The sequence below is a fragment of the Treponema phagedenis genome, from assembly GCF_008153345.1.
GTDB classification, from domain to species: domain Bacteria; phylum Spirochaetota; class Spirochaetia; order Treponematales; family Treponemataceae; genus Treponema; species Treponema phagedenis.
In genome coordinates, this window is record NZ_CP042818.1 from 3254730 (window position 1) to 3310023 (window position 55294).

The following is a 55294-nucleotide window of genomic DNA, read 5'->3' on the forward strand; positions in this document are numbered from 1 at the left end:
GGAACGGTAAAAATAAACCTTGAACTTTCGGGGGATAAAAAACTGACCGGTAGAATATCGGTTGCTTCAAAAGAGGCGTATGAAGCGTTTAAAGAAAGCTTGCATGATTTAACGGTTGCCTTTGAGCAAGGCGGCTTTGAAACGGCGGGCTTTGATTTACAATGGTTTGGGGAAAGTAATGCAAAAGCATTTTCCGATGAAAATATGTTTCACTCTCTTTCCGCATATGAAAGCAATTCAGGCCTAAAATCAGGCAATGAATTTACCGAAAAGCAAATATACAGTTATGGACAAGCTGAAGCGGTTAATATTTTAGCATAAGGAGCGAATATGAATACAGGTGCAATACAAAATGCAATGGCGGCAACACAATTATTTGAAATGAGTCCCGAAGAAAAGACTCGGCTTGAGTTGGATGTTAATGCCTTTAACAAACAAATTGAAATTGACGGACGCAAGCCGAAACAGGAGCTTGGAAAAAATGATTTTTTGCAACTTCTTATTGCGCAATTAAGTCATCAGGATCCGACCGCTCCAATGGAAGACACACAGTTTGTTGCGCAAATGGCGCAGTTTACCTCGCTTGAACAAATGACAAACGTAAGCCAGAGTTTTGAAAAACTGAACAACTTACTTTCCGGATCGGAGGCGGTGAATGCGGTTGGAAAGCAGGTAAATATTGAAGACGGTTCAATAAAGGTTTCCGGTGTCATCACTGCTGCTACACGAGGGGAAATTCCTCAAGTACAGGTTGACGGAAAATGGTACGATTGGTCTACGGTAAAAACCGTATATATAGGCGAAGCTCAGGCAAATCGCTAAGCTTAAAACTTTTAGAAGAAATTTAGGAGACAAAACACTATGATGAGATCATTATTTTCCGGCGTTTCCGGAATGCAAAATCACCAGACAAGAATGGATGTTATCGGAAATAACGTCGCAAACGTGAATACCACAGGTTTTAAGCGCGGCAGAGTTAATTTCCAGGATTTAATTTCTCAACAATTGAGCGGTGCATCCCGTCCGAATGAAGAAGTCGGCGGTGTTAACCCGAAAGAAGTAGGGCTCGGTGTTATGGTCGCAAGCATTGATACGGTACACACACAAGGAGCCTTGCAAACTACCGGAATCAATACTGATATTGCGATACAAGGAAACGGATTCTTTATTTTAAAAGACGGAGAAAAGAGTTTCTACACAAGAGCAGGTGCATTCGGTGTTGACAGAGACGGCACATTGGTAAATCCTGCCAACGGAATGCGCGTGCAAGGTTGGATGGCGGAAGACATTGAGGGGCAGCAAATAATCAATACATCCGATCAAACCGAAGACTTAATTATTCCGATTGGTCAAAAAATTGATGCAAAGGCTACAACCGATGTTGCCTATGCGTGCAACCTTGATAAACGTTTACCCGAATTGCCCGAAGGTGCAAATCAAGCGGATATATTACGATCAACGTGGGCAACCGATTTTAACGTATACGATACTTTCGGGGAACAACATAAACTGCAGATGGTTTTCTCAAGGGTCCCCGGTACAAACAACCAGTGGCTCGCAACCGTAAATGTTGATCCGGAAAATCAGGCCGGAACGGAAACGCGTGTAGGTATTGGAACAACCGACGGAACGGAAAATACCTTTATTGTCAGCTTTGACAACTATGGGCATTTGGCCTCGGTTACCGACACGGCGGGAAATGTTACAGCGCCGGCGGGACAGGTTTTAGTGCAGGCTTCTTATAATGTTGTCGGCGCAAACCCTGATGAAGGCGGTGCTCCCACTCGTCATACTTTTAACATCAATCTTGGAGAAATAGGAACATCTCGCAATACGATTACACAGTTTGCCGAAAGAAGCACTACAAAAGCATATCAGCAGGACGGTTACGCAATGGGCTATCTTGAGAATTTCAAAATTGACCAAAGTGGTATTATCACCGGCGTATATTCAAACGGTGCAAGCCGTGAAATCGGGCAGCTTGCTTTGGCAGGTTTTGCCAACCAGGGCGGTTTGGAAAAAGCAGGGGAAAACACTTATATTCAATCGAACAACTCGGGTATTGCGAACATTACCGTATCAGGAGTTATGGGTAAAGGAAAGCTTATTGCAGGAACACTTGAAATGAGTAACGTGGATTTAACCGATCAATTTACCGACATGATTATTACACAAAGAGGGTTTCAGGCGGGAGCAAAAACCATTCAAACTTCCGATACAATGCTGGAAACTGTGTTGAATTTGAAACGGTAATATGATATAATTTCTGCACTTTTATAAGCAAATTGTCTACGTTGCTTATAAAAGTCCAATGTATCTTGTATTATATACTTGATAATTGAGGATAATAAAGTGATAAAGGTTACCAGATTAAACGGAAAAGAATATTGGATCAATCCTCACCAGATTGAAATTATCGAAAGCAACCCCGACGTAACTTTGCAAATGCTGTCGGGAAAATACTATGTGGTAAAAGAAAAGCCTGAAGAAATCCTCAATAAGATAATAGAATATCGAAAATGCATCGGGTGTTTTAAAAATGAGTTGTAAAGGAGCGAGGTTTATATGGATTTAGCATCGTTTATAGGATTTTTCGGAGCTTTTGCTATTATCTTGATGGGCGGTATTCTCGGAGGATCCGCAAGCGGGTTCTTTCACTTGCCATCAGTATTTATTACTGTCGGAGGCTCTTATCTCACGCTCTTTTTAGCTTACCCTCTTTCATACACACTCGGTATCTTTAAAGTATGCGCACGAGTTTTTAAATCTGCCGATTTCCATGAAAAAGAAATTGTGCAGCGTCTGTATGCGCTTGCGGAAAAAAGCCGAAGAACGGGTTTGCTCGCTTTGGAAGAAGAGATTCAAGACTTTGATGATGAGTTTATGCGGACGGGGCTTCGAAATGTTGTTGACGGCATTGACGGAGAAGCAATTCGAAACTTAATGGAAAATGAATTGAGCCATATGGAAGAGCGGCATAACCGATGGATATCTTTTATAAATGCATGGGCAACCTTAGCGCCTGGCTACGGAATGTTAGGTACCGTTATGGGGCTTATCGGTATGTTGATGGCATTGGAAGACAAAAGCAGCTTGGGTCAGAATATGGCGGTCGCGCTTGTTACTACCCTTTACGGTTCGCTGATGGCAAACTGGCTTCTTATCCCTATGGCAACAAAACTCGGACTTCAGCATGAAGCGGAAGTAAAGTCAAAAGAAATGATTATTGAAGGAGTCTTAGCCATTCAGGCAGGAGACCACCCAAGAATTTTAGCCCAGCGTTTGTTGGTATATCTCAATCCGAAAGATAAAAGAGAGCTGGAAGCGGAATTGATTAAGGATTAAGTGTATGGCAAGGAAAAAAAAGCAAGCTGCGGGAGCGTCGTCCGGTTGGCTGACAACATATTCCGATATGGTTACACTTATGCTTTGTTTTTTTGTTATGGTTTACAACCCATCGGATGTAGACATTACTATTTTGCAAAGTATGGCCGCAAGCATTAGTGGAGATCCTACCGGCGGGGGGCAGTCGGTTTCTATCGGAAGGCTGGCAGATTTGGGAAATACTATAAATGCAATGCCCTCGCTTGAAAAAGGAAAAAAACTCGGCACCGCATTAAAAAAAGCTGTTTCCTTATTTGCTCCCGAAATTAAAACAAATAAAATTGCGGTTACGAGTGATGAGCGCGGTTTAGTTATTTCTCTTGCGGCGGATGCTTTTTTCCATCGAGATTCATCCGATTTGGATATTGAAGAAACAAGAGAAAGTCTTCTTCATATTGCACGGTTTTTATCCGATAAAGAATTAGAAGGTAGACGGTTTAGAGTGGAAGGACATACATCCACTTCTGAAGTAGCTGCGAGCAAGGAAATAGATGATTGGCAGCTTTCTTCACAACGGGCTATCAATGTTTTGCATTATCTTACGGATTTCGGTGCTGAAGAAAGCAGGTTTTCAGTTGCCGGTTATGCGGATACTCGCCCTAAAGCATCAAATGATACAGCGGAAGGGAGAGCTTATAACAGGCGAGTAGATATAATTATTCTGGACGAAGGACATTTTTAATGATATACTGCGCTTATATAAGCGCGCTTGCAGAGGAGAAAATATGGCAGATAATGAAAAAATAGGCGGAATTACTGACGAGCTTGATGAACATCTGACAACGCCTCCCGTTAAAAAAGCAGGGTTTTTACCTATTCTGCTCAAATGGATTGTGGTGGTGCTGGCGGCGGTAATTTTTATCGTAACGGTTGTTGTTATTACCGTTAACTTTATGTCAAGACGCGGTGCTAACCATACTGCATATCCTGTTTCCGAAGAATACCAGCGGGATACGCGAGAGCTGCTGCAATTCTATGACATGGGCATAATCAGAACGAATTCGGCAGATACGATCCCTGCACCGATTGTGGTGAATGTTGCGATTGGTTATCCGATGAATGACAAGGCAACGCAACAAGAGCTTTCAGGTCGCGTTATAGAGTTAAAAGATTTCTTGCGTTCTTTCTTTCAGAAAAAAACAGCTGCAGAATTACGCCAAGAACAAAAAATTAAGATTGAAATACGGAATGAAATAAACGATAATATTTTATCAAAAACAAAAATAAAAGATATTCGTTTTACTCAGTATGACATATTAGAACCATAAAAATTAAAATAGGAAAACTATGACGGAAGTATTATCACAGGACGAAATTGACCAGCTTCTCACTGCAATAAGCTCAGGCGATACTGATACCGAAGATTTTCGACCGGTAAATGATACTCGTAAAATTAAAATATACGATTTCAAGCGACCGGATAAATTCTCTAAAGAGCAAATGCGAACTCTTTCGCTTATGCATGAAACCTTTGCACGTTTGACAACAACCTCTTTATCAGCTCAGCTGCGCAGTATGGTGCATGTGCATGTTGCTTCCGTAGATCAGCTCACGTATGAAGAGTTTATTCGTTCTATCCCGACGCCTACAACCATTGCGGTTATTAACATGGATCCGTTAAAGGGAAATGCCATTTTGGAAATAGATCCATCGGTAACGTTTTCCATTATTGATCGTCTTTTCGGAGGAACCGGTCAGGGAACAAAGGTTCAACGGGATTTAACCGATATCGAAAACTCTGTTATGGAAGGGGTTATTGTACGAATTCTTGCAAACGTCCGTGAAGCGTGGACACAGGTTATTGATCTTCGCCCGCGTTTGGGACAGATTGAAACCAACCCTCAGTTTACACAAATCGTACCGCCTTCTGAAATGGTTGTTTTGGTTACGCTTGAAACAAAGGTCGGTGATGAAGAAGGAATGATGAATTTCTGTATCCCCTATATTACGATAGAGCCGATTATTTCAAAGCTTTCAAGCCAGTTCTGGTTTTCATCGGTACGCAGAAGCTCCACAACTCAATATATGGGAGTTTTAAAAGACAAACTTTCAACGGTTGATATGGATGTGGTGGCAGAGGTTGGCTTTTTGAATTTATCCGTTCGAGATGTTTTAAGTTTGCGTATTGGAGATGTAATCCGACTAAAAGATACTCATGTAGGAGACCCTTTTACACTAAGCGTCGGCAATAGAAAAAAATTTTTGTGTCAGCCCGGTGTAGTGGGAAAAAAAGTTGCGGTACAAATATTGAACAAAATAGAAGATATTACTCAAGAAGAATTTGAAGAAATGTCTGCGGATGAGGAGGATTTATATGAGTGACGGTTCAATTTCTCAAGATGAAATAGATGCTTTACTGTCCGGTGTTGATATGGGCGGTTTTGGCGGTGCCTCTGAGGCGAAATCTTCAAAACTGTCTGATTTTCAAAAAAGCACATTAGAAAATTTTCTGTCTGAAAACGTTGCTTCTTTTGCTGCGAATTTAGAGTCCATGACGGGAAAGTCCGCCGCAGTTGAGAACCCTGTTATAGAAATATTAAATAGAGACGCTTTTCTTCGTAATGTTCCTGAAATGGCGGTTGCAACACTCATTGATTTTGATAAAGGTCTTTCAGGTGAACACGTATTCCTTATGGCACCGGAATTTGCTCAAAAGTTGGTAAGTTTGGTAACCCATGAAGAAAATACAAAAATAGATGATATGGCTCTTTCCATTGTCAGTGAGACAATTTCACAATATGTAGGGACGGAGTTAACATCGCTTGCGGCTAAGGGAGTAAAAGATGTTTCGACCATTCCGGCGGAGTCTGTTAATGTTCCGAAAGCAATGGTGCGTCTTCCCCAGCACGACATGGGCGTTTTTACCTATAAAATTAAAATTGATGACACCCAATATACACTTTGGGAGGTTATGCCGGAGAAACTTATACATGAGCTTGTCGAAAAAATAGGCGGTACAGACCCTTCAACTCAAGCGGGGGTGCAGCCGGACATGCAAATGGGAGGTTTCCAACCAGGAGGAATGAATATGCAAACAGGAAACCCTCAAATGCCCGGAATGAATATGCAAATGGGCATACCGCAGCAGATGAACGGTATGCAGCAGGGCGGAATGATCATGCCGGGGATCAATCCAAATGTACAATCGGTACAGTTTCAGCCGTTACAGAATGTTCCTGTAGGAACCGAGCAAGGAAATATCGGTCTTATCATGGATGTTTACATGGAAGTAACTGTAGAGCTTGGTCGTACTCGAATGATTATTAAAGATATTCTCGGTATGGGAGAAGGTCATATTATTGAGCTTGACAAGCTTGCAGGAGAGCCGGTTGATATTTTAGTGAACCATAAGCCGATTGCAAAGGGCGAAGTTGTTGTTATTGATGAAAACTTCGGTGTTCGCGTAACTGAAATTTTATCTCCTGTGGAGCGTATTGCCGATATATAAATTTAATAAGGGTGGGAAAACATGTATTTATGCTCATATAAATTGCGCATATCGGCAATTCTCTTGTTGCTCATATTTTTTGCGACAGTAGAACTGCCGAATATATGTGCAGAGTCTTCCGATTTGCAAAGCACTGCTCAAACAGAAAATACGGATGAAAAAGATATTGTCCTGACTCCTCCGCAAGAAGATTCCTTGCCGATCGCTCCGAGTGCTTCACGGCAAAATTCGGCATCTCCTTCTTTTCTTTTATTAAAACTTATCGGAATTTTATTATTAGTTTGCGCGCTTGTATACTTTGCCGTGAAATTTATTAAAAAATATTCCGGAATAACCGCAGAGGAAGATCCTTTTTTAAAAAAAGTTGCGTTTTTACCGCTTGCGCAAGGCAAATCAATACAGGTGATTACGTTACTGGACAACGCATATATTATCGGTGTTTCCGAAAACAATGTTTCTCTTATTGAAAAAGTTGAAAACAAAGAGTTGGTAGATGCAATGAATCTTGCCGCCGATGAAAACAATCCTTCTCAGAATGCGGATTTTTCCGCAATGTTGGGAAGACTTCTGCCATCATTGAAGAAACAAAAAAAAGAGAACCCGTCTACAAGCGATTTTTTAACAGAGCAAAGAGATAAACTGCGTCAATCTAAATTCGGAAAATACGGGGCAGGTGAAGAGGACGATCGGGTATGAAAAAGATGATTTCTATTTTTACTTTCATGGTACTGATTTTATTAGCTCTCCCCGTATCTATTTTCGGGCAGGAAAGGAATTTCCCTGAGGGTTCTTCGCGGGGAAGAACAAATATTGAAGCGGATAACAGCGCAGGGCGAATTCCTTTTATTAATTTTGATATTCGAGAACCGCGCACTAATCGTGAAGTAGCTTTTTCAATTCAACTTTTATTACTTCTTACGTTAATTGCAATAGCTCCAAGTCTTTTGCTTTTGATGACCTCTTTTTTGAGGATATCAATTGTTTTGGATTTTATTAAAAGAGCGCTTTCGCTTCAGCAGGTGCCGCCTACCCAGGTGTTAAACGGAATAGCGCTTTTTTTAACTCTGTTTATTATGTGGCCGGTATTTAATGAGGTGTATACAAACTCTTTTAAACCGATGGCGGACGGAGAAATCAACATCGAAACCGCATATACCGAAGCGGAAAAGCCAATTCGCCTTTTTATGTATAAACAAATGGCGCACGATTCTTCATATATTACCTTATGTATGTCGATGGCAAAACTGCCAAAACCTAATACACTTGCGGACGTGCCTACGCATATTCTGATTCCGGCTTTTATTTTGCATGAGTTGACAATAGCATTTCAGATCGGAATATTTTTATATCTGCCATTTATTATTATCGATATGGTTGTCGCGAGTATTTTAATGTCGATGGGTATGATCATGCTGCCGCCGGTACAAATATCCATGCCGTTTAAACTTATTTTATTTGTATTAGTTGACGGTTGGAATTTATTGATAGGGCAGTTGTTTTATTCATTTTTATAAATGATTGAGGAGGAAGGCAATGACACAAGGAACGGTTATTACATTGATGAGAGAAGGAATTTTTCAAGTAGTTATTTTAATAACTCCAATTTTATTAGCTGCATTGATAGTCGGTTTAATTGTTGCAATTTTTCAAGCTACAACGTCTATCCAAGAGCAAACTCTTACCTTTGTGCCAAAAATTTTAACCATTTTGGGAATGATTGCCTTGCTCGGCGGATGGATGTTGGCGATTTTGCAAAACTATACCATACGATTGTTTGAGATTATCCCTCAATTAGTGCGGTGAGGAAGCTTTTTGGTGATTTAGGGAAACGCAGTGGGAAATCCTTTTGATTTTATATTAAACAAAGCTCCGATATTTCTCCTTGTTGCGGTACGTATTTTCGGTATGATTATGACAACGCCGTTGCTGTCAACTCGTGCTTTTTCTCGGGTTGTAAAAGTTGCACTTGCCGGATTGCTTGCTTTTTTAATATTTCCGCTGGCAGTTTACCCCGAATCAATACAAACCGAGATTGGTTCGCATTACATTCTTCTTTTAATCGGTGAAGGCTTGCTTGGTGTTTTAACCGGATTTTTTATCAATATGATATTTGTGTCTTTCAGCACGGCAGGACAATTTTTTTCGTATCAAATGGGGTTTGGCGCTTCGGAAGTATACGATGCGCTTGCGCAAATTGAAAACCCGTTAATGGGACAATTTTTAAACTTTATTGCGGTGTTAACTTTTTTGCAAGTAAAAGGCTTTCAAACTCTGTTTTTAGGCGGTGTTTTACGCAATTTTCAAACAATAAACTGCTTTATTTTTTTGGAAAAACAAGCTATCCTAATACCGTTTTTTATGCAGATTTTGGGAAAGCTTTTTTTAACAGCGATGATTATTGCGGCTCCTATTATGGGGACGCTTTTTCTGATACATGTTTCTATGGGGCTTTTAACAAAGGCTACTCCGCAAATGAATTTGCTTTCGGAAGGTTTTCCGATTACCATTATGGTAACGTTCTTTTTACTTTCCGTAGCATTACCCTATATGATTAATTTGTTTATTGTGATATTGCAGCAAGGTTTTGAAACTTTTGAGCAGCTGCTTATTCAAATGGGGACAAAAATATGAATAACGAATATACTCTATATGAATTGCCCCTCATTATTGATTTGCAGTGGTTTGCCGCTGAAGATGAAGGCAGAACGGAAGACCCGACAGAAACAAAACTGCGAAAAGCCAGAGAAGAAGGAAGAGTTCCGAAAAGTCAGGATATGAATTCGGCGCTAGTGGTGTTTTTTCCTGCGCTTGCATTGATTCTTCTTGCGCCTCATATTTTGAATAGTTGCATGGAAATACTCAAATTTTTTTTTCTCCGGTGTACGCAGGCTGATATTCGCAGCGGCGAATGGTTCTTTGTTTTTATAAAATATTTTGCACAAATAGTATTCCCGATAACATTCATTGCGCTTACGGCGGGTGTTTTGTCAAACCTTATACAAAACCGAGGTTTTTTATTTTCGACAAAACCAATACAGCCGAAATTTGATAAAATCTCTCCGAATATTGTTCGATTTTTTAAGCGTGCGCTTTTTTCGATAGAAGGTTTGTTTAATCTTGCAAAATCATTAATGAAGGTTGCCGCCATTGTTTTTGTCTCATATTTAATCATAAAATCAAACATCACGGTGTTTATTTCTATGTTGCAAGTGAGTTTTGTACAAGCGGTGTTTTATATTGCGGGGCTTGCCGCTAAGATTCTTGCTGCAGTCAGCTTGCTTTTATTGCTTTTTGCAATTCCGGACTATTTTTTTCAAAGGAAACAGTTTATCGATTCATTAAAAATGTCTAAGTCTGAAATAAAGGAAGAAATAAAGGAACAGGAAGGAGACCCGTTGATCAAAAGCCAATTGAGACGGCAGATGCAGGCTATTGTGCGGGAATCCGCGCGGGGAGCGGCAACAGCTGACGTAGTAATTACAAACCCTACACACTATGCGGTTGCGGTAAAATATGATCTCGGAGAGATGCCGGCTCCCATAGTTATTGCAAAAGGCTCCGATCAGCTTGCGCAAAGAATTAAAGAAATTGCACGAGAAAACAATATCCCGATAGAAGAAAATAAACCGTTGGCTCGATCCCTATATGCGCAGGTGGCAATCGGGAAAGAAGTGCCGTATGAGTACTTTAATGCGCTGGTATTGATATTCACCAAGCTTGATAAATTTAAAATGCAAGCACAACAGAGAGGAGATGTAAATGGCTGAAACAAAAAAGGTAGATTTTTTTAATGCTAATATTTTTACTGCGATAGGAGTGCTTGTCGTCCTTTTTTCGTTAATTATACCAATGCCCTTATCTGTTCTTAATGTTTTAATGGCGTTTAACCTTGTGTTTAACTTGCTGATTTTGCTCATGGTGCTTTTTGTTAAAAAGCCGACGGATTTTTCGGTTTTTCCTTCTTTGTTACTTGTTTCAACTGTTTTTGGGCTTGGATTAAATGTATCCTCTACTCGACTTATTTTAACCTTAGGAAGAAAGCTGCAGGGAACGCTGATAAATGCATTCAGCTCCTTTGTTGTCGGCTCTTCAGGCAATCAAGGGTTGGTGGTCGGTTTTACCGTTTTCATTATTTTGATTGCCGTGCAAGCCTTTGTCATCACAAAAGGTGCTACCAGAATTGCAGAAGTTGCGGCTCGTTTTACGCTTGACTTTAATGCAACAAAGAGCATGTCCATTGATGCAGAATATAATGCAGGTGTTATTACAGAAGAAGAAGCACGCAGACGAAAAAAACAAATACAGCGAGAAGCTGATTTTTTCGGAGCTATGGACGGTGCGAGTAAATTTGTTTCAGGCAATGTGAAAATCGGAATTTTTATTACGATGGTAAATATTATCGCCGGCTTAATTACCGGAATGGTTTTTGGCGGTGAAACATTTTCTTCCGCGCTTGAAACCTATACAAAACTTACAATCGGAGACGGGCTCCTTTCACAGGTACCTTCTCTTTTGATCTCCATCGCAACAGGATTTATTGTAACACGCTCCGGCGATGAAAATTCTTTTGGAGAAGAAGTAAAAGCACAGTTCGCGCAAGATGCATGGGTTTATTTCATCGGTGCGGGAACCTTGCTTTTTATGGCTTTTTTACCCGGATTTCCTCATTTTATTCTTTTTTGTATGGCGATTCTGTTTGCTTTTCTGGGATGGCAACTTAATAAAAAAGAAAAAACAAGAGTCTCGGAAGAGGTAAAACAGGCTCAAGCAAAATCGGGAATTCAGCAAACCGGCGAGCCCGCATCCGATATCAGCCCGATTGTACCGCTTGACCCGCTTTCTTTGGAGCTTGGCTATGCGCTTATTCCTCTTGTTGATAAAGAAAAGGGGGCGGAACTTTTAAGCAGAATTAAAGTAATCAGAAAAGAAGCTGCGCTGGATCTCGGCTTGGTTGCACCTAAAATTCGTATTATTGATAATATGAGATTAGAGCCGGGTTCTTACTGTTTTAAAATTCAAGGGTTGGAAGTTGCGCGCGGAAAATTGCGGCTTGGGTGGTTTCTTGCGATAAAATCGGGTGTTGTTGCGGAGGAAATTCCCGGAGAGCGGACAACGGATCCGACGTTCGGGCTTCCGGCAATATGGATATCCGAAGAGAATAGAGACAGGGCGGAGCGAGCCGGTTACACTGTTGTTGCGCCGTCGGCAATTATTGCCACGCATCTTACGCAGATTATTAGAACTCACGCGGCGGATATTTTAGGCAGACAAAATGTACAGGCAATTATTGATGCCTTGCGCAAAGATTATCCTGCGGTTATTGATGATGTAACAAAAAAATGCCCGTTGGGTAAAATACAAAAAGTTTTGCAAGGTCTTTTGCGCGAGCAGGTTTCTATCCGGAACACGGTTGCTATTTTTGAAACTCTTGCGGACTATGCTTCTAATGATACGGTTCCCATACCTCTTCTTATTGAAAAGGTTCGACAACGACTTGGACGCCAAATTTGCTTGCAATACGTGAATGAAGATAATATATTACATGCAGTGCGCATTGACCCGGCATTGGAAGCTGATCTTGCGGAAAAAGCCGCGTTTACCGTTGATGCCGATGCAATTTTTACGCTTTCGCAAAAAGAGCAGCGAACGATTTTACAAGCGATTCGAACAACACTTGTTTCAGTGCAGCAAGACGGTTATGCCGCTGTTTTATTGGTGCCCGATGCGATCCGCGCCTCTTTATGGAATATGCTACAATCCAGCAATCTTGATGTCCCCGTATTATCATTTAAAGAGATTTCCGCTGATATGCAAATAGAAACCGTAGGGGTAATACGAACGGAGAGCGAAACCCATTCAGAGACAAAGCAAGAAACTGTAGGAAATTAGGGATAGATAATGGATGTACTAGTTGAACAGGCTCAAACGTATGAAAAGTGTCTTGAAAAAATTCATAAAAAATATGGAAAGACAATAAATATTTTGCGCACAAAAACAAGTAAGCAAAAAATTTTATTTGGATTAATTGAAAAGCCTATTATAGAAATTTTATTCTCGGTTTATACGGAAAACCCAACGCAGACGATTGCGAACCTTCCGGCAGCAAAAAACTTGGATACCGTATGGGAAAATTTTGAAAGAAAACCCGTTATAAGCGACGACACAACAGAAAAAATAAAAATACTTGAATCGGCTTATCGGTTCAATCCTAAATATAAAGAATTGCTTGAAAGCTATATCCAAAAAGCAAAAGAAGAACAAAGCGAGCAGCAAAATCAAGAAAAAGTAAATATAGAAGCGGTTGCGCAACTTGCCGAAAAATTAGAATCGATGATGGAAAAAATTAATAGCGAGCCTGCGCCCACAGCGATACAAGTAGTTGATCGGGAGCTTCCTACGTTAAAAAAAATACAATCTATCTTGGAAGATAATGATTTCAGCTTTTCTTATATCAATGACATATTGACTCGATTAAAAGAAGAGTTAACTTATAAAGATCTTGCAAATTACGCAAAAGTGGAATCAACCGTTCTCCAATGGATAAAAGAATCCATCGTTATATTGGAGCCTCCTAATCTTGAAAAAACAAGAAATATTGCATTAGTAGGCCCGACAGGCGTAGGAAAAACAACCACGCTTGCCAAGCTTGCCGCCTTTTATTTTAAATTTGAATCCAAACGAAAACAAAAACAACAACGCGTAAAAGTGATCACGACAGACTTTTTCAGGATAGGTGCTGTCTCTCATATGGAGCGCTATTGTGAAGTAATGGGAATTGATTTTTGCGGGGCTGATACAATCCCCACATTTGTAACATATCTTACGCTATATCAAAATGAAGCTGATGTTGTTTGTATTGATACGGCGGGGCGTGCAGCAAATGATACAAATAATATAAAAAAAACAGTGGAGTATTTTGAAGCGGCAAAAAATATTGATTTTGAGATGTACCTTACTGTTGCTGCCGGAACAAAGACAAGCGATTTGCGGGAAATATTTCAACAATATGGCGTTTTTAATTACACCTCTCTTATCATTACAAAATTTGATGAAACCCTTCGTATCGGCAATCTGCTCAGTGCATTAAAAGATATTAAAATTCCCATCAGCTATATAACATTCGGACAAACTGTACCCCGAGATTTTGGTCCCGCTTCCAAAAAATTATTGCTTTCAAAGCTAAAAGGTTTCAGTATTTCTGCCGATGAAGAAGAGTAGAATTGTTATACGACAAGTTACAAGGAAATGGAGTCATAGATGACGGATCAAGCGGAAGAGTTGCGCTTACTGATGCAAGAAGACCAAAAAGAGAGTGGAGCGCCTTATGCGAAACGAAAAACCCACATTATTGCGGTAACAAGCGGAAAGGGCGGAGTAGGTAAAACAAATATTGCTACGAACATGGCAATTGCATACGGGCAAATGGGAAAAAAAGTTATATTGATTGATGCCGATCTCGGCTTGGCAAATATCAATGTTATGATGAATATTATACCGCAATACAACCTTTATCATGTGATAAAAAAACAAAAAAGAATGTCGGATATTATTATCAATACCAATTTCGGTATAAAAATGATTGCCGGCGCATCCGGTTTTTCAAAAATCGCAAATATGACAGAGGTGGAGCGAAACGCCTTTATCAAAGAGTTGTACACTCTTTCATTGGCGGATATCATTATTATTGACACCAGTGCCGGCGTTTCAAAAAACGTGATAGGTTTTGTTGCATCCGCCGATGATGTAATTATCGTAACAACATCCGAACCGACTGCAATAACCGATGCTTACGGAATCATAAAAATTATTGCAACTGAAGTTGACAATAAAGATATAAACTTAAAAATGATTGTAAACAGAGTTAAAACAGCAGCGGAAGGCAGGAAAATTGCTGCGCGCATGATCCAAATCGCCGCACAGTTTTTAAATCTGAAAGTTGAATACCTTGGCTTTATTTATGACGATTCCGCTGTTGGAGAATGCGTTATCAAACAAACCCCGTTTTTAGTTGCCGAGCCGAAATCGAAGGCATCAATATGTCTCCGCCACATTGTAGCCAAACTTGAAAAAACTGAAATTCCCGAAACGGGAGGTCTTACTGGCTTTATCCGGAAAATTTTCGGGCGAGAGTGGGAATAAAACGTTTAGGACATCAAACACAATTTTTTATAAGCTGCTGCAACGCTTTTTTTAACATCTAATACAAATCATAAAAAATTTATAAAAAGAGTTAGACACAACGGTTTGGTTTTGACGTCCATGTCAAAAACTAAACCTGCGAGTTTTAAAAGCTTTGTAAATAGTCTTGCTTTAAAACATCGTTTGGAGTTTAGCAACGGTGGGCAATTTACCATACTGATGCTTACATCCACAAACCTCCTGCCGATGCTTCTCTGCATAACAGTACCTTAATTACAAAACGCTGCACCGGTAGTATTCCGCTGCACTTATCTCTATTATAGAAATTGTATATTTTTTTAGCAATTTCTTTGACTAATTGAAAAAAACGAATTATACTATTTTTATGCAAGTAATGAAAAAAAAGTCACTTAAAAAACATAAAGAAACGCTCCTCAGCATTATCGAAACCGAGACAATGCTGCATAGCATCAGCGATGTTGATATACTTCTTGAACAAATACTCACCGAGTCCAGAAAAGTTGTGCAAGCCGATGCCGGCTCCATCTATATTGCTGAAGATAATCAGCTTTTTATTCATTATGCTCAAAATGATACTCTGCAAAAAAATTTACCGAAAGGTGAAAAGCTTCCCTTTGTGTTTTTTAATTTTCCGATAAACGAAAGTACTATTGCAGGATACGTCGCCTCAACAAAAAAAGCGATTAACGAGCCGGATGTATATAATATTGATCCTGAAAAACCGTATAAATTCGGCAAAGGTTCCGATGAGACAACAAAATATAGAACGGTTTCTATTCTTACTATTCCGCTATTGGCGGTGTCCGGTCGAGTTTTGGGTGTTTTGCAAGTATTAAATGCAAAAGACAAAAAAGGCAATATCAGAGCTTTTAGCACAGAGGATGAAACCTATCTTAATCGATTTGCCACAAATGCTGGTGTTGCTTTGGAGCGGGCATATCTTACTCGATCCATGATCATGCGCATGAATAAGATGGCGGAATTACGCGACCCCCTGGAAACGGGAATGCATGTAAATCGCGTTGCCAATTATTCGGTGGAAATCTATGACCGTTGGGCTTTTTTGCATAATATTCCGGAAGATGAAAGAAATCAATATCGCGATAAGTTAAAAATCGCAGCTCTTTTACATGATGTAGGAAAAATTGCGGTAAGCGATGCAATTCTTAAAAAGAACGGAAAACTTTCGGAGGAAGAGTATGCTCAAATGCAAACGCATACATGGCTTGGTGCAAAGCTTTTTAATCCGATAGAAACAGAGATTGATAAACTCTCCCAAGACATTGCATTGCGCCACCACGAAAACTGGAATGGCTCCGGATATCCCGGTCATATATGTATAGAAACGGGAAAGGTTTTAAAAACAAACCCTACAACGGGAAAAGCGCAAGGTTTAATCGGAGAAGAAATCCCGCTTGGCGGCAGAATTGTTGCACTTGCAGATGTTTATGATGCGCTTTCTTCAAAGCGTTCATATAAAGAGCCATGGAAAGAAGAAGATATTTTAGCGTTAATAAAAAAAGAGCGAGGGCTAAAATTCGACCCCGCATTAGTTGATGCCTTCTTTGATGTACACTCTCATATTTTAGCAATTAAAGCTCGTTTTGTTGATGTCGAATAAGTTTAGTTGTTTCCCTGTCAAGCGCTTGAGCAAAATCGCTAATTTCTTTTTTACCAAAAGTTTTTGTTTTTTCCGGCGTTAATCCATATTCTTGAAGCTTATACATAAAATTGCGGATAGAAAGCCGCTCATTAATATTTTCTTTTGTGTATACAGTTCCTCTATCATTTATTACTAAAATATTTTTATCAATGAGTGCTTTTGCAAGCGGAATATCGCGCGTAATAACAATATCGCCCGATAATGCCGTATTCAGAATATGTATATCGGCTGCTTGGGATTCAGTTCCGGTTTGAATAAAACTGCAAAAAGGATTGTTCGCTACAGGGATAGGGCGATTTGCAACAAAAACAGCTTCAACCTTCAACCGTTTTGCTGTTTTACAAATAATCGATCGTATTTTTGCAGGACAAGAATCAGAATCAACTAAAAGTCTCACACTGGAACACCCGCTATATAAGCGGTCCCTTCTCCTTCGACAAAAAGCTCTTCCGCCCCGGCTCCGATAAAAAGGCTATCCCCTTGCGAAAGATCCGACGATTCATTTCCGCTTTTATCAGTTACTATTATTCTTCCTTCAGTTACAAGTATAATAACCGCAGCTGCAAGCTGTATGTGTGTTTTTTTATTTTTTATCGATAATCTGCTCAATTCAAATTCTTTTGCAGGTGTTTTGTATGAAAAAAGTGAATCCTTTTTATCATCGGTTAAAATAACAGGCGAAAATGATTTTACAGAAGTGATTGCCAAAAGCTCTTTTTTGTCAATATGTTTTCCGGTCAGTCCCGCTCGCAACACGTTATCGGAATTTGCCATAAGCTCAAGTCCCGTGCCTTCAACATAGGCGTGCAGTATTCCCGCCGAAAGATAAATCGCTTGGCCGGGATTAAGTTCGATAATATTTAAATAAAGAGGAGCAAGAATTGCGGAATCGGAAGGATATTGTGCCGCCAGTTTTAATGCCAAATTAAACGGATTTTCAGAAAGCGAGCGCCCATCACTCAGTTTTTGTATACGTGCTTTACAATTATCGAGTAAAGAGCGGACAGACCCTTCATTTTCTTGCAATAAATTCTCATAAAAACTTCCGGTAAATTCATCTTCACTGGGATTTTGCCTAAGAGTTTTTTGTATAAGCGCATCAAAAAAATCAATATGCAGGGTTTCAAAAAAATGCAAAGTTTCTTCTTTTTTTCTGAATCCACAGAGAGCGGTAAACGGTGTTAGCGCAAGCATTATTTCCGGTTTATGATTTTCATCTTTATAGTTCCGCGCATAATCGTCAAGTGGAATATTTGCATGATTTTCCCTTGCAAAACCTTTTTTGGCTTGCTCCGAGTTCGGGTGCACCTGTATAGAAAGAGGAGAACCGGCGGAAAGAATTTTGAATAAAAAAGGCAAAGAGCCGAATGCCGCTGCGGTTTTCTTTCCAAGCAAAAGTTCTTGGTTTGCTTCAATAAGAGATAGAAGGCTAACTTTCCCATCAGCTTTATCAATCATGCTTGGAGCTGCGGGGTGAGCGCCCATCCATAATTCAGCCCAAGGGTCGTTCGAAATATTTTTTTTCCCGAGTACGGAAGCAATCCCCTGCTTGGAACCCCAAGGATAAGTACGAATAGTATTATCAAGTTTATAAAAATAACGCATGTTCTTCCCTCATCGCATGTTAGTAGTATCGCTACGATCGTCAATAGCACTATTAATTGAGTTAAGCATTCGTTGCGTATACTGTCCCATTTCAAGTAAATCGGTTTGTGCTTGCGGAAGATTTCCTATTTTTTGCTTTTCTTTTTGTAATTCATCAGCCAACAAAATTCCGCTGATAATTGCTACTTTAAGCGGATCTTTAACACCTGAATTTTGCTCCACTTGCGAAACAACCGCTTTGTAATGCATATATAAAGAGTCTAAATATACGGAATCTTCGTCTGCTTGAATGGTAAAGGAGGCACCCAATAAATCAATCTTTAATTGGCCCTTATCCATACTGACTAAAAGATTTCCATCTGATTTTTATTCGGATCAGTTGGAGGAGTGTTAAGAATATCGGCAAGAGCCTGATTTTCGGAAGTTTGAGCCGGCTGATCGGGAGGAAGAGAAGCCTGCGCCTGCTCTGCTTCCTGATGAGTGCTATACATAGAATCCTCAAACGCACTTAAGTGATTAAGCGCGCTGATGATTCCTTCCTCGATCTTGGATTGGTCGTCCTTGAAAGAAAGCACAAGATTTTCAAGCTCGGTAATACGTTTTTCCCGCTCATGAATTTCAAGCTTAAGTTTATTATTTTCTTCTTTTAACGAATTAATAAGAAAAACAGCCTTTGTTACTTTTTCTTCCAGTTGTTTAATTTGATCGAGGTTTAACATATTTTATGCTCCTAGTGCTTTTTTTGAAGCATCAACTACTGCTTTAAATGCAGCAGGATCTTCTATAGCCATATTGGAAAGAGCTTTGCGGTTTAATTCAATACCTGCTTTTGATATTCCGTCAATAAAGCGTGAATAACTCATACCCTCAGCACGAACTGCCGCGTTGATACGACTAATCCAGAGCCGGCGCATATCACCTTTTCGATCTCGGCGCCCTACATAGCTATGAGTAAGAGCTTTTACAATCGCATCTTTTGCCGCCTTGTAGTTTGTACTTCGTCTTCCGCGGAAACCCTTTGCCTGTTTAAGGATCTTTTTTCTTCTGTGAATTCTGTTATTACTACTTAATGATCTTGGCATTATATACTCCTGATAATTATCAATTCATTATGAATACGGTAAAAGCTTTTTGCGTACCACTTTTGTATCTGCATCTGACAAAATTCCCGGTTTACGTAAATTTCTTTTGCGTTTAGGAGATTTCTTTGTAAGAATATGGCGTAAATTCATTTTTTTATATTTTACTTTACCGCTTCCCGTTATTTTAAAGCGCTTTGCCGCAGCGCTTTTACTTTTCATCTTAGCCATGTCATGCCTCCAATTCTCTTATTTCAAATCCGAGGTTCCGTCTCGGCTTTTAAAAAACCTTTTCAGGTTTGAAGAATAGTGATTGTACAATAAGATTATTATAAAATCTATCCCTATTGTTTTTTTGATTTTGGCGCCAAAGTCATTGACATTGTTCGCCCTTCCATTGCAGGCTGCTTTTCGACAGAAAAATCGCCGCTGAGCCTTTGCAAAACGTTTTGTAATACATCATAACCTAAGTTGGTATGAGCCAACTCACGCCCCCGAAAGCGTATAGTTACTTTAACTTTATCTCCTCCGTCAAGGAATTTCTGTATATGCTTTGCTTTAAAATTCATATCATGATCATTTATCTTTGGCTGCATTCGTATTTCTTTTAATGTTTGCAGTTTTTGCTTTTTTTTGGAATCACGGAGCTTTTTTTCCATTTCAAAGCGATATTTGCCATAATCAAGAATTTTGCAAACCGGCGGATTCGCCTGCGGAGCAACTTCTACTAGGTCAAGATTAATGTCTTTAGCCATTCGTAAAGCCTCAACAGTGGGAACAATCCCTTTTTGCTGCCCTGCCTCATCAATTAATCTAACCTCTCTTATACGAATTTGTTCATTAACTCGTAATCCTTTTCCTTCCGCCAACGATCCTCCTTACGCACATCGTATGCAATGCACATTAAAAATAAAGTTACAAAACTGATTATACTAAATTTATCTTGAAAGTGTCAAGCAACGAAAATGCTTTTCCGTGCTTACGCATGCACAAGGACTGCCGTCCCTTGAGCCTCACTTTTGCGTGTTGATTCCGGACAATGTTTAAAAACTATTATGCAGAACTTTTCCCGCCTATACTTCGCATGTAGGGCGCTACGGCACCCCTGCACCGGAGAAGTGTAAAATTTTCAGAATGGGGGCACGGACGCCCGTGGTTCCAAACAGAAGCGACGTTTTAAAGCAAGACAGTTTGCAAAGCTTTAAAACTCGCAGGGTTGGTTTTGACATGGACGTCAAAATCAGAACCGCCATGGACGGCGGTGGTTCTAAACAGAATTGAGTTTGAAAACTACCACAGCTATATAAATTAGGAGTTTTCAAACTCATAGGTTTCATTTTGCCACGGACGGCAAAACTTAGAACGGGGGCTCGGACGCCCGTGGTTCCAAACAGAAGCGATGTTTTAAAAGCACAGCCGCTTTAAAGTGCTTTTAAAACTCGCAGGTTTCATTTTGCCACGGACGGCAAAATGAAACCGTTGTGTCTGACTCTTTTTATAAAATTGTCTTGATTTGTGTAAAATATATTAAAAAAATGCTATGCCGGTGAAAATCAATACATACAAATTCCTGTGGATGAAACCGCTTTGCAGTTTAAAAGATGCAAAATATCATGAGTGTAACTTTTATGAGTTTTTGTTTTTTATTATATGTATATTATTGTGATTTTTAAGAAAGTGTTTTCAAAATTTTTAGATCGTTACATTTTAACGAGGAGAAAAAATGCATTTATCATCAAAAACAAAACGATTTATGACCGTATCAGCTGCGGTTGTTGCGGTATTTCTTGTATTGGTTTCTGCGCGCTGTTCAACAAATAGGGAGTCTGCGGATACTGTTTTTGCGGATTCCGGTGCTGCTGAAGGCATTTCAAAAGATACCGTGTCTTTATTGGAAGGTTTGCAGGGAGCTTATCGGCAGGTTACTTCCGCCGTCCTGCCTGCGGTTGTAACGCTTGATGTGGTGGAAACAAGAAAGGTTCGTGTTCAAGATCCTTTTTCAGATGGTTTTCCATGGTTTTTCTTTGGGAATCCCGAAAATAGAGATGAAAAGAATGAACCGAAAGAGCGTGAATTCCGCGCTGAAGGTTTAGGCTCCGGCGTTATAGTACGAAAAACAGGAAAAATTTATTATGTTTTAACAAATTATCACGTTGTCGGAAAAGCAAACGATATAGAAGTAAAGCATTATGACGGTAGGACATTCAAGGGAAAACTTGTAGGCGGAGATCAGAGAAAAGATATTGCACTTGTTTCTTTTGAAACCTCTGATAATAATATTACGGTTGCAAAGCTCGGGAATTCCGATGTTGCACAAGTAGGAGATATTGTATTCGCAATCGGCTCTCCACTTGGGTATTCTTCAAGCGTAACACAAGGCATTATCAGTGCGGTTGGAAGATTTGGCGGTCCCGGAAATACCATTAATGATTTTATTCAAACCGATGCCGCAATCAACCAAGGGAATTCCGGCGGTCCTATGGTAAATATTTATGGAGAGGTTATTGGGATCAATTCATGGATTGCTTCTTCAAGCGGCGGCTCTCAGGGACTCGGGTTTTCAATTCCGATTAATAATGTAAAAAAAGATATTGACTCTTTTATTCAATACGGTGAAATTAAGTACGGTTGGCTTGGTGTGCAGTTGATTGGCACGGATGCTAATACTATTGCAGAGCTCGGTATTCCTAAAAATATTGATGGAGCTCTTGTTGCTCAAATTTTCCTCGGCTCTCCCGCGGATAAGGGAGGCATGAAGCCGGGCGATTATGTTACAAAGCTAAACGGTAAAACAGTAAAAGATATTAATCAGTTAGTGCGCGACATCGGCAATTTAGGCAAAGGACAAACCGCATCTTTTGTTCTGATGCGAAATGGAAAAGAACTTTCTCTCAATGTAAAAATTGACGCCCGAGACGAAAAGATTGTTGAAGATTCCGCAAAGCTTTGGCCCGGAGTTGTACCTGTTCCGATAACTGACAGTATTCGTGAACAACTGAAACTGAAAAAAAATATTACCGGTGTAATAGCTGCCAATATCCAAAACAAAAGTCCTGCTGCAATAATGGGGCTCAAAAGCGGGGATGTTATTACCGCTGTAAATGACACGAAGATAGCCAATATAAAAGAATTCTATAATGTTATTTCTCAGCAGACAAAAGAAGTGTGGTTTGATGTCTTGCGTGAGGGACAAACATTGTCAACAATTCGCTTTAAACTGAGTAAATAAAACAGTTTTACGAATAGCGGAAATTATACAAAGCCTTCTAAAATTTTAAATTTTAGAAGGCTTTTAGTTTTTTAACTCCGGTATTTTAAAAGTTTTGCGTTGGATAGGAGAAAAGCCGAAGTTTTTTATTGCCTGCACATGAGCGGCGGTACAATAACCCTTATGCTTTTCGTATCCGTATTGCGGGTATTTTTTTGCCCATTCAAGCATTTCCATATCACGGGTTGTTTTTGCGATGATAGAGGCCGCCATAACTTCAGGGTATTTTGCATCGGCTTTCGGCTCTGCCGCCGCCGCAATAATTGAAGGATTCAGAAAATCAGGCAGTTTATTTCCGTCTACGATTATTCGGATAGAAGCTGCCCTGCATTCACTTGTTAAAACTTTTTGATACAAGTCATCAAACGCCCGTTTCATTGCCAGTAAAGTCGCCTGCAAAATATTGATTGCATCAATTTCGATATGGTCAGCCCTTCCTTCTCCAATGAAAAGCGCCTGAGCTTGAATGAGCGCTCTACATGCTTCTCTTTTTTGGGGAGAAAGTTTTTTAGAATCATTTAAAAGCGTAGATGCAAAATCAGGCGGAAGAATAACGGCGGCGGCGGTTACAGGCCCAGCTAAAGGCCCTCTTCCCGCCTCATCAATTCCACAGATAAGTGTCATCGTGAAGACTGAACTCCTTTTTGAAAGCCTCTAAATATCGGCAAAGTTTTTACCGTAACCTTTGAGCTTTTGGTATACCAGAGCGCAATATCCGTATTTTTTTTATGTTCGGGTATACGTTTGCCGCTTAACTTATCAATTATAATTTGGGAATTCCAAAGCTCTATCACTCTGCCTACGGTTTGCGGCTCGATATTTGCGACAAAAGTGTCAAGCTGTACAAATGAACTGTCAGCGGAAACCCCGAGCGCAATAAGTCCTTCGCAAAGCAAATATACATTATGTAACTCAGCTGCGGAATCTTTTAATTGGAAACAAACCGCATAATCAGTTTTGCTTTGTTGTATTTGTACGGTATTGCATTCAATTCTTGAGTTGGTAACCTGTATTGTTGCAGCGCCTCCGGCTGCGTTAATTTCACAATCTTTTAAAATAAGATTCGCATTTTCAGCCTGTATAAGCGGCAGTTTTGAATCCGGTAAAGATGTTCGAGAAATGCGAGTGTTTTTTAATTCACATGAGCAATCTTTTACGGAAAGAAAAGCTTCAGGAGCAAACTCAATTTGATTTTTATTTCCATCAATAATAATCGGAATGTTTAGCACGATTGACTCGGGTACTGTAATTCCTGTTTTTAAACTAAATCGTATCGGCGTATCTGTTTTTTCTTTTTCCGCAAGAGTGAAAAAAGCTTCCTCAAAACTTGTAAAAGGTTTTTGAAAACTGCCGTCTCCCCCATTTGCGGCAGTTGCATCAATGTAATATGTATTTTTATCAACTGTAAAAGAATACTTTAGCACCGAAGAAGTGTTTCCCGCCTCATCTTGCGTATAAAAGGAAAGCTCATATTCAACTGCAGCATTTTCTTTCCCGGTTAATATAATTTCCTCTCCTTTTTTAATATATACGGGCGGAGTTATTGTATACAGAAGTCTTTCCCGCTCCGCTCCTGAAGAAGCGGTAATGGTAACCGGCTTTGTAGACGGTGAATGGTCAGGCTCAAACCTGATCAGAGGTTTTAATGGCGGGATTTTATCGATTTCAAAATGGATGGTTATATCACCGTGTGGAACTCCATCATAAAAAGCACGAATACGCAGAAAAAAATGTTTACTCTCTTCTTCTGCAACATCAAACAAAGTTCCCGAAGGGTTAAAAAAAGCCGCAGTCCCTTTTAAATCATCAGGCATAAAACGCTCGGAATTTTGATAATAAAAAATAAAGGGAGATGCTGTTTTTTCTATTTGCAAGAGTACCGGCTTATTAGTCGGCTTTTCCGGCACTCCATTGATAAGAGGTTTTTTTGGTAATAAAACCGACTGCATTTTTTCTTTGTCATCGGAATACCACGAAAGCAAAACATCTTTATCACGAGGAACAAAAATCGGCCCCGTATAAGTTTGCCAACTATTTTCTTTTTCTGTTTCCAATAGATACACGCCGTTTTCGCCAAGCGGAAGTTCTATAAAATACCAATTCAAAACGCGGTAGCCGGCATCTTTTTTCATAAAAGTAAAAGGCTTCTCCGTTGTATACGGCGGCAACGGCAGCTGCCCGCGCATGGCAGAGTAGTGAATTACCTTTTCTTCGGTTTCTCTGAATGGTTTTATTGCTTTTATTCTTAAATTGATAAAACCTGTTTTATCAATTAAAACAGGCTCTGTGTATACAAGTCCGAACTGCTCGGGATCGCTGCCGTCTATCGAATATACAATTTGAGTGTTTTTTTGAGCATTGATAATTAAATACTGCTCATTCTCCCATGCCCCGGACTGCGGGCTTATTACTTCCATTAAAGGAGCGTCTTGCTGCGGATGTACCGTGTAAGCAAGAGCTTTTGAAAAAGAGCCGTCCCGTTTTTGCTTCCAAATGCAAATTTCGGTTCCGTAGGGACAATAAAGCGGTTCTGAATATCCCAACCGTCCTTCCGCAAAAGTATTAAAAACCGGATTGTATAAACGATAAAATGCCTTCTCTATTTTAGTTTCGGAAGGCATTTTTAAAGTCAGCTGCGCGCCCTGTTCTTCATACTCCGTTATAACGGAAACAGGGGAATAAGACTCTTCGGCGAAAGTAAATCCGGTAAGATAAACGCAAAACAAAAAAGATAAAAGAGAGATTTTTTTTATACGTGCTTTATTCATGGATTCCTTTTTCGTATGCTTTATCTATGCTTTTACCTCTTACCTTTTTACTTTCTCTTGTGAAATATAACTTCCATTAAAACCGTCAATTGTTTTAATGTTTTTTAACCAGTATTCAGCCTCGGTTTTATTGGCAAAGGGGCCGACTCGAACTCGATGTGTTACTCCGGTTAAAGTTTCTTTTGTAAAAATTTCAACCTTCATATGTTTTTCGGCAAGTCTGTCGCGCGCCCGCTCCGCATTTATTTTACTTGAAAGAGAGGCTGTTTGCACCCAGAAAAGCATTTCCGATTTTGAAGGTGAGTTTGTGGATGCAGCTTGAGTCTTTGATTTGCTCGATAATTTCTGCGGAGCCTTTGCCAGCGCTTTTGGTTGTGTTTTTGCGGAAGAAACCTGCTGCGAAGAAGTTTTCTTCACTTGAGGAGTAGATTCAGTTTTCTGCTCTGCTTTTGCAACAGTCTTTTTTGCAGGCGGCTCTTGCTCTTTCGCCGCTTTCACTTCTTTATCTTCTTTTTTTTCAGGAGTTGCGTTAAGACCTATTTGCTCGGCGAGTTCAGGAGGAAGCGAATTTGTTTTTTCACCGAGATTTTCTTCCGAATTAGTCAAGTCAGAAACATCAATATCCTGTTTTGACTCCGGCGAGGGAACAATCAGCACATTCATCGTATTTCCGGAAAGCTGTGCAGGAGCATTTCCGAATTCAGGAATTTTATCGGGTTCGCGTGCCCACATATTCGGATCAATCCCCGCTTGGTTATAAGCTTGAGTGTCGTTCGTATATTTTGATAAATCGGTCGCAATAGCGGAATTTTTGGATCTTGCGGGCGAATATAAAAATAAAGCAGTTCCTACAATAATTAAGATAAACAAAGTTACTGATATAATAACCCATAAAATTTTCTTTTGTTCCATAAATGCCTCAAAATCTTTTCGGGTTTATAAACCCTTTTTTAAAAGTATCTGCTCCAGTTTTTTTTCCAACATAGACGCAGTTCCGTAGTTGGCTACTCTTTCTATATCGGCATTTCTATAAACATATTGAGAGTAGAAATCCGTTTGATTGGAAAATCTTTTGAAAATCTCTTTCAACGAAAGCTTGTCTCTTTTTTTGCAGCGCCATATACGTAAGATTTTCGGTGCGGTAATATATAGCACAAACGCACACTCGTCAAGCAGCTTAGTCTTGTGCAACGTCGGTGCATTCAGCAAAACAGGGCGATGAGGATCCTCCAGAAAAGCCTCATTGATGCGTTTGCGCGTAACAGCACTTATTTTCGGAAAAATAAAAGCCTCGTGTTTTTTTAACAATACAGGGTCGGAAAACAACAATTCACCGAGTTTTCTACGATTAAGGCTGCCGTCAGCATTTATAAGTTGAAGCCCGTTTTTTTCGCACTCTTCCGAAAATAAAGCCGCTATTTCTTCAGACTCCGCAGCCAAAACTTCATGCGCAACAAGGTCGGCATCAATACAATAAAACCCCCGCTTTTCTAAAATTTCAGCAGCAACATTCTTTCCGGCACAACTTTGCCCCGCCAAACCGATAATCGGCGCTCTTTTTTCTTCCATAATAAAGAGTATAATAAAAAAAGACAAACTATAAAAGATGAAATTTTAAAAAGGAAAATTCTCTTACAAAAGAAAGGAGAACGATGGGTATAATAAATCTGGAATAACGTTTTTAAGTCATTTTATAAAAAGAGTTCGACACAACGGTTTAGTTTTTGCCGTCCGTGGCAAAAACTAAACCACGAGTTTTAAAGCTTTACGAATAGTCTTGCTTTAAAACGTCGTTTCTGTTTGGAACCACCGCCATCCGTGGCGGTTCTGATTTTGCGTCCATGTCAAAAACTAAACCACGAGTTTTAAAAGCACTTGGAAAAAGTTTGTGCTTTTAAAACATCGGTTCTGCGTGGAACCACGGGCGTCCGTGCCCGTTCTGAGTTTGACAACGGTAGGTAAACTTACCATCGGCAAAATGTAATTTCAAAATTTTGCCTGCCATTTTTGACAAAGGCAAGCAAACATCAATACTGCGTATGGGAACCACAATAGTCCGTGGCGGGTCTGATTGTAATTTTTTGATTTTTTATTTACGTAGCTGCGGTGCGCAATTTACCATAGGGATGCTGAAGCTGCAAGCTATTATTACTAATACTCCGATTACTAACAGCAACTTAATTACAAAACGCTATACTAGAACTCCTTAACCTCGCCGCCTGCATTGGCGATGAACACGCGGGGTGGGTTTTCGGTGAAAAAACCGTTTTCAATAACACCGGGAATAGCGTTTAGTTCTTTTTCAAATTTAGAAGGGTTTGTCTTTGCCTGTGCAGGCCATTTAATGTCTAAAATAAAGTTTCCGTTATCAGTAACAACGGGGCCTTTTTTGCGTATGCCGTCACGGAGTACCATGGACACGCCCCAGCTTTCAAGTTTTTTCATAATGCTCAAACGGGCTTCGGGAGCAATTTCTATCGGTAAAGGAAAACCTGTACCAAGCGTTTTTACCTGCTTTGATTCATCGCCGATAATCACAAAGCTTTTGCTGTTATACGCCATTATTTTTTCACGCAGCAAAGCAGCCCCACCGCCTTTGATCAAATTCTTTTTAGAATCTATCTCATCCGCTCCGTCTATGGTAAGATCAAGCTCGCCGTTAATTCTGCCGGAACTCAAAGAAAATATCGGAATATTAAACTCCTCGCAGGCAATTGAAGTTTGAAAACTGCTTGGAACCGCCGCAATGTTTTTGAGTTTTCCTTTTTGAATATACTCGGCGAGGCGTTTTACCGCAGGCATGGCGGTTGAACCGGTACCTAACCCGATTTTCATTCCTGAAAAAATCTTTCCTTCTTTTATTAAAGTGTCAATTGCATGTTTTGCTACTATTTGTTTTTGCTCATCAAGCGTTAAGAGGGCTTTCATAATCTTCTCCAGTAAAAATTTTAAATTGCCGATATGTTTGATATTCCAGCATTCTATAACCGTTTGTTATTTTGCAGCCGGCTTCTTCCGCATGAGTAAGCAAGGCTGTTTTTTCAGGTTTGTAATTTAAATCAAACACCGCTTCTTTTCCTGTAAAAGTATAAAAGAAAAGCGGATCTTCCGCAAGTGAAAAACTATTCCCGACTGTTGTGGTTTGAATAATAATTGAAGAATACTTTTCCAGTAACTTAACCGATGCAGGAGCAAGTATTGCCCATTTAAATCGATAAGGGAGGGCAATTTGTTTTGCCTTCTCTACAGTCCGATTGAATATACAGGCTTTGCCGTGCAACTGTTTTACTGCATAAGCAACCGCTTGTGCCGCTCCGCCCGCACCGATAATTGCTACCCGTTTAAAACGCAAATTTTTTACTTGCAAAAATTCCTGTAAAGCTTTTGAAAAAGATTCCACATCGGTATTAAAAGCCTTCCAACTTCCGTTTGAATACACTGCAGTATTTGCTGCTCTAATTGCCGTTGTTGTTTTTGAGCACTCATTCATGGATGAAACAATCGGCTTCTTGAACGGATGATCAATCGAAAGTCCGCTAACACCCGCAACCTCTGCAAATTCAATTACATCTTCAGAAACTCTTGCATTGATCGGAATATACACTGCATTGATGTTTTGTTTTGCATACGCTTTATTATGCATTTGCGGGCTTAAACTTTCCGAAACATCCGATCCGACAACACCGAAAATTTTTGTCTTTTCATTTATCTGCTTAAACCGATACAAATAAACCAAAGAAAAAGGATCGATCAATCCGGGAATAAATTCTGATGTTTTCTCTTGAGGCATCACATACGTAATTTCCGAATTAAGCCTGCTTGCCAAAAGACGAGAAGGAACTCCATACGCTCCCATTGCAACTAAAATACATCTTCCTCGTTCATGATTTGCAAACCTAAAAAGGTTGGTAACATCGGAAAGAGAATTCGCCTTGTATGCAATTTTTACTATCTCATCATCGGAGCGTCTAACTTGTTGAATTTCCGCATCAATATCTGTAATTGCTTTTTTATGATTATATTTACTGCGAATAATAGTAATATTAAAAGCGCGAGCCGCTTCTTCAATACTTGGAGCTTGTAAATCTCCTTCAAGATCAATATAAGAAAAATTTTTAGCCGGATCAGGGTCGCTGAATGCAAGCCCACGTGCAAAAATAGTAACTCGAGTTGCCTCTCCCGCCGTAAACCTTCCGCCGTCAATCCGTCGCCGCACAGTAAGAATAACCGGAAGCCCCGCCAACTCGGGGAATCGTCTAATTAGCAACACCTCCTGTGGCTGCAAAAAATCCGCACGCAGCTCCGCGATATCAATCAAACTCCGATACTTTTGCACCAGCACAAGATTTTTTTCTATCGTATCCTCAGTTAAAACAAGACAAATTTTTGGCGTCATGCAAGCAGTATAAGAAAAAACATCAACAATTAAAAGATAGGTGTACAATTAAGAAAAATCAAAAAGCTGCGTTGTTGTATGTTTAATGAAAACAACTTTACCCCTTTATTGCTAAAACAAAGAAAATACTTTATGATAGCCCGCATGTGTGCGGAGTATAAATGCTATTTTTGTGAGACTTGTGAAGGTTTAGGCTGTACCGGAGAGCTGCCCGGGATGGGCGGCGTGTTTAAAAATGCAAACTTTATTGCCAACTGTGCCGCATGGAAAAACTACCATCAGCTGCCGACAGAGGGGCTTCCTGAAATACGGCTTGCGCCGATAACGGGCGGCGTTGAAAATATCGGATATCCGAATGAAGAAGATTTTTACTTTGATTTAATAGAAGCAGCTCTTGAAGCAGGCGTTCGCTTGAGTATCGGAGACGGTTGTCCTGATATAAAATTGCAAAGCGGTATTGCCGCACTTAAACAGTATCGGGCAAAGGCTGCCGTTTTTATTAAACCGTATCCGAACAAAAAATTTTTTGAGCGTATCGATTGGGCTCGCGAACAAGCTGAAATTATCGGGATTGATATTGACTCGTATAATATTGTAACAATGCGGAATCTTGTAAACTTGGAAAAAAAGAATGCACAAAATTTACAAGCCCTGCAGCGATACGCACATCGCCCCTTTGCGGTAAAAGGAATTTTCACCGATGACGACATAGAAACTATGCGTGATTTAAAACCTGATATCATCGTTATCTCAAATCACGGCGGAAGAATTGAAACGCGTAGAGGAAGTACCGCAAATTTTTTAGCAGCACACGGCAAAGAGTTGCGACAATATTGCGGAGAACTTTGGGTTGACGGTGGGCTGCGTTGTAAAGCAGACCTGCTTGCGGCAAAGGCGCTGGGAGCAAGTCAAATTATGCTTGGCCGCCCATGTATTACCGCTCTCCTTCGCTACGGAAAAAGCGGAATCAAACGAATGCTGACCGCCTTTCAATAAATCTATGGGATTCCCGTCCGGAATTAAATCTTAAAGTCGAACTAGTGTACCGTTTTTTTAATAAGTCAATTCGTTTTTTAATACATCCTTACCAAAACGTAAAAAATTTTATAAAAAAGAGCTCAGGTTTAGTTTTGTCGTCCTTGTCAAAACCAACCCTGCGAGTTTTAAAGCTTTGTAAGCAGTCCTGCTTTAAAACATCGCTGCTGCGTGGAACCACCGCCATCCGTGGCGGTTCTGATTTTTGACGTCCTTGTCAAAACCAAACCTGCGAGTTTTAAAGCTTTACAAACAGTCTTGCTTTAAAACATCGTTTCTGCGTGGAACCACCGCCACGCACTGATTTTTAGTATTCTTGATTAAATCAGTGCTGCGAGTTTAAAAGCTTCAATTTTATAATTTTGTATTGATGCTTTTAAACATCGTTTGAATTTGTTCTGAGTTTTGACGTTCGTGGCAAAAACTAAACTGTCTGTTTTGAGCCACGGGCGTCCGTGCCCGTTCTGATTTTGACAACGGTGAGCAATTTAGCATAGGAAATATGAAACCACTACCATCCGCGGCAAGGAAAATTGAGAGGATATCTGAACTTCCTGCAACTTGTGCAGCGGAATTTATTTTAAGCTTATCACAATTGACAATACAATAACCTTTTGTCTGTCATTGCGAGATTGTTGCAAGCCGATTGTTTTAGGCAAAACAAAGTACAACTTGCACATGCCAAAGGACAAGTTGTGCCGGCAAAATAAGAATTTATAAAAATGCTTTCCGTAAACTCTTTTGTTGATTACGGTTTTTAAATTTCTTCTTTTCTTAGAGTCTAAAAGCCGCTCCGAGTTTTAAAGTAAAAACGTTCCCGATGCCGAATGTTCCGGCTGCATTGGTTTTTTTATCTAGTACGAGCCCTGAAATACCGACTGAATCATAGATATTAACACTTATGCCGGCATGTTCGGTGAAATAGTACCTGAATACCATATGAGCACCGATCGGACTGAGATTATAATAAACACTTAAAATCCGTTTTTCATTAGGGATAGCATTGAACAGACCAAGAGCAAAACCTGGACCGACACCGACAGTTAATGCAAAATCTTTTTTTACCCCATAGGTATAGCCGAATAACATTTGCCCGTCCCACGCGAAACCCAACGCCTTTCGGGACTCATCACCAAAGCCGCCCTTTCTATAAAGCGTAATGGGAACGCCGAGGTTATTACCAAGGCTGAATGTAAAACCACTGTTCTCATTTGTAAAATGCGCATCAAGCCCAAAGGACGGCAAAGGCAGAATAAAGGCGACCGCTTTTTTAGAATAAGAGTCAAGCTGATTTTTGTCTGCAGGTACCGATACTTCTACCGGACTATTAACCGTATAAAGCGAACCTCCTACGCTCGGTGCAAATACAATTTCCGCTGCAAATAGGGAAGCCCCCGCTATAAAAAGAGATAAAAAACTATAGGCTATTATTTTTTTCATAATATTCTCCTTGCTTGTAAAAGCAACCTTGCGGGAATTTCGTAACAGTGATTTTTAGAGATGCCTTGTGTAAATATATTTGGTTTCGATTAACTTAAAACCGAAGTAAACTTTTTTATTGATTATAGATTCTTAAGCCGACTCTTCCTATCAAGTATGCCGTGTTGTGTGATATGTCACTATTTCATGTTATAATTTTTCTTACGTGGATGAATAAGAAAATCATTACCTCAATATTCCCCAATATTTTTTGATAAACACCTCCTTGCTTATTTTTTTGCGAGGTTTTTGTTCTTAGGAGCACGTGTCTTAAAACGGGGGCAGTACAGTTTTAAATAACAGAAAACGATTTTTTTACTCTGGACTTGTGTCTTTTATTACGTTACAATGGGAGCGGTATCATTTTATATATTTTGAGTATTGTTTGGATTCATATTTGGAGGAGACATGATTCATAACGCCTTGTTTTTGGATTTTTACGAGCTTACAATGGCTCAAGGTTATTATAAAACCGGAAGAAGGGAGCGCACTGTTTTTGATATGTTTTTCAGGCGCCAGCCTTTTAACGGAGGGTATTCAATCTTTGCGGGGCTAAACCCCTTGCTTGAAGCTATTATGAATTTTCGTTTTGGAGACGATGATATTGCATATCTGAAAAGCACAGGAATATTTGATGCGGAGTTTTTAAACTATCTGAGTAAGTTCCGCTTTTCCAGTACGGTGCTTGCCATGGACGAAGGGTCTGTGGTTTTTCCAAACGAACCACTCATACGCGTAGAGGCAGATATAATTGAGTCGCTCTTATTGGAAGGCTTGATTCTTAATACGGTTAATTTTCAGAGTTTGATTGCAACGAAGACGGCACGTATTTGGCTTGCCTCAAATAAATCCAGCATTATGGAATTTGGGCTGCGGCGGGCGCAGGGCTGCGATGGTGCAATGAGTGCTACCAGAGCCGCTATTATCGGCGGAGCAGCAGGTACCAGCAATACACTTGCGGCAAAATTATACGGAGTTCCTGCAATGGGAACAATGGCGCACGCTTGGGTTATGTCCTTTGATACCGAAGAGGAAGCTTTTCAAACATATGCTGATATTTACGGCGAAAAATCGGTGTTCCTCATCGACACGTATAATACTCTTGAGTCGGGAATTGAGAACGCGATCAAAGTTGGCAAGCGTTTAAAGGCAGAAGGGAAAAACTTCGGCATTCGGCTTGATTCGGGCGACATTCAGTATCTCAGCACGGAGGTGCGTAAACGTTTAGATGTGGCGGGTTTACCCAATGCAAAGATCACCGTTTCAAATGAACTCACTGAAGAAATAATTGAATCTCTTTTGATGCATAAGGCTCCGATAGACGGCTGGGGGGTTGGTACACATATGGTTACCGGCGGCAATGAATCCTCGTTTACCGGCGTGTACAAACTTGCTGCGTACGAGCAAAACAATGCGTGGGTACCGGTTATGAAGCTTTCGGATAATCCCGCAAAAACTACCAATCCGGCGGTTAAGCAGGTTTGGCGGTTGTACAATACCGATGGCAGCTTTAAAGCCGATGTCATCGGAGTGGAAGATGAGATAATCGAAGAGGGTGTACGCTATAAATACATTCATCCTTTTAACGATTACCAAACATTCAGCTTTGCTGCGAAAAAAGTTGAACCGCTTTTAAAACCGAAAATTAAAGACGGCAGTCTCCTTGTAAAACTTGAAGATCTTCCCACAATCCATAAGCGGATGGCGGAACAGCTTGAACATCTTGATCCAACCTCAAAACGGCTCCTCAATCCGCATATCTATAAAGTTTCCCTGACCGAAAACTTGCAAAAAATAAAGCAGGAGCTTATTTTGAAAGGAGCTTGGAACAAAAGCTAATATAACGCTTCGCAAATAACCTGAGGCTTGAACCGGCTGGAGTATCAACAAGAATGGCTTGCAGGATGCTGAATTCTGCATTCCTACGGTAAACTACTCACCGCTGGCGAATAAACGGTAGAAATTCCAAGGGCTCGCCCTTGCGCCGTGTCGAACTCTTTTTTATAAAATTTTTTACAATTCTTATTAGATGGATGTTTCTGTCAAATCAGACTCGCCATAAGCGGCGAGTCTGATTTTATTTACAACCCGGAATAGGGTTCCAATTTGTCTTTGTCCTCATCGCCGTTATGATACAATGTCCAGTGTTTGGCATTTACCCCGTTAAAAGCTTTTTTCAGCTCGGCGGAAGGATTGTTGAAAACTTTGGAATTCTCATCTCCGTCTAAATATATTACCGCCTTTCCCGGAGTGCTTTCATCTCTTTGCGGAAATGCTTCAAACACTGCCTTAAAAGCATCTGCGGTCAGTGTATTTTTGTAGCAGCGCAATGTGTTCAGCTTGGGTACGTTACTTATGTTTAACGATGTCAGTTGATTGTAACCGCAGAACAATATGGTCAGATTCGGCAGCCCGCTTACATCTAAAGACGGCATCTGATTTTTATAGCAGTACAGTGTGGTCAGCTTATTCAAACCCTTTACACTCAAAGAAGGGAGCTTATTGCCGTAGCAATACAGCGTGATCAAATTGTCCAAGCCGCTTACATTTAAAGATGTCAGTTGATTGTCTTGGCAATACAGTTCGGTCAAATTGGGCACAGCATTGAGTTCCAAAGCGTTAAGCTTGTTGTCATTGCAGTGCAGGATTTGTATACCCTTTCCCTTAATAACGATCTCTTTGTCGGAGTCTATACCGCTTATCGTTTGCGGAGTTCCGGTTCCCGGTACCTCGGAAAGGATTGCATCGCCGTGCAAAACCGTACAAGGGCTGCCGTCCATTGTTGTTACAGTAAGGGTAATACTGTTTCCTGAAGTTTTCATGGTAACAACAGACTTGGCTGGTGCAGCGGACGGGTTTTTGCTAACGGAACTGCATCCGCTAAAAGCTCCGGCTGCAAAAAGCACAACACTGATGAGAAGCAAGGTTCTCAAACCAAATTGTTTTTTGTTTTCTGTTTTGGCATTCATATAAATCGCCTCCTAAATAATTTTAAAACAGTATATCATGGTTTTTTATAAATTGTAAGTAAGATTTTGTGTAATTCATGGTGAGTGTGTGAAGAATAAAATAATTCTTTTGAGGGCTTTATAGATTAGCTTTTTCGCAAACTCGGCATTCGACAAAACTCAAGCCGCAATGCACGTAGCGAGTTACCGCAAAGGTTAAAATCGGTTTAAAAAACTACATTGTATTTTTCTGTTGTTTTTGATAAAATTGCGTTCGGAAAAATGATGAAAGACAGATTGGAAAATTTACGGAATCAGTGGAAACAAGTTGAGCTTGAGGTGCAAGATCCCGACTTGGTGAAAAACGTTGCACGCTATAAAGATGTGATGCGGCAACACGGATATCTTTCTAAGTTGATGGATGAGTATGATTTTTATTTGCAAACCGAAAAACAATTGCAGGAAGCACATGCGTTAATGCAGGAAGAGTCCGACCATGAATTAAAAGAAATGGCGCGGGAGGAAATGCACGCGCTTGAAAAACAGCTGGAACAAAGCGAAGCTGACTTAAAAATGTTGCTTATTCCGCCTGACCCGATGGAAGAAAAGAATATTATTATGGAAATTCGAGGCGGTACCGGCGGCGATGAAGCGGCTTTGTTTGCGGCGGATCTTTTTAAAATGTATACGCATTATGCAGAATCAAAGAATTGGACCTATGAAATTATGGACGCCAATGAAACCGAGCTGGGCGGATTTAAAGAGATTGTGTTTTCAATCTCCGGTAAATATGTTTACGGTAGCTTGCGGTATGAATCCGGAGTGCATCGAGTGCAGCGAGTGCCGGAAACCGAAGGCTCCGGGCGAATTCATACCAGTGCGGTTACGGTTGCGGTGCTGCCTGAAGCTGAAGAAACGGAAATCGTTATAAAACCGGAGGATTTGCGCGTAGATGTTATGCGCGCAGGAGGCCCCGGCGGACAAAGTGTTAATACTACCGATTCCGCTGTTCGACTTACGCATATTCCGACGGGAATGGTTGTTATTTGCCAAGACGAAAAAAGCCAAATTAAGAATAAAGCAAAAGCATTGCGGGTTTTACGCAGCCGCTTGTACGATTTGGAAGAGTCTAAAAAAAATCAGGAGCGAGCGCAAAATAGAAAATCGCAAGTAGGTTCCGGTGATCGATCGGAAAGAATCCGCACGTATAATTTTCCCCAAAACAGAGTGACCGATCATAGAATTAATTTAACGCTGTATAAGCTGGATGCTGTGCTGCAAGGCGATCTTGACGAGATTATTGAACCGCTCTGTATTGCCGCCCGTGAAGAAATGCTCAATGAGGCAAATACATAATAACGCTCGGTATATTCCTCCGGAGACCGGTATAGTTTAAAGACTTAAGTGTAGCGTTTTGTAATTAACTTCCGGTTATACAAATTGGAGCACCAACAATGAGGGACTGCGGATTTAAGCATTCCTATGGTAAATTGCTCGCCGTTGCTCAATTCCAAACGATGTTTAAAAGCATCAGCACTGTTTTGTAAAATTGAAGCTTTTAAACTCGTAGGCGAAACGAAGGTAGAAATTCCAAGGTTTCGCCTTTGCGCCGTGTCCAACTTTTGGGGGGAAGTACATTATACTAAGAAGCAGGGTGGTTAAAACAATTGCGGATGCTTTGGAATCGTTTTGTATTATTTTGTGCTGTTCAAAATGGACAGAACCGTTTTAAAGATTTAAGCATATTTGTCCGATAAGAAAATAAGAATAAATTCCGCTTTTAATGCATCATAATTTGACAGGACTTTTTATTAGTGGTATAGTATTCTGAAATTAAATTATATTCATTCGCAAAGCGAAAAGGGATTTTACTGTGGCTCGAACTCGAGGTTATAAACGTGCCGAAAATAATATTGTTCGTTCAATAACTGCTTTTTTTAAGAAAATAGGCAAATTTATTATTTCTGCTGTACTCAAATTTTTTAATGCCGGAAGAAAGAAGCTGACTATTATGGTCGTTCCTCATTCTCAAAAGAAAGTAATAAATTTTCAGACAAGTTTATTTTCACTCATTTTTGCAGCTTTTTTATTTATCGGCATAATCGGATCTTTTTTTTGGTTTTCTCATCAAGCTGTCGTTTCATCACGGTATCTGGCGAGCCTTAAAGAAGAAACAAAAAAAACACAGGCGAGTCTCGATTTATTGCGATCTGAAACGGATAATCTCTTAAAATCCGCAAAGAATTTTCAATCAACACTTTCTTCTACTTTTACTACACTTGGATTAAACACTTTTATACAAAAAAACAAGACAGAATCAGATGCAAATGACTTGTCAAAGCTTTTCACTATACAAGAGCAAGCGCAAGGCGCAATAAGAGAGTCTGCGGAATTACAACAAATGGCTGCATATTTGCAGGATGCCATTCAGCCTGTTCAGGAAATGGGGAAACTTTTAAATTCGCAGACAACTTTGTTTTCCGATATTCCGAGCCTTTGGCCTATTAAAGGCGGCATCGGGCATGTTTCAATGGGATTTGGGCAAAATAAGCATCCTTTTACGGGGCAGTGGTATGTACATAAAGGAATTGACCTTTCGACCTACCGCTATGGAGATCCTATTATTGCAACAGCGGATGGGCAGGTTGTTACGGTAGAATATGATTCAGGCTGGGGAAATTATGTTATTGTAAAACATAAACACGGATTTTATACTCGCTATGCTCATATGCAGTCATATAACGTTACCCGCGGCCAGCATGTACAGCAGGGGCAGGTTATCGGATATATAGGGGCAACGGGAGTCGCAACCGGTCCGCACCTCCATTATGAAGTACACATAGGATCCGATGTGGTTGACCCGAGAAAATATCTGAATATAAAGGCCGGCATGGAACGTTGATCATGGCAAAAGTTGAAGATATATCGATAAACACAATCATAGGTCCTGACTCGTTTATACACGGAGATGTCAATGTTCCCGGTTTTATTCGGGTAGATGGAGATATTGACGGCAGTATTAGTACAACCGGAAGAGTAATAATCGGTGAGAAAGCACGCATTCGCGGAAATATTGAAGCAAAGTCGGTTACAGTCGGCGGAATAGTACAGGGCGATATTATCGCTCCCGACAATGTTATCATTCTTTCTTCTGCGGTTATTATCGGAGCAGTCCTTACACAAAAAATTCGTATTGATGAAAATGTTTTGTTCAGCGGATTTTGTTTTGCAAAGCAAAATCGTGAAGCTTTTGATACAGCACTAAAAAATTATACTAACCAAAAAGCCCTACAAGCGTCCGGTTTAGCGCAAAAAAAATAAGGAGAATGGATGGCAAATAGAATCGATAATTCAAATTATACATCCTCACTTTCCGCTCATTTTCTTACTGCAGACGATATAAAACAAAAAAAAAACGAAAATAAAAAAACAGAAACAAAACAAAAATTAAGCTTTTTTCATTTACTTACTGATAACCAAGCTAAAGAAACTATTGTAAACCCTCAAGATGTTTTAAAAGATAAGACATACGAAGAAGCCATTATTTTTTTTCAAGATCAGGTACACTCCGCAGGAGATGCGTTAAAAGAATACCTTACGTTTGAAACAATTGCCGCGTACAAAAAAGCAGTTCAAAGCTTTGCGCAATTCGTTATAAAAAACAATTATACGGCAGAAACAAAAACCATTATCAAAATGAATAAAAAAACAGGAATGCCTGATACTATTCCCTTTACCAAAATAAAAGTTATTGATGAAAAATTGGATTCTTTTATTGCCGAACTTTTAACTAATCAAGCGGATCAGCTCAGGATTCTTCAAAAAACTGAAGAAATTTACGGATTGCTGATTGATTTAATTTCATAAGGATTATTATATGGAGTATATTCAAGACAATATAGATGATGAACTAAAAAATTTGGAAGATTCGGAAGATATTCAAGAAGATGATTCTGATGAGCCGAAAGAAACGTATGTATTTTCGGAACCCTTATATTTATTAAAACTCGACTATTCTCAAGAAACGTTTTACGCAACGAATCCGGAAACAAATATTGGAAGATCTGATTTTGTTATTGTTCCGACTCGTTACGGTGAAGATATAGCAAGAGTTATGGGAAGCGTAAAAAGCCCGATTAATTGTACCCCGCGCGATGTTGTGCAAATAATACGAAAGGCAACAGCGCATGATTTACAACGATTTGAAGAAAATAAAAAAAAGGAAGAAGAAGCAGAGCGTGTTTTTAAAGAGAAGGTTGAACTTCATCAATTTGAGATGAAATTTATCGGCTGCCACTATCTTTTGGAAGAGCCTAAACTGATTTTCTTTTTTAGTGCAGATACCAGAATTGATTTTAGAAAACTTGTAAGAGACCTTGTCTCTGTGTTTAGAGTAAGAATCGAACTTCGGCAAATCGGCGTAAGAGACGAATCAAGAATAACCGGAGGTTTGGGCAGTTGCGGCAGACCTTTTTGCTGTCACGCAATTAACGATAAATTTAAACCGGTTTCTATACGTATGGCAAAAGAGCAGGGGCTTTCTCTGAATTCTCTTAAAATATCCGGTCAATGCGGTCGGCTGCTTTGTTGCCTTGCATATGAGCATGACTGGTATAAAGAAGCAAAAAAGAACCTGCCCGAAGCGGGCGTCTCGTTTTATTATGATAATGCCATTTTTAAAATAATAGAAGTTAATCCTCTCACAGAAATAATAGTATTAGCCGGGGATGACGGTCGCGTTTTGAATATCCCGGCAAAACGACTGGAAAAAGAAAATGATAAATGGAGAATAAAAAATTAAATTTTCCTACATCTTTATTTTTTCTGTTGTTTTACCGATAATAAAGATGTATATTGCATATGTAATAGTTTTTTTAAACTACTTCATATATAGAGGTAGAAGAGGACAAAGATGAAAGATCTTGATTATTATAAATCTCAACCAAAGGCTGATACACACACACATCTAAACTTAAGCATGAGATATAAGCGATACAAAAAATGGTCAGGTATAACCATTCCGAATTTTCCCCGAAAAATGAAGGGACTTGATGAAATGCATGAAATTATCGCCGAATATACTCGTCCTCGTTGCAAAACAGCGCAGGATGTTCTTGATTTATTCATAATGTCAATTGAGGATGCAATTGAGGATAATGTTGTTGTCATGGAAACATCGGTTGATATTATGTTTATAAGACATTATCAGGAAGATTTAGATTTCCTCTTAAGTGATTTAACAAATTTAAAGAAAAAAAACAAGAAAAAAATTGACCTTCAATTTGAATTAGGTATTCCAAAAACACAAGATAGAAATTTTATTGCAAAATGGGCTGAACCGATGATGCAAAGCAAAGTTTTCAGCAATATTGACCTGTATGGTCCGGAAGTCTCCGAAGGCATTGAAGATTTTGTGTACCTGTTTAAGCTTGCCGAAAAATACGGGCTGAAAAAAAAGGCTCATGTAGGCGAATTTTCCGATGCAGAATCGGTGCAATACTTTGTAGAAACATTCAATCTTGATGAGGTTCAGCACGGAATAGGGGCAGCAAATGATGACTCCGTCCTTCAGTTTCTTGCTGATAGACAAATCCGCTGCAATGTTTGTCCGGCAAGCAACGTAATGCTCGGAGCGGTTAAAAGCTTGGAAACACATCCGATTAAAAAAATGATGGATGCGGGGGTTCCGATAGGTTTAGGAACAGATGACTTGCTCTTTTTTGGAAAAACAAACAGTGAGCAACTTTTTGATATGGTTTCCTGCGGACTGCTTACCGAATCGGATGCTGAAAAGATTCTTTCTGTTCGTTAACTGCTATCATTTTATTTATATATATTGAAATAACGTTCTGTAATTCATTCTCATTATACTAATCTGCGCATTAATAATAATGACTTGCGGATTTTCGGTATTCTTATGGTAAACTGCCACGGACAGCTGTGGTTTCACGCAGATAGGTTTGGTTTTGGCAAGGACGTCAAAATCAGAACCGTCTAAAGAAATAGTATTATCTGCTTGTTTATTTGCGGTTTTCGTTTTATATTTTGTTTTGCGAAGCTTTTGAGCGTCTCTTTTTTTTGTTTTGCGCATACGGTTTTGCCGTATAAAGGAGCGGTAAAAATTTTTAATGGAGTTTTATGTATGAAACGTACACAGCATGGTTTCTATATATTTTGTATTATAGTATTTGCGGGAACGCTGTTTCTGAGTTCTTGTAAAACCAAACCGCCTGCTGTTATTTCGGCTCCTGCTGAAATTGTAGAAATTGTAAAGGCGGAGATTCAAATTGCGGATAGGTTTCACATGTCGTATTGCGACCTTCCTTGCACGGTTTATTTTTCAGACGGCAGTGAGGAAAGTTTTACAACCGATGTGCGCGGAAAAATATATATTCCTATAAAAGCTGACGGCATAACGAAAGTGTCGTATAATTTTAAAAAGTATAAACGTAAAGAAGGGCGGTTGCTTGCAAAGAAGGATTTTAGCAATGTGAAGCTTCTGCAAATACCGCTTAATAGTGATATCCAGGATATTCCGCTTGATGTTCGTGCCGATGATCGCTGTTTAATTATTTTGAAAAACAGAGAATAGGCAGCCTTCGCTGTTAAAAGCAGCTGACTTATTATAAATCGTATTTTCCGCGATAGATGTTTTCATATAAAAAGCGTTTATCCTCTTCTTCTGCGGCAGTGAGACTGTAGCCGATAATTTCAACTTCGGGCAATTGCGTAATCGGTAGATAAAATTCAACCGATGCGGGGCTGACTGTAATATTGCGTTTTGGAAAGTGTAATCTGATGCTTTCAATTTGTTGTTTTTTTATTATCCTGCTGATTGTTTGCACTGATGCGGTAACCAGGCGGATATTATCGACAAATAAAAAAAGCATGCCTCTGTTTGTTTTTGCGGAAAAAAAAGATTGAGCGCTTTTTTCAAATTCTATTATTCGCAACAAGCTTGAAGCGGTGATTTTTTTTGCGGCATTCTTACGGAAGATGAGTTTTTTTACCGTTTCATTTAAACGTTTAGGATCGGAAAGAATCTCTTTTTGCGGAATAATATGATCGAGCGGCAATTCCGGGGCTGCAAAAGCTGAAAATTTAAGCGAAGTGTTTATATGTATTTCGGCAAAGGGAATATTATAGTCTGCAGTGCCCACATCATACTTATAAATTCGCTGAGCAAGGGAAAAAGACAGATATCTTTCTTTTTGCAAAGTATCGGTGTAAAAACAAAAACTTCTTTGCTTATGCGTAAAAATAACCGTAATGTTTTTTCCGAGTAAAAAAGGGATGCAGTTAAAATAAACAGTTTCGTTAATGATGCGGTATTGTTCTTTTTTAAGAACAAATAGCTCTGCTCCGCAGAGAATGGAAATTGGCGGAGTATCACGTTTAAATGTTTTTATAATATATTCTCTTTCAATTCTGTTGAGAGGCGTTTGCACGAAAGCCCCCTTTTACATCAAATTGAAAAAGTTTCCATACTCCTTGTGTTTGTGTTGCCGTAATTTCTACTAAATAATAACCGGTTTTGGCGGCATTTAACCGATATAATGCTATTGCGGAACCGTTTGCCTTCATTTGTGGTTTGCCGAAACATGCTGCGGTAATTTCCGGAAAACGTTCCATGCGATAATTGAACAAAGGCGATAAAAACGGTCTTGACTGTTCACAGAGGTTGGAATCAATTTTTTTCTGTAAAAAAGAGTTTTTCAGCTTTGAAAGAAATTGCAAAAGATCGGATGGAATCGCCTCGTAATCAATAAAATCTAAGCCTTCAAGATACGGGAAAATCTTTTCATCGGTGAAAGTGTCGGCGAAATCCGCTACGTCTGATTTTTTTTCCTCGGGGAGTGTGAAAGGCTCTGCAAGAGGTTTCGGGGCAATCTCTTTTGCATCAGTCCATATTATTGAATCAAAATATTCGCGCAGAGAAGCGCGTAACGTGTCCGGCTCCGCAGAAACTAAAAACGCCAAGGAAATTAATATCACAATAGAAAAGATGCTTTTCCTCATGCTGTATATATAGCACAGCTTGCCCGTCTGGACAAGGGAGAGATAAGAGACTACACTCAAAAAATATGAAAATAAATTCATTTGAACGTTTTTTTGATCAAAAAAACTTTTCAAAAGCGGTGCGCGATCCGCTTTGGCAACATATATGGTTTACGCCGGAGCTCTATGCTCTTACGCAAACAGAGGATTTTTTACGTCTTTACGCAATAAAGCAGCTAGGCCCTACGGAATTAGTGTATCCTGGTGCGAGCCATACTCGCGCAGTGCATAGTATCGGTGTGTATCATGTTGCAAAACGAATGGTACAGTCCTTGCTTAAAAACAATTCTTTGCATTGGATAACGCCGGAAGGGCTTTGCTCTTTTTTGGCCGCCGCTCTTTTACATGATTTAGGGCATTTTCCGTTCACACACTCATTAAAAGAGTTACGCTTAAAAGAGCACGAGCAGTTGACGGCGGAAAGCATTTTGCGTGATCCTTTGCAAACATTGGTCGAAAAAGCGGGGGCAGATCCAAAACAAACCGCCGCTATTATTGATGATACGCTGCCTGCAAATAATGAGACGGGATTTTTCAGAAATCTTCTTTCCGGCGTATTAGATCCCGATAAGCTTGATTATTTAAATCGGGATGCATACTATTGCGGGGTTCCATACGGTGTTCAGGATATTGATTTTATCTTTTCCGAATTGCGTGCCGATCAAAAAAACGGACTTTGTATAACTGAAAAAGCAATTATGTCGGTTGAAAACATATTGTTTTCAAAATACCTCATGTATAAGGCGGTGTACTGGCATAAAGATGTGCGGATTGCCACCGCAATGATGAAAAAAATGATTTACGCCGGGTTGCGGCAAAGTATATTTTCTCCTGAATCGTTGTATCATCAGGACGATAAGGGAATATTTAGCCTCATTGATAAAACGAATTTTCCTGAAAAAACGCTTGCCTATATGATGAAAAGCGGCAAGCTCTTTGAACAAGTTGCCGAAGTTTCTTTTGATCCGCAAAACATGCGCCACAAAGCTCTTGAAGATTTGGATTTTCGAGCAAAGGCGGAAGAAGAAATTGCCGATTTTCTTGGTGCAAAATATAAGTTGAGTCTGGAAGCGAAGGATGTTTTAATTGATATCCCTGAGAAAATTAGTTTTGAAAGTTTATTAAAAACGGAAAACGGTGATAATTTTGTAACAGTGTCGGTTTTTGACCATGCGACTATAGAAAAGTTTGTTTCTTCATTAAGAAAAATAAGAATTGCGCTTTTACCTGATGCCGTAAAAAAAATCGGGAAACTTCCCCTCGAAATGCTTGAGCAATGGATATAGGGAGTGTAGTATAGCGTTTTTTTTGCCAACTCGGCCTATGCTGCATGGAACTGCCGCCATCCGCAGCGGTTACCACAGGAATGCCGGAGCTGCAGGCAATTATTGCTGATGCTTCGATCAGCACAAATAAGTAAGTTAATTGCAGAACGCTACGTTGGCGGCATTTAATGTCGGCAGCAGCATAAAAAAAGCGGCTTCAATTACTTGAAACCGCTTTTTTCGATAATCAATTCAGCTTATTTTCCAACCCATACGCCGTGCAGGTTACAGAATTCATAGGCCTCTATGACCTTATCATCGGCAGTGATTGAAAACTCTACTTCCGGTTTACCGTCTATGGGCAATTCCTTAAACTGAAGCCCTTTTTCGGTTTTTAAGCAAACCCATGCAATATGATGCTCCGGTGTCATCGGATGCTCCGCTGATCCGATTTTTACCGTAACAGTTGTCCCATGCACTTCAATTACGGGCACGTGTTTTTCTTTTGCGGCATCAACGCTTCCGATTTTTACGGCGGCAAGCTTTTCTCCGCAACAGGAAACCTCGGCGTCCTTACAAGCGTCTAACGCGATAAATGTTCCGATGCCTTTATTGCACAGAAAAAAATCAATAGTTTTACTCATTGCATACTCCTTAAAATGACTCTATTTCAAGTCAAAATGATATTAACTCTTAATTTTAATATACTAAAAATAAACTCGATTGTAAAGCAAAAATCAAAAAATCGAAACTATTTTCAATAAAGCCTGAATATTAATTAAAACAAAGGAGGCTTACCGCTTTATTTAACGTATTTTATACGAATCGTAAAAAATTTATAAAAAAGAGTTCGACACAACGGTTTCATTTTGACTTCCGTGTCAAAATGAAACCTACGAGTTTTAAAGCTTTGCAAATTACTTTGCTTTAAAACATCGTTTCTGCGTGGAACCACGGGCGTCCGTGCCCGTTCTGATTTTTGCCGTCCGTGGCAAAATGAAACCTGCGAATTTTAAAGCTTCCTGTTATAAAAAGAGGTCGACACGGCGCAACGGTGAGCAATTTACCACAGGAATGTTTTATTCGGTAAGCTTTATTGTTGATACATTCTCGAATGTAAACTTAATTACAAAACGTTATCCTAGATACGGATACACAAAATCCATAAAACTTCTATTCGATGTTTCTATGCCCCAAGGATTTACACTTGAGGAAAAAAGATTTGCAGCTGACATAATTTGTTTTTCGGTTGGCATAATTTTACTATTGGCGGACGATAAGGGAACACGGTGTTTTTGAAAACATGTTATCTTAATCGTAAAAAAAATGTAACGAATTACTATGTCAATTATTTTTTTATATATACGTTTTTGTGTATCATGATTCACTTGTTTTCTTTTTTGTTTTGTGAGATACTAAAAGGCGTTAACATTAAGAAGTGTTTTGAATCCTTCTTAATAAAGGAGTTACTTATGAAAAAAATAATTGCTATGCTATTACTCGCGGGAGCAGTAATCTTTGCTGCGGTCTCGTGTAAATCGGCCCCGCCGCCCTCGCCGGAACCAAAGCCACAGCCTGTTGTGGAAAAAGAGCCGGAGCCGATCGCTGAGCCCGAACCAGAACCCGAGCCAGAACCTGTTGTGGAAGAACCTGCGGTATCGACAGAGGTAAATATGACAGCGTATATCGTTAAAAATGAAGACACCCTGTCTCAAATTGCAGAAAAATTTTACGGTTCAAGAGTTCGTGGTTATTATTTCCCGATAATAATGGCTTGCAGCCCGGGTGTGGTGAAACATCCTGACAGAATTTATCCGGGAATGAAAATTAATATTCCTAACTTTGATGAGTTTATGCAAAATTCGGAGTATGTTGGAAAAGGTTCTGCAGAATTTGATAAGGTTATTAACGTATATCGATCGGAAGGAAAGCCGGACGTTGCTACGTTCCTTCGAAATTTGCAGGAAAAGATGAAAGACGGTAATTTGGCAAAAATTCCGCGTTAATTCGCGAATTTCTACAGGGTTTGCGTAAAAACAACTGTTTTTAGCTTGACTCTTTTTTTTAAAAAAAGTAAAATGCCAGCCTGATTGAGTGTGTGCTTGTTAACATGCTCGGTGTTCTGAAGGGTTTCAACATCGCCGTAAAGTTGCTCGAACAGGCTGGTGTTTATGCTCACAGTGGTGGGCAAAAAGGTTCCTGCCGAAACTCTGGAGGATGCCAAACCAATCATCAAACTTAGTTTGATGGTGTTCAGGTGGATCCCGAAACCGCTCGAAAACCTATGGGTGGTAAAACTAAAAATGCGTTTAGGCATTTCATATCCCTATCTGATACACAATCACTATGTTTTTGGTTTTTCACTTTACGCTCGTATTGAGCTAAAGGTGACGATATGTCCTGCTGTTGTTTTAGCGGGAATTTACTACTTGCCTATTATCTTTTAGGAGGATTTACATGGCAAAGGAAAAGTTCGAAAGAACAAAAGTTCACATGAATGTTGGTACCATTGGGCACGTTGACCATGGTAAAACAACTCTTTCGGCAGCGATCACTACGTATTGTGCAAAAAAATATGGTGATAAGCTTCTAAAATATGATGAAATTGATAATGCTCCGGAAGAAAAGGCTCGCGGTATTACGATTAATACACGACATCTTGAGTACACGTCTGAGAAGCGCCATTATGCGCATATCGACTGTCCCGGTCACGCTGACTATGTTAAAAACATGATCACCGGTGCTGCTCAGATGGATGGCGGCGTGCTTGTTGTTTCCGCTCCCGATGGTGTTATGCCTCAGACAAAAGAGCATTTGCTTTTGGCTCGTCAGGTAGGTGTTCCGTCAATTATTGTTTTCTTGAACAAAGTTGATTTGGTGGATGATCCGGAACTTATTGAGCTTGTAGAAGAAGAAGTGCGTGATGCGCTTGAAAGCTACGGCTTCCCGCGCGATACCCCCTTAATAAAGGGTTCCGCTTTTAAGGCTCTGGCGGAAGGTGCGACTCCTGAAGATACAGCATGTATTGAAGAGTTGCTTACTACTATGGATACTTACTTCAAGGATCCTGTACGTGATGATGCAAAGCCGTTCTTGATGCCTATTGAGGATATCTTTACAATTTCCGGACGAGGAACTGTTGTAACAGGTCGTATCGAACGCGGTGTTATTAAGCTTAACGAAGAGGTTGAGATTGTCGGTATTCGTCCTACAAAGAAAACCGTTGTTACCGGGATCGAAATGTTTAACAAGCTTTTGGATCAAGGTATTGCTGGTGATAACGTCGGCTTGTTGCTTCGTGGTGTTGATAAGAAAGAAGTTGAGCGCGGGCAGGTTCTTGCAAAGCCGGGCACAATTCTCCCTCACACTAAATTTGAGGCTCAAATTTATGTTCTTTCTAAAGAAGAGGGTGGCCGCCATAGCCCGTTCCTTTCAGGGTATCGGCCTCAGTTCTACTTTAGAACCACCGATATTACCGGAACAATTCAGCTCCCTGATGGTGTTGAAATGGTTAAACCTGGTGATAATACAAAGATTATAGGTGAGCTCATTCACCCGATCGCTATGGATAAAGGTCTTAAACTTGCTATCCGAGAAGGTGGACGAACTATTGCTTCAGGACAGGTAACTGAAATTCTGGGGTAGTACACAGAGATGAAATGCGGCTGTGCTTTTCAGTGCAGCCGTTTGTTTCTGTATGGAGGAAACATGGCTAAAGAAAAGATTCGCGTAAGGCTTCGCGGATTTGATGTTGATCTTGTTGATCAAAGCTCAAAGGCGATTGTGCAAGCTGTTCAAAAGGCAGAGGCAAAGGTTTCAGGGCCTATCCCGCTTCCTACAAGGGTGAATAAGTTTACTGTTCTTCGCTCTCCCCACGTTAATAAAAAATCGAGAGAGCAGTTTGAAATGAGAACGCACAAGCGATTGATTGATATTATTGAGCCCACGCAGGATGTGATGAATGCTCTGATGGGGTTGGAGCTTTCTGCAGGGGTTGATGTAGAGATTAAACAGTAAGAATCAGGTAGACGGCCCTAAATCAGGGGGTGCGTACCGAGGAGTTGATAATGGTTGGACTGATTGGAAAAAAAATAGGCATGACGCAGGTGTTTAACGAGCAGGGGCATTTAATGCCTGTTACTGTTATTCAGGTTGAGCCGAACACTGTTGTTGCCTTGAAAGATGAAGAAAAATTCGGCTATTCCGCTGTTGTGCTCGGTTTAGGCGAAATGAAAGAAAAGCATACGGCAAAACCGTATGCGGGACAGTTTGCGGATATGAAACCGGTGAAATTACTGAAAGAATTTCGCGGTTTTGATAAAGAGGTTTCCGTTGGCGAAAAAATCGGTGTTGAGATTCTGGATACTACCCGTTATCTTGATGTAACTGCGGTTTCGAAAGGAAAAGGGTTTCAGGGTGTTGTTAAACGCTGGGGTTTTGGCGGCGGTCGAGCTTCTCACGGTTCAAAATTTCACAGAGAGGCCGGTTCTACCGGTCAGTGCACAAGCCCGGGGCGATCATTTAAAAACGTGAAAATGCCTGGCCGGATGGGTGCAGAAAAAGTAACTGTGCAAAATTTACGGATTGAAAAGATTGATCCTGAGGTGGGTGTTGTTATGGTTCGCGGTTCCGTTCCGGGGAAAAAAGATGCAACCGTATTTTTAAAATCCGCAGTAAAGCGCGAAAAATAACGGCAGGAGTATACGATGGAAAAAAAGGTTTATTCAGTCGATGGCAAAGAATTGCGGACGATTAATCTCGATGATGCCGTTTTCGGTCTTCCTGTCAATGAAGATGTTATTTACTATGCGGTGAATAATGAGCTGGCGAACAATCGTGTCGGTACTGCCTGTACAAAAGGGCGCGCCGAAGTAAATGGCTCTAATGCAAAGCCGTATCGGCAGAAGGGTACCGGAAGGGCAAGACGCGGTGATAAAAAATCTCCGATTTTGGTCGGTGGTGGGACTATTTTTGGGCCCAAGCCGCGCGATTATAGTTATGTAATGCCTAAAAAGGCAAAGCGTCTGGCTATGAAGTCTCTTTTGAGTATGAAAGCGCAAGACGATCGACTTACGGTAGTTGAGGATTTTACAATCGAAAGCGGAAAAACAAAAGATCTGGCAAAAATTTTAAGCAATTTTGCGGAGAGAGAGCGAACCGTTCTCATTCTTCATGATGATGATCCTATGTTAAAACGAGCAGGTAAGAATATCCCGCGGCTTTCGTTTTTATCATATAACAGATTGCGTGCGCATGACTTGTTTTATGGACGAAAAGTGTTGATATTGGAGTCTGCGGTTAAAAAGCTTTCTGATTTTTATAATTCGGAGGATGCTGAATAATGGAACATAATGATATTATTATAGCACCTGTGCTGACCGAAAAGTCAAGTAGTTTACGAGAAGAAGGGAAATATGTTTTTAGGGTTGATTCTCGAGCTACAAAGATTCAGATTAAGGAAGCAGTAGCAAAACTTTTTAATGTCAAAGTTGAAAAGTGTACTGTTATGAATGTTGAAGGAAAAATGCGCCGAGTTCGTTATCGTGCCGGAAAAACTTCAGGATGGAAGAAGGCTATTGTAAAACTGGCCGCCGGTCAATCGATAAAGATATTTGAAGGTGCTTAAGCAAAGAGTATCTGCTTGAAGGAGTAAAACATGGCTCTTAAAGTATATAAGCCTATAACACCGGGACTAAGAGGACGCATTGACATCCGCCGAGATGAAATTACCGCACAGAAGCCGGAAAAAAGCCTTACTCAGGGAAAGGCTTCAAAAGCGGGGCGTGATAGTAACGGCAGGATTTCGGTACGTCATCAAGGTGGCGGGCATAAAAAAAAGTATCGCATAATAGATTTTAAGCGAAATAAATTCGGTATTCCGGGTACTGTCAGAACAATAGAATATGACCCGAATCGCAGTGCAAACATCGCTTTAATTTTTTATGCCGATGGTGAAAAACGGTATATTCTCGCTCCTAAAGGATTGCAAGTTGGGCAAAAAGTTGTAAGCGGTGAGAACGCTTCTTTAGATATTGCCAATGCGCTTCCGTTGGAGGTTATTCCGGTAGGATTTACCGTGCATAATGTTGAACTCAAAATCGGTCGGGGAGGGCAAATGGCTCGCTCTGCCGGGGCTTCTGTTCTAATTGCGGCAAAAGAGGGTGATTATGTTACCATCAAACTGCCTTCCGGGGAAACGCGGATGGTGCATAAAAAATGCTATGCGACAATCGGTGAAGTTGGAAATGGGGATCATATGAATACGGCTCTTGGAAAAGCGGGTCGTGCTCGTTGGAGAGGTATACGGCCTACCGTTCGCGGTATGTCTATGAACCCAGTTGATCACCCGCTCGGAGGCGGTGAGGGCAGGGGTAAAGGACGTAACCCCGTAACGCCTTGGGGTCAGCCGTGTAAGGGATTTAAGACTCGTAAAAAGCGTAACCCTTCCGACAAGTTTATAGTGTCGAAGCGGAAGTAGGAGTAATAAATGTCAAGATCTGTTAAAAAAGGACCATTTGTAGAAAAGAGTCTTTATAAAAAGGTTGTTGAGATGAACAAGACGGGGGATCAAAAATCAAAGCGAATGGTTAAAACCTACTCCCGATGTTCCACAATTATACCTGAAATGGTTGGGTTTACGATTTCCGTATACAATGGTAAATCATGGATTCCTGTATACATAACCGAAGAATTTGTCGGGCATAAACTCGGAGAGTTCTCTCCGACGCGAATATTTCGCGGGCATGGCGGTTCTGATAAAAAAGTTGGAAGGTAGGTGAAAAATGGCTGAAAAAACAGGATATAAAGCGGTATCCAAATTCCTTATAGCATCCCCTACCAAGGTGCGACCGGTTGCGAATGTTGTAAAACGGAAGTCATATACCGATGCAATGGCAATTTTGGAAAACATGCCCCAAAAGGGGGCGCGCTTGATTTCAAAAACTATGAAATCCGCCGCCTCAAATGCTTTAGATATCAATAAAGAGCTTGATGAAGACATGCTCATTATAAAAGACATTCAAATTGATGAAGGGCCGCGGTTAAAGAGACTGTGGTGCCGTGGGCGTGGGCGCGCTGACGTGCAATTGAAAAGAATGTGTCATATTACCGTTGTGGTAGAAGAAAAGGCGGGAGCATAAGATATGGGACAAAAAGTTAATCCGATAGGTTTAAGACTGGGAATCAACAAGACATGGTCTTCACGCTGGTATGCCGATCCGCGTGAGTATGCGGATACGCTACATGAAGACTTAAGGATTAGAAAAATAATCCAAGAGCTTCCTGAAGCTAAAAACGCCGACATTGCTTGTGTTGACATTATTCGGCATCCGCAAAGAATAACAATTATGATTCATACCGCGCGCCCCGGCGTAATAATCGGTGTGAAAGGGGCGACGATAGAAAAAATAGGTGCTGACATTCAGAAGAAGCTTGATAAGAAGGTACAGATTAAAATTAAAGAAATTAAGCGCGCGGAGCTTAATGCCTCTTTGGTAGCACAGAATGTTGCCCGCCAGCTTGCAGGTCGTGCTTCTTTCAGAAAAGCATTAAAACAGGCGTGTTTTAATACCATGAAAGCAGGTGCGCAAGGTGTAAAAATAAGAGTGTCGGGGCGCTTGGGTGGGGCTGAGATGTCTCGGACGGAAGAAATGAAGGAGGGTAGAACTCCTTTGCATACGCTGCGCGCCGACATTGATTATGGCTTTGCTGAAGCTCATACAACCTATGGTAAAATCGGCGTAAAGGTTTGGCTTTATGCCGGAATGATGTATGGAAATGAACAAAAAGAAGATGCTGGTTCTTTGTTACGAAAGCAGCGAAAAGAATGCTCCGATCGCCCGCAAAGACGCGAACGAAGACCCAACAGGAAGGAGTTAAACAATGGCTCTGAGTCCTAAAAGAGTAAAATACAGAAAGATTCAGCGCGGAAGAGTTAAGGGAAATGCTACACGCGGTAATAAAATTGATTTTGGTGATTATGCGCTTGTATCCCTTGAGCCCTTTTGGCTGACAAACAGACAGTTGGAAGCTGCCCGTGTGGCTTTAAACAGAAAGATTAGACGTGGCGGTAAGTTATGGATAAGAGTTTTCCCTGACAAGCCTTACACCAAAAAACCTGCTGAAACCCGTATGGGTAAGGGAAAAGGTGCGCCCGAGTACTGGGTTGCCGTTGTAAAACCGGGGACGATTATTTTTGAGCTTGCCGGAATTGAGCGAACGCTTGCGGAAGAGGCAATGTTGCTTGCCGGCAGTAAACTTCCGTTTAAAACGCGCTTTGCGGAACATCCGCGTGAAGCATAAGGGTGATATGCTATGAAAAAACCTAACTACAAGGACATGTCTTATGCAGAGCTTCTTGCAAAGCGTAAGGACTTAAAACAAAAGTATATGGATTTACGGTTTCAGCTTGTTGTTGGCCATGTGGATAACAAATTGCTGAAAAGAACAATGCGTCGCGAAATAGCGACAATCAACACATTCCTTCGTCAAAAAGAGTTGGCGGGAGAAGTAAAGTAGGAGCAGGCCCGTGGAACAGAATGTTGAAAAAAAGAAAACCGGGAACCGCGAGTTTGTTGGAATTGTAACAAGCGATAAAATGGATAAAACCATTACCGTGCAAGTTACAACCAAGAAACTTCATAAGCTGTATAAAAAGTATTTGTCGCGAAGCAAAAAATACAAAGCACACGATGAAGAAAATACAGCTAAATATGGAGATACTGTGCGGATTATGGAAAGTCGTCCTTTAAGCAAAGACAAATGCTGGCGACTTGTTGAAATTGTTGAGCGAGCTAAGTAAGAGGAGGCTTCGTATACTATGGTTCAAATGCAGTCAAGATTAAACGTTGCCGATAACTCCGGAGCAAAGCTTGTTGAGTGTATCAAAGTAATCGGCGGATCGCATCGAAGATATGCCGGAATTGGTGATATTATTGTTGTGGCGGTTAAGGACACACTCCCCACATCTACAGTAAAAAAAGGTTCCGTAGAGAAAGCGGTGATTGTCCGTGTTTCCAAAGAATATCGCCGCCTTGACGGTACTTATATCCGCTTTGATGATAATGCCTGTGTTCTTATTGATGCAAATAAGAACCCCAAGGGAAAGCGAATTTTTGGACCGGTTGCTCGAGAACTTCGAGATGTCGGGTTTATGAAAATCGTATCGTTGGCCCCTGAAGTTCTTTAGGAGAGTGAAATGGCTAATAAAATTAAGATCAAAAAGAATGATACGGTAGAAGTTATCGCGGGGAAAGATAAAGGCAAAAGAGGTATGGTTCTCCGAGTGCTTCCATCCTCTAATCGAGTGATCGTGCAGGGCTTAAATATGCAAAAAAAAGCAATGCGGAGAAAAAGTCAGCAGGATAGAGGCGGAATTATGGAAATTGAAACTCCTATTCACGTTTCTAACGTCATGATCGTCGGGAAAAACGGACCTACTCGTATCGGATATAAAATGGAAGGCGATAAAAAAATAAGAATATGTCGTAAAACTGGAGAGGCGTTGTAATGAGTAATTATGTACCTCGGCTTAAGAAAGTCTATACAGAAAATATAGCCCCTGCATTAGTAGAAGAATTCGGTTACACAACAATAATGCAAGTGCCGAAGCTCAAAAAAATCGTTTTAAGCATGGGTGTTGGTGAAGCTCTCACGAATAAGAAACTTCTTGATGCCGCAGTGACGGATCTCGGTATTATTACCGGACAGAAGGCTGTGAAAACAAAGGCAAAAAAGAGTATCGCAAACTTTAAACTTCGTGAGGGAAACGAAATTGGTGCGATGGTAACATTGCGCGGCTCAAGAATGTATGAATTTCTTGATCGTTTTATAAATGTTGCTTTGCCTCGAGTTAAGGATTTTCGCGGTGTAAATCCGAACGGTTTTGACGGTCGCGGAAATTATTCAATGGGAGTTACCGAACAAATAATTTTTCCTGAAATTGATTTTGATAAAATCGAAAGAATTGCCGGATTAAATATCACAATGGTTACTTCCGCTCAAACAGACCAAGAGGCCCGCAGCCTTCTTGGAAAGTTTGGTATGCCCTTTAGAAAATAAGAGAGGTTTTCATGGCAAAAACATCATTAATAAATAAGGCAAATAGAACCCCTAAGTTTTCTACACGCAAATATAATCGATGTAGAGTATGCGGTAGACCTCGCGGGTATATGAGAAAATTTGAAATGTGCCGTATCTGTTTTAGAAAATTAGCCAGTGAAGGTCAGATACCAGGCGTTACAAAATCAAGTTGGTAGGAGGTAAAAGATGAGTGTTTCAGATCCGGTTGCAGATATGCTGACAAAAATTCGTAATGCAGCGACAGCAGGACATGAGAAAGTAGATGTGCCTTCTTCAAAACTTAAGCTTGAGATTGTAAAAATATTAAAAACGGAAGGCTATATTAGGAATTTTAAGAAAATTGCCGAAGACGGTACGAACAATATTCGGGTATTCTTAAAATATGATGATAATGAAGTTTCGGTAATTCAAGGGATTGAAAAATTATCAACTCCCGGTCGAAGAGTGTATTCGGGATATAAAACATTACCGCGCGTATATAATGGCTATGGGACATTAATCGTTTCAACTTCATTGGGTGTAACAACAGGTAAGCGTGCCGCTGAACAACAGGTAGGCGGAGAGCTGATCTGTAAGGTTTGGTAGGAGGTAAAAAATGTCAAAGGTCGGAAAACTTCCTGTGGTAATTCCTGCAGGTGTAAAGGTATCCGTTTCTCCT

Annotated in this window: 68 protein-coding genes (2 of these 68 only partly in view); 48 read left to right on the forward strand and 20 right to left on the reverse strand. The window is 40.2% G+C overall.

What is annotated here, in order from left to right; all coding sequences use genetic code 11:
* The 18 genes from FUT79_RS14305 to FUT79_RS14390 all read left to right on the forward strand — a co-directional run.
* Nucleotides 1–321, forward strand: partial view of a flagellar hook-length control protein FliK gene (locus tag FUT79_RS14305; RefSeq protein WP_148879308.1) — the 3' end only. The gene continues 1020 nt to the left of window position 1, outside the view; 321 of the gene's 1341 nt are visible here — the last part of the coding sequence; the start codon falls outside the window, past its left edge; it ends in the stop codon at nucleotides 319–321.
* Nucleotides 322–330: 9 nt separating this feature from the next.
* Nucleotides 331–822, forward strand: coding sequence for a flagellar hook assembly protein FlgD (gene flgD / locus FUT79_RS14310; RefSeq protein WP_002700967.1), 492 nt, complete (start codon nucleotides 331–333; stop codon nucleotides 820–822).
* Nucleotides 823–861: 39 nt separating this feature from the next.
* Entirely contained in the window at nucleotides 862–2253 is a 1392-nt protein-coding gene (flgE, locus tag FUT79_RS14315; RefSeq protein ID WP_024752701.1) for a flagellar hook protein FlgE, read from the forward strand.
* 99 nt (nucleotides 2254–2352) lie between these two features.
* Nucleotides 2353–2550, forward strand: coding sequence for a flagellar FlbD family protein (locus FUT79_RS14320; RefSeq protein WP_024752700.1), 198 nt, complete (start codon nucleotides 2353–2355; stop codon nucleotides 2548–2550).
* A gap of 15 nt (nucleotides 2551–2565) precedes the next feature.
* Nucleotides 2566–3345, forward strand: coding sequence for a motility protein A (locus tag FUT79_RS14325; protein WP_002700959.1), 780 nt, complete (start codon nucleotides 2566–2568; stop codon nucleotides 3343–3345).
* Nucleotides 3346–3349: 4 nt separating this feature from the next.
* Complete coding sequence (motB, locus tag FUT79_RS14330) at nucleotides 3350–4066, forward strand: flagellar motor protein MotB (RefSeq protein ID WP_024752699.1); 717 nt, start codon at nucleotides 3350–3352, stop codon at nucleotides 4064–4066.
* Between the two features lie 43 nt (nucleotides 4067–4109).
* Entirely contained in the window at nucleotides 4110–4652 is a 543-nt protein-coding gene (locus tag FUT79_RS14335) for a flagellar basal body-associated FliL family protein (protein ID WP_002700956.1), read from the forward strand.
* Nucleotides 4653–4671: 19 nt separating this feature from the next.
* Nucleotides 4672–5706, forward strand: a complete 1035-nt coding sequence (gene fliM, locus FUT79_RS14340) for a flagellar motor switch protein FliM (protein ID WP_002700955.1) — start codon at nucleotides 4672–4674, stop codon at nucleotides 5704–5706.
* Complete coding sequence (fliN, locus tag FUT79_RS14345) at nucleotides 5699–6832, forward strand: flagellar motor switch protein FliN (protein ID WP_002700954.1); 1134 nt, start codon at nucleotides 5699–5701, stop codon at nucleotides 6830–6832. The genes fliM and fliN overlap by 8 nt, the downstream gene beginning before the upstream one ends.
* 21 nt (nucleotides 6833–6853) lie before the next feature.
* Nucleotides 6854–7528: a flagellar biosynthetic protein FliO gene (locus FUT79_RS14350; RefSeq protein WP_024752698.1), complete on the forward strand. Its 675-nt coding sequence runs from the start codon at nucleotides 6854–6856 to the stop codon at nucleotides 7526–7528.
* On the forward strand, nucleotides 7525–8346 hold the full coding sequence (fliP, locus tag FUT79_RS14355; RefSeq protein WP_024752697.1) for a flagellar type III secretion system pore protein FliP: 822 nt from the start codon (nucleotides 7525–7527) through the stop codon (nucleotides 8344–8346). The genes FUT79_RS14350 and fliP overlap by 4 nt, the downstream gene beginning before the upstream one ends.
* A 19-nt stretch (nucleotides 8347–8365) precedes the next feature.
* Nucleotides 8366–8635: a flagellar biosynthesis protein FliQ gene (gene fliQ / locus FUT79_RS14360; RefSeq protein ID WP_002700950.1), complete on the forward strand. Its 270-nt coding sequence runs from the start codon at nucleotides 8366–8368 to the stop codon at nucleotides 8633–8635.
* 30 nt (nucleotides 8636–8665) lie between these two features.
* Nucleotides 8666–9463, forward strand: a complete 798-nt coding sequence (fliR, locus tag FUT79_RS14365; RefSeq protein WP_024752696.1) for a flagellar biosynthetic protein FliR — start codon at nucleotides 8666–8668, stop codon at nucleotides 9461–9463.
* Entirely contained in the window at nucleotides 9460–10599 is a 1140-nt protein-coding gene (flhB, locus tag FUT79_RS14370; RefSeq protein ID WP_024752695.1) for a flagellar biosynthesis protein FlhB, read from the forward strand. Before fliR ends, flhB begins: the two co-directional genes overlap by 4 nt.
* Nucleotides 10592–12721, forward strand: coding sequence for a flagellar biosynthesis protein FlhA (flhA, locus tag FUT79_RS14375; RefSeq protein WP_024752694.1), 2130 nt, complete (start codon nucleotides 10592–10594; stop codon nucleotides 12719–12721). The genes flhB and flhA overlap by 8 nt, the downstream gene beginning before the upstream one ends.
* Before the next feature lie 9 nt (nucleotides 12722–12730).
* Nucleotides 12731–14050, forward strand: a complete 1320-nt coding sequence (gene flhF / locus FUT79_RS14380) for a flagellar biosynthesis GTPase FlhF (RefSeq protein ID WP_024752693.1) — start codon at nucleotides 12731–12733, stop codon at nucleotides 14048–14050.
* Nucleotides 14051–14089: 39 nt separating this feature from the next.
* Complete coding sequence (locus FUT79_RS14385) at nucleotides 14090–14971, forward strand: MinD/ParA family protein (RefSeq protein WP_002700940.1); 882 nt, start codon at nucleotides 14090–14092, stop codon at nucleotides 14969–14971.
* A 385-nt stretch (nucleotides 14972–15356) separates the two neighbouring features.
* Nucleotides 15357–16613: a GAF and HD-GYP domain-containing protein gene (locus FUT79_RS14390; protein WP_024752692.1), complete on the forward strand. Its 1257-nt coding sequence runs from the start codon at nucleotides 15357–15359 to the stop codon at nucleotides 16611–16613.
* On the opposite strand, the gene FUT79_RS14395 is transcribed toward FUT79_RS14390, so the two are convergent.
* The 7 genes from FUT79_RS14395 to infC all read right to left on the reverse strand — a co-directional run bounded on the left by FUT79_RS14395 (nucleotide 16585) and on the right by infC (nucleotide 20208).
* On the reverse strand, nucleotides 16585–17052 hold the full coding sequence (locus tag FUT79_RS14395) for a YaiI/YqxD family protein (protein ID WP_002698451.1): 468 nt from the start codon (nucleotides 17050–17052) through the stop codon (nucleotides 16585–16587). The two genes, FUT79_RS14390 and FUT79_RS14395, sit on opposite strands and share 29 nt — an antisense overlap.
* Nucleotides 17049–18260: a mannose-6-phosphate isomerase, class I gene (manA, locus tag FUT79_RS14400; protein ID WP_024752691.1), complete on the reverse strand. Its 1212-nt coding sequence runs from the start codon at nucleotides 18258–18260 to the stop codon at nucleotides 17049–17051. Before manA ends, FUT79_RS14395 begins: the two co-directional genes overlap by 4 nt.
* 9 nt (nucleotides 18261–18269) lie before the next feature.
* The gene (zapA, locus tag FUT79_RS14405) at nucleotides 18270–18599 is read right to left on the reverse strand and encodes a cell division protein ZapA (RefSeq protein WP_002698455.1); all 330 of its coding nucleotides are present in this window, start codon (nucleotides 18597–18599) and stop codon (nucleotides 18270–18272) included.
* 5 nt (nucleotides 18600–18604) lie between these two features.
* Nucleotides 18605–18979 (reverse strand): cell division protein ZapB, encoded by a 375-nt coding sequence (zapB, locus tag FUT79_RS15845; protein WP_024752690.1) that lies wholly within the window; start codon nucleotides 18977–18979, stop codon nucleotides 18605–18607.
* A gap of 3 nt (nucleotides 18980–18982) precedes the next feature.
* Complete coding sequence (gene rplT, locus FUT79_RS14415) at nucleotides 18983–19342, reverse strand: 50S ribosomal protein L20 (RefSeq protein WP_002698458.1); 360 nt, start codon at nucleotides 19340–19342, stop codon at nucleotides 18983–18985.
* Between the two features lie 27 nt (nucleotides 19343–19369).
* Nucleotides 19370–19570: a 50S ribosomal protein L35 gene (gene rpmI / locus FUT79_RS14420; RefSeq protein WP_002698460.1), complete on the reverse strand. Its 201-nt coding sequence runs from the start codon at nucleotides 19568–19570 to the stop codon at nucleotides 19370–19372.
* 113 nt (nucleotides 19571–19683) lie between these two features.
* Nucleotides 19684–20208, reverse strand: a complete 525-nt coding sequence (infC, locus tag FUT79_RS14425; protein ID WP_002698467.1) for a translation initiation factor IF-3 — start codon at nucleotides 20206–20208, stop codon at nucleotides 19684–19686.
* 854 nt (nucleotides 20209–21062) lie between these two features.
* Between infC and FUT79_RS14430 the strand changes: the two genes are divergently transcribed.
* Nucleotides 21063–22568: a Do family serine endopeptidase gene (locus FUT79_RS14430; RefSeq protein ID WP_024752689.1), complete on the forward strand. Its 1506-nt coding sequence runs from the start codon at nucleotides 21063–21065 to the stop codon at nucleotides 22566–22568.
* 63 nt (nucleotides 22569–22631) lie between these two features.
* Here the strand turns inward: FUT79_RS14430 and FUT79_RS14435 are convergent, their stop codons facing one another.
* The 6 genes from FUT79_RS14435 to FUT79_RS14460 form a co-directional block, all read right to left on the reverse strand.
* Nucleotides 22632–23231, reverse strand: coding sequence for a ribonuclease HII (locus FUT79_RS14435; RefSeq protein WP_002698477.1), 600 nt, complete (start codon nucleotides 23229–23231; stop codon nucleotides 22632–22634).
* A complete protein-coding gene (locus FUT79_RS14440) occupies nucleotides 23228–25375 on the reverse strand; it encodes a chitobiase/beta-hexosaminidase C-terminal domain-containing protein (protein ID WP_044635048.1) in 2148 nt (715 codons plus the stop codon). The genes FUT79_RS14435 and FUT79_RS14440 overlap by 4 nt, the downstream gene beginning before the upstream one ends.
* Nucleotides 25376–25414: 39 nt before the next feature.
* Nucleotides 25415–26287, reverse strand: a complete 873-nt coding sequence (locus FUT79_RS14445; RefSeq protein ID WP_002698481.1) for an SPOR domain-containing protein — start codon at nucleotides 26285–26287, stop codon at nucleotides 25415–25417.
* Between the two features lie 24 nt (nucleotides 26288–26311).
* Entirely contained in the window at nucleotides 26312–26944 is a 633-nt protein-coding gene (gene coaE, locus FUT79_RS14450; RefSeq protein WP_002698483.1) for a dephospho-CoA kinase, read from the reverse strand.
* A 627-nt stretch (nucleotides 26945–27571) separates the two neighbouring features.
* Entirely contained in the window at nucleotides 27572–28303 is a 732-nt protein-coding gene (gene rpiA / locus FUT79_RS14455; protein WP_002698489.1) for a ribose-5-phosphate isomerase RpiA, read from the reverse strand.
* On the reverse strand, nucleotides 28281–29771 hold the full coding sequence (locus tag FUT79_RS14460; RefSeq protein ID WP_024752687.1) for a type I 3-dehydroquinate dehydratase: 1491 nt from the start codon (nucleotides 29769–29771) through the stop codon (nucleotides 28281–28283). The genes rpiA and FUT79_RS14460 overlap by 23 nt, the downstream gene beginning before the upstream one ends.
* Nucleotides 29772–29903: 132 nt before the next feature.
* Between FUT79_RS14460 and FUT79_RS14465 the strand changes: the two genes are divergently transcribed.
* A complete protein-coding gene (locus FUT79_RS14465) occupies nucleotides 29904–30767 on the forward strand; it encodes an alpha-hydroxy-acid oxidizing protein (protein WP_044635063.1) in 864 nt (287 codons plus the stop codon).
* Nucleotides 30768–31580: 813 nt separating this feature from the next.
* Here the strand turns inward: FUT79_RS14465 and FUT79_RS14470 are convergent.
* The gene (locus FUT79_RS14470) at nucleotides 31581–32246 is read right to left on the reverse strand and encodes a DUF2715 domain-containing protein (protein WP_148889768.1); all 666 of its coding nucleotides are present in this window, start codon (nucleotides 32244–32246) and stop codon (nucleotides 31581–31583) included.
* 447 nt (nucleotides 32247–32693) lie between these two features.
* On the opposite strand from FUT79_RS14470, the gene FUT79_RS14475 reads away from it, so the two are divergent.
* Nucleotides 32694–34124, forward strand: a complete 1431-nt coding sequence (locus FUT79_RS14475; protein ID WP_148889769.1) for a nicotinate phosphoribosyltransferase — start codon at nucleotides 32694–32696, stop codon at nucleotides 34122–34124.
* 242 nt (nucleotides 34125–34366) lie between these two features.
* Here FUT79_RS14475 and FUT79_RS14480 read toward each other — a convergent pair whose 3' ends face one another.
* Complete coding sequence (locus tag FUT79_RS14480) at nucleotides 34367–35254, reverse strand: leucine-rich repeat domain-containing protein (RefSeq protein ID WP_024752683.1); 888 nt, start codon at nucleotides 35252–35254, stop codon at nucleotides 34367–34369.
* A gap of 264 nt (nucleotides 35255–35518) precedes the next feature.
* Between FUT79_RS14480 and prfA the strand changes: the two genes are divergently transcribed.
* From prfA to FUT79_RS14515, 6 genes are all read left to right on the forward strand, one after another.
* The gene (gene prfA, locus FUT79_RS14485) at nucleotides 35519–36589 is read left to right on the forward strand and encodes a peptide chain release factor 1 (RefSeq protein WP_024752682.1); all 1071 of its coding nucleotides are present in this window, start codon (nucleotides 35519–35521) and stop codon (nucleotides 36587–36589) included.
* Nucleotides 36590–37106: 517 nt separating this feature from the next.
* A complete protein-coding gene (locus FUT79_RS14495; RefSeq protein WP_002700923.1) occupies nucleotides 37107–38135 on the forward strand; it encodes a M23 family metallopeptidase in 1029 nt (342 codons plus the stop codon).
* A 2-nt stretch (nucleotides 38136–38137) separates the two neighbouring features.
* On the forward strand, nucleotides 38138–38554 hold the full coding sequence (locus FUT79_RS14500; protein WP_002700920.1) for a bactofilin family protein: 417 nt from the start codon (nucleotides 38138–38140) through the stop codon (nucleotides 38552–38554).
* 9 nt (nucleotides 38555–38563) lie between these two features.
* Nucleotides 38564–39100 carry a YaaR family protein gene (locus FUT79_RS14505; protein ID WP_024752681.1) on the forward strand — a complete coding sequence of 179 codons (537 nt, stop codon included), beginning with the start codon at nucleotides 38564–38566 and terminating at the stop codon, nucleotides 39098–39100.
* 10 nt (nucleotides 39101–39110) lie between these two features.
* The gene (gene ricT, locus FUT79_RS14510; protein WP_024752680.1) at nucleotides 39111–40034 is read left to right on the forward strand and encodes a regulatory iron-sulfur-containing complex subunit RicT; all 924 of its coding nucleotides are present in this window, start codon (nucleotides 39111–39113) and stop codon (nucleotides 40032–40034) included.
* Between the two features lie 111 nt (nucleotides 40035–40145).
* On the forward strand, nucleotides 40146–41045 hold the full coding sequence (locus FUT79_RS14515; RefSeq protein ID WP_002700914.1) for an adenosine deaminase: 900 nt from the start codon (nucleotides 40146–40148) through the stop codon (nucleotides 41043–41045).
* 15 nt (nucleotides 41046–41060) lie between these two features.
* On the opposite strand, the gene FUT79_RS14520 is transcribed toward FUT79_RS14515, so the two are convergent.
* Complete coding sequence (locus FUT79_RS14520; RefSeq protein ID WP_148879305.1) at nucleotides 41061–41324, reverse strand: hypothetical protein; 264 nt, start codon at nucleotides 41322–41324, stop codon at nucleotides 41061–41063.
* Nucleotides 41325–41375: 51 nt separating this feature from the next.
* Between FUT79_RS14520 and FUT79_RS14525 the strand changes: the two genes are divergently transcribed.
* Nucleotides 41376–41825 (forward strand): hypothetical protein, encoded by a 450-nt coding sequence (locus FUT79_RS14525; RefSeq protein WP_002700913.1) that lies wholly within the window; start codon nucleotides 41376–41378, stop codon nucleotides 41823–41825.
* Between the two features lie 31 nt (nucleotides 41826–41856).
* On the opposite strand, the gene FUT79_RS14530 is transcribed toward FUT79_RS14525, so the two are convergent.
* Both FUT79_RS14530 and FUT79_RS14535 read right to left on the reverse strand, forming a co-directional pair.
* Nucleotides 41857–42681 carry a hypothetical protein gene (locus FUT79_RS14530; protein ID WP_024752678.1) on the reverse strand — a complete coding sequence of 275 codons (825 nt, stop codon included), beginning with the start codon at nucleotides 42679–42681 and terminating at the stop codon, nucleotides 41857–41859.
* Nucleotides 42656–43228 (reverse strand): hypothetical protein, encoded by a 573-nt coding sequence (locus FUT79_RS14535; protein ID WP_024752677.1) that lies wholly within the window; start codon nucleotides 43226–43228, stop codon nucleotides 42656–42658. Before FUT79_RS14535 ends, FUT79_RS14530 begins: the two co-directional genes overlap by 26 nt.
* 89 nt (nucleotides 43229–43317) lie before the next feature.
* Here FUT79_RS14535 and FUT79_RS14540 point away from each other — a divergent pair, with 89 nt between their 5' ends.
* Complete coding sequence (locus tag FUT79_RS14540; RefSeq protein WP_002700909.1) at nucleotides 43318–44577, forward strand: HD domain-containing protein; 1260 nt, start codon at nucleotides 43318–43320, stop codon at nucleotides 44575–44577.
* 236 nt (nucleotides 44578–44813) lie between these two features.
* Here the strand turns inward: FUT79_RS14540 and FUT79_RS14545 are convergent, their stop codons facing one another.
* The gene (locus FUT79_RS14545; RefSeq protein WP_024752676.1) at nucleotides 44814–45200 is read right to left on the reverse strand and encodes a desulfoferrodoxin family protein; all 387 of its coding nucleotides are present in this window, start codon (nucleotides 45198–45200) and stop codon (nucleotides 44814–44816) included.
* 828 nt (nucleotides 45201–46028) lie between these two features.
* Between FUT79_RS14545 and FUT79_RS14550 the strand changes: the two genes are divergently transcribed.
* Complete coding sequence (locus FUT79_RS14550) at nucleotides 46029–46562, forward strand: LysM peptidoglycan-binding domain-containing protein (protein ID WP_024752675.1); 534 nt, start codon at nucleotides 46029–46031, stop codon at nucleotides 46560–46562.
* A gap of 11 nt (nucleotides 46563–46573) precedes the next feature.
* Here FUT79_RS14550 and FUT79_RS14555 read toward each other — a convergent pair whose 3' ends face one another.
* On the reverse strand, nucleotides 46574–46873 hold the full coding sequence (locus tag FUT79_RS14555; RefSeq protein WP_148879303.1) for a hypothetical protein: 300 nt from the start codon (nucleotides 46871–46873) through the stop codon (nucleotides 46574–46576).
* Between the two features lie 140 nt (nucleotides 46874–47013).
* Between FUT79_RS14555 and tuf the strand changes: the two genes are divergently transcribed.
* The 18 genes from tuf to rplF form a co-directional block, all read left to right on the forward strand.
* A complete protein-coding gene (gene tuf / locus FUT79_RS14560) occupies nucleotides 47014–48201 on the forward strand; it encodes an elongation factor Tu (protein ID WP_024752674.1) in 1188 nt (395 codons plus the stop codon).
* A gap of 63 nt (nucleotides 48202–48264) precedes the next feature.
* Nucleotides 48265–48573 (forward strand): 30S ribosomal protein S10, encoded by a 309-nt coding sequence (gene rpsJ / locus FUT79_RS14565; protein WP_024752673.1) that lies wholly within the window; start codon nucleotides 48265–48267, stop codon nucleotides 48571–48573.
* Nucleotides 48574–48623: 50 nt separating this feature from the next.
* Nucleotides 48624–49247, forward strand: coding sequence for a 50S ribosomal protein L3 (rplC, locus tag FUT79_RS14570; RefSeq protein WP_024752672.1), 624 nt, complete (start codon nucleotides 48624–48626; stop codon nucleotides 49245–49247).
* 15 nt (nucleotides 49248–49262) lie between these two features.
* Nucleotides 49263–49898: a 50S ribosomal protein L4 gene (gene rplD / locus FUT79_RS14575; RefSeq protein ID WP_024752671.1), complete on the forward strand. Its 636-nt coding sequence runs from the start codon at nucleotides 49263–49265 to the stop codon at nucleotides 49896–49898.
* The gene (locus FUT79_RS14580) at nucleotides 49898–50182 is read left to right on the forward strand and encodes a 50S ribosomal protein L23 (protein ID WP_002700888.1); all 285 of its coding nucleotides are present in this window, start codon (nucleotides 49898–49900) and stop codon (nucleotides 50180–50182) included. The genes rplD and FUT79_RS14580 overlap by 1 nt, the downstream gene beginning before the upstream one ends.
* A 30-nt stretch (nucleotides 50183–50212) precedes the next feature.
* The gene (rplB, locus tag FUT79_RS14585; protein ID WP_002700885.1) at nucleotides 50213–51034 is read left to right on the forward strand and encodes a 50S ribosomal protein L2; all 822 of its coding nucleotides are present in this window, start codon (nucleotides 50213–50215) and stop codon (nucleotides 51032–51034) included.
* A 9-nt stretch (nucleotides 51035–51043) separates the two neighbouring features.
* Entirely contained in the window at nucleotides 51044–51331 is a 288-nt protein-coding gene (gene rpsS / locus FUT79_RS14590; RefSeq protein ID WP_024752669.1) for a 30S ribosomal protein S19, read from the forward strand.
* A gap of 7 nt (nucleotides 51332–51338) precedes the next feature.
* On the forward strand, nucleotides 51339–51695 hold the full coding sequence (gene rplV, locus FUT79_RS14595) for a 50S ribosomal protein L22 (RefSeq protein ID WP_002700881.1): 357 nt from the start codon (nucleotides 51339–51341) through the stop codon (nucleotides 51693–51695).
* Nucleotides 51696–51698: 3 nt separating this feature from the next.
* Nucleotides 51699–52454, forward strand: a complete 756-nt coding sequence (gene rpsC / locus FUT79_RS14600; RefSeq protein ID WP_024752668.1) for a 30S ribosomal protein S3 — start codon at nucleotides 51699–51701, stop codon at nucleotides 52452–52454.
* Nucleotides 52438–52857 carry a 50S ribosomal protein L16 gene (rplP, locus tag FUT79_RS14605; RefSeq protein ID WP_002700879.1) on the forward strand — a complete coding sequence of 140 codons (420 nt, stop codon included), beginning with the start codon at nucleotides 52438–52440 and terminating at the stop codon, nucleotides 52855–52857. Before rpsC ends, rplP begins: the two co-directional genes overlap by 17 nt.
* Before the next feature lie 12 nt (nucleotides 52858–52869).
* Nucleotides 52870–53073: a 50S ribosomal protein L29 gene (rpmC, locus tag FUT79_RS14610; protein WP_002700878.1), complete on the forward strand. Its 204-nt coding sequence runs from the start codon at nucleotides 52870–52872 to the stop codon at nucleotides 53071–53073.
* A 10-nt stretch (nucleotides 53074–53083) separates the two neighbouring features.
* On the forward strand, nucleotides 53084–53356 hold the full coding sequence (gene rpsQ / locus FUT79_RS14615; protein WP_002700877.1) for a 30S ribosomal protein S17: 273 nt from the start codon (nucleotides 53084–53086) through the stop codon (nucleotides 53354–53356).
* Nucleotides 53357–53374: 18 nt separating this feature from the next.
* A complete protein-coding gene (gene rplN / locus FUT79_RS14620) occupies nucleotides 53375–53743 on the forward strand; it encodes a 50S ribosomal protein L14 (RefSeq protein ID WP_002700876.1) in 369 nt (122 codons plus the stop codon).
* Between the two features lie 9 nt (nucleotides 53744–53752).
* Entirely contained in the window at nucleotides 53753–54064 is a 312-nt protein-coding gene (gene rplX, locus FUT79_RS14625; RefSeq protein ID WP_002700875.1) for a 50S ribosomal protein L24, read from the forward strand.
* Nucleotides 54064–54615 (forward strand): 50S ribosomal protein L5, encoded by a 552-nt coding sequence (gene rplE, locus FUT79_RS14630; RefSeq protein WP_002700872.1) that lies wholly within the window; start codon nucleotides 54064–54066, stop codon nucleotides 54613–54615. Before rplX ends, rplE begins: the two co-directional genes overlap by 1 nt.
* Before the next feature lie 11 nt (nucleotides 54616–54626).
* The gene (locus FUT79_RS14635; protein WP_081718749.1) at nucleotides 54627–54812 is read left to right on the forward strand and encodes a type Z 30S ribosomal protein S14; all 186 of its coding nucleotides are present in this window, start codon (nucleotides 54627–54629) and stop codon (nucleotides 54810–54812) included.
* A 10-nt stretch (nucleotides 54813–54822) separates the two neighbouring features.
* A complete protein-coding gene (rpsH, locus tag FUT79_RS14640) occupies nucleotides 54823–55221 on the forward strand; it encodes a 30S ribosomal protein S8 (RefSeq protein WP_002700870.1) in 399 nt (132 codons plus the stop codon).
* Between the two features lie 10 nt (nucleotides 55222–55231).
* Nucleotides 55232–55294: the start of a 50S ribosomal protein L6 gene (gene rplF / locus FUT79_RS14645; protein WP_002700869.1), read on the forward strand. The gene runs 477 nt beyond the window's last position; only the first 63 of its 540 coding nucleotides appear in the window; it begins with the start codon at nucleotides 55232–55234; the stop codon falls past the right edge of the window.

Coding starts and splice junctions, on each gene's coding strand:
- ricT (WP_024752680.1), top strand. CDS start 39,111: ATGGAGTATATTCAAGACAATATAGATGATGAACTAAAAAATTTGGAA.
- fliQ (WP_002700950.1), top strand. CDS start 8,366: ATGACACAAGGAACGGTTATTACATTGATGAGAGAAGGAATTTTTCAA.
- FUT79_RS14540 (WP_002700909.1), top strand. CDS start 43,318: ATGAAAATAAATTCATTTGAACGTTTTTTTGATCAAAAAAACTTTTCA.
- FUT79_RS14465 (WP_044635063.1), top strand. CDS start 29,904: ATGATAGCCCGCATGTGTGCGGAGTATAAATGCTATTTTTGTGAGACT.
- tuf (WP_024752674.1), top strand. CDS start 47,014: ATGGCAAAGGAAAAGTTCGAAAGAACAAAAGTTCACATGAATGTTGGT.
- FUT79_RS14390 (WP_024752692.1), top strand. CDS start 15,357: ATGCAAGTAATGAAAAAAAAGTCACTTAAAAAACATAAAGAAACGCTC.
- rpsS (WP_024752669.1), top strand. CDS start 51,044: ATGTCAAGATCTGTTAAAAAAGGACCATTTGTAGAAAAGAGTCTTTAT.
- FUT79_RS14385 (WP_002700940.1), top strand. CDS start 14,090: ATGACGGATCAAGCGGAAGAGTTGCGCTTACTGATGCAAGAAGACCAA.
- rpiA (WP_002698489.1), bottom strand. CDS start 28,303: ATGAAAGCCCTCTTAACGCTTGATGAGCAAAAACAAATAGTAGCAAAA.
- rplB (WP_002700885.1), top strand. CDS start 50,213: ATGGCTCTTAAAGTATATAAGCCTATAACACCGGGACTAAGAGGACGC.
- FUT79_RS14325 (WP_002700959.1), top strand. CDS start 2,566: ATGGATTTAGCATCGTTTATAGGATTTTTCGGAGCTTTTGCTATTATC.
- rplE (WP_002700872.1), top strand. CDS start 54,064: ATGAGTAATTATGTACCTCGGCTTAAGAAAGTCTATACAGAAAATATA.
- zapA (WP_002698455.1), bottom strand. CDS start 18,599: ATGGATAAGGGCCAATTAAAGATTGATTTATTGGGTGCCTCCTTTACC.
- FUT79_RS14460 (WP_024752687.1), bottom strand. CDS start 29,771: ATGACGCCAAAAATTTGTCTTGTTTTAACTGAGGATACGATAGAAAAA.
- FUT79_RS14430 (WP_024752689.1), top strand. CDS start 21,063: ATGCATTTATCATCAAAAACAAAACGATTTATGACCGTATCAGCTGCG.
- FUT79_RS14520 (WP_148879305.1), bottom strand. CDS start 41,324: ATGCGCAAAACAAAAAAAAGAGACGCTCAAAAGCTTCGCAAAACAAAA.
- rpmC (WP_002700878.1), top strand. CDS start 52,870: ATGAAAAAACCTAACTACAAGGACATGTCTTATGCAGAGCTTCTTGCA.
- FUT79_RS14500 (WP_002700920.1), top strand. CDS start 38,138: ATGGCAAAAGTTGAAGATATATCGATAAACACAATCATAGGTCCTGAC.
- FUT79_RS14525 (WP_002700913.1), top strand. CDS start 41,376: ATGAAACGTACACAGCATGGTTTCTATATATTTTGTATTATAGTATTT.
- FUT79_RS14470 (WP_148889768.1), bottom strand. CDS start 32,246: ATGAAAAAAATAATAGCCTATAGTTTTTTATCTCTTTTTATAGCGGGG.
- rpsJ (WP_024752673.1), top strand. CDS start 48,265: ATGGCTAAAGAAAAGATTCGCGTAAGGCTTCGCGGATTTGATGTTGAT.
- motB (WP_024752699.1), top strand. CDS start 3,350: ATGGCAAGGAAAAAAAAGCAAGCTGCGGGAGCGTCGTCCGGTTGGCTG.
- flhA (WP_024752694.1), top strand. CDS start 10,592: ATGGCTGAAACAAAAAAGGTAGATTTTTTTAATGCTAATATTTTTACT.
- FUT79_RS14550 (WP_024752675.1), top strand. CDS start 46,029: ATGAAAAAAATAATTGCTATGCTATTACTCGCGGGAGCAGTAATCTTT.
- FUT79_RS14635 (WP_081718749.1), top strand. CDS start 54,627: ATGGCAAAAACATCATTAATAAATAAGGCAAATAGAACCCCTAAGTTT.
- FUT79_RS14515 (WP_002700914.1), top strand. CDS start 40,146: ATGAAAGATCTTGATTATTATAAATCTCAACCAAAGGCTGATACACAC.
- coaE (WP_002698483.1), bottom strand. CDS start 26,944: ATGGAAGAAAAAAGAGCGCCGATTATCGGTTTGGCGGGGCAAAGTTGT.
- rplX (WP_002700875.1), top strand. CDS start 53,753: ATGGCTAATAAAATTAAGATCAAAAAGAATGATACGGTAGAAGTTATC.
- FUT79_RS14480 (WP_024752683.1), bottom strand. CDS start 35,254: ATGAATGCCAAAACAGAAAACAAAAAACAATTTGGTTTGAGAACCTTG.
- rplN (WP_002700876.1), top strand. CDS start 53,375: ATGGTTCAAATGCAGTCAAGATTAAACGTTGCCGATAACTCCGGAGCA.
- rpsH (WP_002700870.1), top strand. CDS start 54,823: ATGAGTGTTTCAGATCCGGTTGCAGATATGCTGACAAAAATTCGTAAT.
- FUT79_RS14555 (WP_148879303.1), bottom strand. CDS start 46,873: ATGCCTAAACGCATTTTTAGTTTTACCACCCATAGGTTTTCGAGCGGT.
- rpmI (WP_002698460.1), bottom strand. CDS start 19,570: ATGGCTAAGATGAAAAGTAAAAGCGCTGCGGCAAAGCGCTTTAAAATA.
- rplT (WP_002698458.1), bottom strand. CDS start 19,342: ATGCCAAGATCATTAAGTAGTAATAACAGAATTCACAGAAGAAAAAAG.
- FUT79_RS14440 (WP_044635048.1), bottom strand. CDS start 25,375: ATGAATAAAGCACGTATAAAAAAAATCTCTCTTTTATCTTTTTTGTTT.
- fliN (WP_002700954.1), top strand. CDS start 5,699: ATGAGTGACGGTTCAATTTCTCAAGATGAAATAGATGCTTTACTGTCC.
- FUT79_RS14580 (WP_002700888.1), top strand. CDS start 49,898: ATGGAACATAATGATATTATTATAGCACCTGTGCTGACCGAAAAGTCA.
- flhF (WP_024752693.1), top strand. CDS start 12,731: ATGGATGTACTAGTTGAACAGGCTCAAACGTATGAAAAGTGTCTTGAA.
- flgE (WP_024752701.1), top strand. CDS start 862: ATGATGAGATCATTATTTTCCGGCGTTTCCGGAATGCAAAATCACCAG.
- FUT79_RS14505 (WP_024752681.1), top strand. CDS start 38,564: ATGGCAAATAGAATCGATAATTCAAATTATACATCCTCACTTTCCGCT.
- rplP (WP_002700879.1), top strand. CDS start 52,438: ATGGCTCTGAGTCCTAAAAGAGTAAAATACAGAAAGATTCAGCGCGGA.
- fliM (WP_002700955.1), top strand. CDS start 4,672: ATGACGGAAGTATTATCACAGGACGAAATTGACCAGCTTCTCACTGCA.
- flgD (WP_002700967.1), top strand. CDS start 331: ATGAATACAGGTGCAATACAAAATGCAATGGCGGCAACACAATTATTT.
- zapB (WP_024752690.1), bottom strand. CDS start 18,979: ATGTTAAACCTCGATCAAATTAAACAACTGGAAGAAAAAGTAACAAAG.
- FUT79_RS14435 (WP_002698477.1), bottom strand. CDS start 23,231: ATGACACTTATCTGTGGAATTGATGAGGCGGGAAGAGGGCCTTTAGCT.
- flhB (WP_024752695.1), top strand. CDS start 9,460: ATGAATAACGAATATACTCTATATGAATTGCCCCTCATTATTGATTTG.
- FUT79_RS14445 (WP_002698481.1), bottom strand. CDS start 26,287: ATGGAACAAAAGAAAATTTTATGGGTTATTATATCAGTAACTTTGTTT.
- manA (WP_024752691.1), bottom strand. CDS start 18,260: ATGCGTTATTTTTATAAACTTGATAATACTATTCGTACTTATCCTTGG.
- rpsC (WP_024752668.1), top strand. CDS start 51,699: ATGGGACAAAAAGTTAATCCGATAGGTTTAAGACTGGGAATCAACAAG.
- fliP (WP_024752697.1), top strand. CDS start 7,525: ATGAAAAAGATGATTTCTATTTTTACTTTCATGGTACTGATTTTATTA.
- prfA (WP_024752682.1), top strand. CDS start 35,519: ATGAAAGACAGATTGGAAAATTTACGGAATCAGTGGAAACAAGTTGAG.
- FUT79_RS14475 (WP_148889769.1), top strand. CDS start 32,694: ATGATTCATAACGCCTTGTTTTTGGATTTTTACGAGCTTACAATGGCT.
- rplD (WP_024752671.1), top strand. CDS start 49,263: ATGGAAAAAAAGGTTTATTCAGTCGATGGCAAAGAATTGCGGACGATT.
- rplV (WP_002700881.1), top strand. CDS start 51,339: ATGGCTGAAAAAACAGGATATAAAGCGGTATCCAAATTCCTTATAGCA.
- FUT79_RS14545 (WP_024752676.1), bottom strand. CDS start 45,200: ATGAGTAAAACTATTGATTTTTTTCTGTGCAATAAAGGCATCGGAACA.
- FUT79_RS14335 (WP_002700956.1), top strand. CDS start 4,110: ATGGCAGATAATGAAAAAATAGGCGGAATTACTGACGAGCTTGATGAA.
- FUT79_RS14350 (WP_024752698.1), top strand. CDS start 6,854: ATGTATTTATGCTCATATAAATTGCGCATATCGGCAATTCTCTTGTTG.
- rplC (WP_024752672.1), top strand. CDS start 48,624: ATGGTTGGACTGATTGGAAAAAAAATAGGCATGACGCAGGTGTTTAAC.